The following is a 57,671-nucleotide window of genomic DNA, read 5'->3' on the forward strand; positions in this document are numbered from 1 at the left end:
CTCAGTATTCCGCTATCGCTGGCTGGCGCCTTCGTGGTGATGTGGTCGTTGGGCTACACACTCAACACGCTGTCGTTGGTGGCGCTGGTACTGTGCATCGGCTTCGTGGTCGACGACGCGATCGTGGTGATCGAAAACATCGTGCGCCATATGGAGCATGGCCAGCCACCGTTGCAGGCGGCACTGACCGGCGTGCGTGAGATCGGATTCACGGTGGTCTCGATCACGCTCTCGCTGGTCGCGGTGTTCGCCCCGCTGCTGTTCGGCAACAACATGCTGATCATGCTGCTGCGCGAATTCTCGGTGACGCTGACTGCGGCGGTGGTGATCTCCGCGCTGGTTTCGTTGACGCTGACGCCGGCACTGTGCGGACACCTGCTGGCGCATGAGCCGGCCAATCCGCCGCCACCAGGCCGGCTCGAACAGGCTGTCGAGCGTTTCGACCGCGGCCTGCACCGCACCTATGAGCGGGCGCTTGACTGGGCGCTGCATCATCGGCGGATCATGCGCTGGCAGCCGCTGGTCTTGCTGGTGCTGACCGGTGTGCTCGCATTCGCCACGGCCAAGACCGCCGGCGGCAGCTTCATGCCGGAAGAAGACACCGGCCAGCTGGATGTGCAGGTCCGCGCCGACGCGAACATCGCGCCGACCCTGATGGCCGAGCGTGCAAAGCATGTGGCGCAGATCATGATGGCCGATCCGGCCACCACGGATGTGTTGACCTTGCTCGGCACCAACGGTGGCGATGGCGGCGCCGTCGGCAACGGTGCGCAGATGTTCGTCGACCTCAAGCCGCGTGGCAGTGGTCCCGGTGAGCGCAACGAGGGCATCAAGTCGGTGATCGAGCGGCTGTCCAAGAAGTACGACGCGCTGCCCGACGTGAAGGTCGCGGTGACGCCGGTGCAGTTCCTCGGCGGTGGCGGTAGTGGCGACAATGCCGGCCAGTACGAATTCCAGCTGATCGACAGCAACGACGGCGACCTGCAGCCATGGGCGCTGAAGATCGAGCGGCAGATGCGCACGATGAAGGAATTCAGCGACATCACAAGTAACTTCGACCTGGTCGGCAAGCAGCAGATGCTGCGCATCGATCGTGCGGCGGCGAGCCAGCTGCAAGTGGGCGTGGGCACCATCGACTCGGCGCTGTACAGTGCGTTCGGCCAGCGTCTGGTGTCGCAAATCTACTCGGACCTCAACCAGTATTGGGTGGTGATCAGCGCCAGCCCGAACGAGATGCTGAGCCCGGAAGCCCTGCTGAACATCCGCGTGCGCAGCACCAGCGGCCAGATGATTCCGCTGTCCGCGCTGGCGCATATCGAGCCGAGCATGAGCCCGTTGCGCATCCGGCACCACAACCAGATGGAAGCGGCCACGATCAACTACAACCTGGCCAAAGGTGTGGCGCAGGATGCCGGCATCAAGCTGGTGGAGCAGACGGCGCTTGCGATCGGTCTGCCCGACGGCATGCGGGTGGATTTCACCGGTGCGAACCAGCGCCTGCAGCAGGCACAGTCCAACGGCATGGTGCTGCTGATTGCCTCGATCGTGGCGATGTACATCGTGCTGGGCATCCTCTACGAGAGTCTCGGCCATCCGCTGACGATCCTCTCCACGCTACCCGCTGCAGGCGCTGGCGCGTTTCTCGCCATGCTGGTGACGCAGACGCAGATCTCGCTGATGGCCATCATCGCGATCCTGATGCTGATCGGCATCGTCAAGAAAAACGCGATCCTGATGGTCGACTTCGCCCTGGTCGCCGAACGCGAACGTGGACTACCCGCACCGGACGCGATTCGCGAGGCGGCGCTGGTGCGCTTCCGTCCGATCACCATGACGACGCTGGTTGCGATGGGCGCCGCATTGCCGTTGGCGATTGGTTTCGGCGTTGGTTCGGAAATGCGCCAGCCCCTCGGCATCGCCATCGTCGGTGGCCTGCTGGTATCGCAGCTGCTGACCCTGCTGAGCACCCCGGCGATCTATCTGTGGAACTACGACCGCAAGATCCGCCAGGCAGCCCGCCGCGCCCGCCGCGCCGAAAAGCGCCTGCTGAAAACCGGTGGCATGGCGCCCAGCAGCCCAGCCTGAGAAGTGCTGCCGTGCTCCCTCCCCTGCGAGAAGGGGGCGAGCAAGACTGCAGCCCAGCCTCAGCTGCTCCCTCCCCTGCTTGCCCCGAAGAAGGGACTCCCTTCGGTCGCACGGGAGGGTTGGGGAGGGGTCGCTCTTCGCCACGAAGGTCAAAAGCTCTACCCCCTCCCGGCCTCCCCCTGTGAGCAGGGGGAGGAGCAAAGCAGGCCGCTGCTTGAGTCGTGCAATCACCCGTGCCTTCCGACAGGGTGTGGACTTCAGGCACATACGCGGGGCCACGGAGGCAGGCATAAAGTCTGCATGAGCGAGCCTTTGACCATTACCGTCATATTGTCGTCTGCTGCCGACTTGCGCGACGCGGGTCACTCGTCGGTATGCTTGCGAACCATGCACCTGGGGGCCACGGAAGCGCCATGAATATCTTTGCTGCCCTGATTCGCCGTCCAGCCGGTACCTCGCTGCTTGCCATTGGCCTGATGCTGGCCGGGATCTGGGCGTACCTGCTGCTGGGCGTTGCCGCACTGCCGTCGCTGGAGTTCCCCGGCGTGGTGGTGTTTGCACAGTTGCCGGGCGCAAATACTCAAACCATGGCCAGCACCGTGATGGCACCGCTGGAGCGTCACCTCGGCCGCATCCCCGGCGTGAAACAGATGGTGGGCAATGCCAGCGAAGGTGGCATGCAGATCCAGGTGCTGTTCAACTTCGGCATCAACACCGACGCGGCGGCGCGCGAGGTGCAGGCGGCGATCAACGACGCCGCGCCGGATCTCCCGGCGTTACCGGCCCCGCCGCAGTACTTCAAGTTCGATACTTCGCAGATTCCCGTGCTGCTGGTCTCGCTGACCTCGACCAGTCTTGCGCCCGACCGGCTGTACGACATCACCGACACGCTGTTGCAACCCGCAGTGGCACGGATTCCCGGGGTGGCGCAGGTGCAGGTGTTCGGCGGTACGCCGCATGCAGTGCGGATCGAGCTGAACAGCAATGCGCTCGCCGCCAAGGGGCTGACCGCGAACGACGTCAGCAATGCGTTGATCGCCGCGAATGTCACTTCACCGCAGGGCACGTTGAGCAACGGTCAAACGCAGATGACAGTCACCGCGAACGATGCATTGCAAGACCCGGCCGAGTTCGCCCGTCTACTGATTGCCGTGAAGAACGGTGCCCCGGTGCGCCTGTCCGACGTAGCCAAGGTTACCGGTGGCGAGCAGGACGAGTACCAGGCTGCCTGGTTCAACGGCAGCCGCACGGTCTCCATGCAGATCAGCAAGCGGCCAGAGGCTAATGCCGTTGCCACGGCGCAGGCGGTTCGCGACAAATTGCCGGAATTGCGCGCCTTGTTGCCGGCGGACGTGCAGGTCACCCCGATCTTCGACCTCACGCTGACCGCCAAGTCCGCCCTGCATGAAGTGGAAGTGGCGTTGCTGTTGAGTATCGCGATGGTGGCGGTGGTGATGCTGGTGTTCCTGCGTCGCTGGCGGCCAATGCTGATCGCCATGCTCAGCGTGCCGCTGTCACTGGCCGGCGCATTCGTGGTGATGTGGACGCTGGGTTTCTCGCTCAATACCTTGTCGCTGATCGCGCTGGTGTTGAGTATCGGTTTTGTGGTGGACGACGCGATCGTGGTGATCGAGAACATCGTGCGCCACATGGAAGAAGGTACGACGGCACTACCTGCTGCACTGATCGGTGTGGACGAGATCGGCTTCACGGTGATTTCGATCACGCTGTCATTGGTTGCCGTCTTCGCGCCCATGCTCTTTGGCAACAACGCGTTTACCGCGCTGATGCGCGAGCTGTCGGTGACGCTGACTGCCGCGGTGGTGATCTCCGCCGTGGTTTCGCTGACCCTTACGCCGGCGTTGTGCGGGCGCTTTCTCACGCTGGAACATCCTGTCGGTGCAGCTGCCGGCGAGCATCAGCAGAATCGCCTTCAGCGCGCGCTGGAACGTTTCGATCGCGGCCTGCTGCAGCGCTATGAACGCGCACTGGACTGGGCCATGCATCATCGCCGGCTCATGCGCTGGCAGCCACCGATCCTGTTGGTGCTGACCGCCGTGCTGGCATTCGCCGTGGCCAAGACCGCTGGCGGCGGCATCATGCCCGAAGAAGACATCGGCATGATGCAGGCGGATATCAGCGCGGAAGCGAACATCTCGCCGACCCTGCTCGCCGAGCGCGCACAACAGGTTGCGCTGGTGATGCAGGCCGACCCGGCCGTGCAGGACGTCACTACCATCCTGGGCAGCAACAGCGGTGTTGGTTCGGTGGGCAACAACGCGACAATGTTCGTCGACCTCAAGCCGTATGGTCGCGGACCGACCGATCGCCACGACCGCGTCAAGAAGGTGATCGAGCGGCTCGACAAGCAATACAAGAAGCTGTCCGACCTCGACATATCGCTGACCCCGCTGCAGTTCTTCGGCGGCGGCAACAGCGGCAAGGCAGGGCAGGGGCAGTACCAATTCCAGCTGAGCAGCAGTGCCGGCACCAGCTTGCAGGAGCCCACCCTCAAGCTGGCGCGCCTGATGCGCGGCATGAAGGACTTTCGCGATATCAGCACCAGTTTCGACAGCATCGGCAAGCAGCAGATGCTGACCGTGGATCGCGAGGCGGCAGGGCGCCTGAAGGTCACCATGGGCATGATCGATACGGCGTTGTACAACGCGTTCGGCCAGGCCCAGGTTTCGATCATCTATTCGGATATCAATCAGTACCGGGTCGTGCTGACCGCGTCCAGCGAGCGCTCACTGAGTCCGCAGACGCTGTTGAACACCTATGTGCGCAACACGAAGGGGCAGATGGTTCCGCTGTCCGCGCTGGCACACATTGCACCCAGTATCGCGCCGGTCGGCATCCGCCACTTCAACCAGCTCGAGTCGTCCACGATCAATTACAACCTGGCCAAAGGCGTGACGCAGCTGCAGGGCCTGAAGCTGGTCGACGAGGCGATTGCCGCCGCGCAACTGCCCGCCGGCATGCAGAAGGACTACACCGGCAATAATCAGCAGCTGGTAGAGGCGGCGACCAATGCCGGCCTGATGCTCGTCGCGGTGATCCTGGTCATGTATATCGTGCTCGGCATCCTCTACGAGAGCCTGATTCATCCGCTGACCATTCTCTCCACGTTGCCCGCCGCCGGCATGGGTGCGTACCTCGCGATGCTGATCACCCAGACCCAGCTCACGATGATGTCGATCATCGCGATCCTGATGCTGATCGGCATCGTCAAGAAGAACGCCATCCTGATGGTCGACTTCGCACTGGTTGCGGAGCGCCAACGCGGGATGTCCGCTCCGGATGCGATCCGTCAGGCGGCGCTGGTGCGCTTCCGCCCGATCACCATGACCACCCTGGTCGCGATGGGCGCCGCGCTACCGCTGGCGGTCGGCTTTGGCGTGGGTGCGGAAACCCGCCAGCCGCTCGGCATCGCGATCTTCGGCGGCCTGCTGGTGTCGCAGCTGCTGACTCTGCTGAGTACCCCGGCGATCTACCTGTGGCAACACGACCGTCGCGAACGCAAGGCCGCGCGCAAGCTGCTGCGCGCCGAGATCAAACGCCAGAAAGCGTTGCAACAGCAGATCCCCGCGCTGCCGAAGTAGCGACTGCTGGCGCGCCACGCTCCCTCCCCTGCTTGCCCCGAAGAAGGGACTCCCTTCGGTCGCAAGGGAGGGCTGGGGAGGGGTTGCTCGCCATGAGGATCGAAAGTGTGCGACCGCCTAACCTGCGCACTCAGCCAGCCGCGGTCTCCGTCTGCGCAGAGCCGATACTGCGCAGCGCCGGACTGGTCATGCAACTGAGTGCGATGACCGTCAGTGTCAGGCCCGCGCCGGTGAACAGTGCGGTCAGCGAGAAGATTCTCAGCAGGCTCCCGGCGATCGCGGCGGACAGCGGGCCCAGCCCCATGAACGTGAACATCAGCACGCTCATGGTGCGGCCCATCATTTCCGGTGCCACGCGGCGCTGGATCCAGCTGACCAGGGCGATCTGCGCAATGCCACCGAGCAGGCCGGTGCAGGCCAGCAGTACGGCGCCACCGAGCGTCGAGTGCACCAGCGCCAGCGCGATCAGCGCCAGTCCGACCAGACTGTCGATGCTCAATATCATCAGGCCAAGTCGGCCATGCACCCGCTTGGTTGCGAAGCCCGAGAGGAAACTGCCGAGCAGCATGCCGACGGCGTTCGCCGTCATCAGGATTCCCAGCGACGCGGCACCCAGATCCAGTCGGGTCTCGGCCAGCACCGGCAATCCGACCTGGATCGGGCCGCCGACAAAGATCGAGACGATCGCCGCGTAGAGGATGAACGCGCGCAGCGGCAGATCGGCCCAGATATTTCGGATACCACTCGCCACGTTCGCCAGCACGCTACCGACAGGTGCCTTCGGGTGGTAGTCGCTATGGATGCGGATCAGCATCAGCGAGCCCAGCGAGAACAGGAAGCTCACCGCATCGATGCCGAACGCGAGTCCAAGTCCGGAGGAGTCGCCAACGCCTTTGTTGTGGCCATCGTGCGCGCCGACAGTAATCAACAGACCGGCGATCACCGGCCCGATGATCATGCTCAGCTGGCGCATGCTCATGATTGCCGCGTTTGCCGGCTGCAGTTGCTGTGGCTGCATCAGCTGCGGCAGGATCGCCGAGCCCGCCGGATACGAGAACGCGGTGGACAGGCCGATCCCCAGCGCGATCACGTAGATCATCCACATCTGGATCGCCCCGGCCAGCACCAGCACGGCCAGCAGGCTGACCAGCAGCGCATTGACCCCACGCCCACCGAGCAACACCCGTCGCGGCGACATCCGGTCCACCACCGCGCCGCCAATCAGCATGAACGCGGCGCGCGGCAATGCCATCGTGGCCAGCACCAGGCCGAGCGCGGCAGGGTCGCCAGTGAGCTTCAGCACCAGCCACGGCAAGGCCACCAGCGTGAACTGGTCGCCGATCGCCGAAATCGTGCTGCCAGCAAACAGCAAACTGAAATTGCGGTTGGCGAATACCGAGTCGCCTGACTTCTTCTGCATCTGTAGTCCCCTCGTGCCACGGCACGAAACCTGTTGCCCCGTTAGGTAAACCCCAAGACCGATGTTGCTATTCGCCATGTCCATCTTCGGCCGAGGTGGGCACGGGCAATCCAGCTCCCCAGCTGATTTTGCAGACCCTAATCCTGATGGTAGGGGACGAACATATGAATGCTCTTCACCCAGATGGCCGGTGGGCTCCACTCCACCGGGGAGTACGGTACATCAAGAACACGAAATCCCGGTCGCGTCAGCGTGCGTCGCATTTCTGATATCGCTGCGTCGCGCTCCGACGACGGTACGCCATTTTTTATGAAGAAGGCCGTGGCGGTCTCCCTCAGGTTCGACAGCAGAAGATCATTCTTGCTTTCGTGAGCATCAGTGGGATTCAGGCTCTCGAATACGGTCTTGGGAAGATCTTCAAAGTAGTAGTGCTTCTTGCACGCCATGTACCCTGAGCAGTCGGCTTCGTAACCGTCCTGTCCAAAAAAGCTGTCCAGCCAGGCATCGTTTCGTTCGACCCTGAAGAGAGTCACGCCGTTACGGCCCGTGATGACCAGGGACCACGTAAACGCAGACGTCATGTTGTGCCCAGTGACGTGGATCGTCAGGTGCTGCTCTGAGCCGTCGCCGGTCAGATCGCCGGCCGCGGTGAAAGTCCGGTCTATCTGGTTAGTGGATACGCGCTTTGGCAAGTCGGTATCGGGTGCCACGCTGCTGACTGCTGGTGTGCTCGTGAGCTTGATCGTAGCGGGGATCGGCGGTTCAATAGCTCTTGGTGCCCCAGCACACGCTGAGAACAGAAAGATCACAGCCGTCAGGTAAAACATTCGACTCATTCGACGCGAAGGGTCTGACTCAGCGATCGATGAAAAAAAGCTATGCGAGTCGTCCTTGGAGAACTTCGGCATACGATCAATTCCTTGAGGCATGGATAGCTTCTCTCTATAGCTTGCTGCATCGCGAGAGCGATAATGAAGTTCACGATGAGCGGATAGCTTCCACTGGTGCGATTCGCGCGGCGCGTAGCGCGGGGGCGAGCGCGGCACCCTGACTTAGCAACAAGAGCATCACCACGCCGACCAGAACGTAGGCTGGCGAGAGTTGCGTCAATTCGAATTTTCCCATCAACCACCGGTTGAATTCGAAGGCAAGCACAATCCCGACGGCAATTCCGGCAGCGCTGATAAGCGCATTTTCGATGAGGAAATAGCGCGCGATGTCGCGGCTGGTCGCGCCGAGTGCACGACGGACACCTATTTGCCGCCGGCGCTGACCCACCCAGAAACTGGAGAGGCCTGCAATACCGGCACCGGTCACTGCCAACAGCATGATGCTGATCACACCCATCAGGATCGCCAAGGTGCGATCGCCTTGATAAGCCGCGGCACGAATCTGCGCGAAACTTTGCACGCCGACATCATCATCGCCTGCGCCATCCGGAATTACCCGCAGTGGATCCTGTGCATACAGGGCTGCCGGCACGCTCTGCATGGCAGCGGCAAGGCGACCGGGTTTGGCGCGCACCACGTAGTAACGGGAGGGGTCGACCAGACGCAGCGGCAGCAAGGTCGAGTTCCACGCCCAGCCATCTGTTGAGCTGTCGACTAGAGACGTCTGCAAATGCTCGACGACGCCAATAATGGTGCTGGGGGCGGTTGCGTTGATGAAATAAACTTGCTTGCCCAGCGCGTCACCGTGCGGAAACAGGCTGTCAGCCAAGTGTTTGGATACGATAATGACGGCTGGCTGAAAAGTCCCCAATTGGCCATGCCCAACAATCTCATCGCTGCGAAAATTGCGTCCCGCCACCAATCGCACACCAAGAATCGCCAAGGCATGCTCATCCGCGTTGTAGAGCCCGGTGGGGACAGCAGGAGGCAGCCCAGGGGCAAAACTGTAGCCGTCTGACCAGAGGTTGTTACTCAGTGGCAATGAGTTGGTTTCATAGGCGTCAGCTACGTCCGGCAGTTGCCGTAGCGCGACGAGATCGGCTCTTATGGATGCATTGAGCGCCGCCTTGCCAGCATCCGTGTCGCTGTCGATGCCGGTACGCGTCGACTCCACCCGAAGCAGATCGGACTCGTCGATTCCCGTGGTGCGGGCCATGTGCTCGAATCGCGCCCGGATAATGAACAAGGCGTTGCACACGATGGCCAGGGTCAGTGCTATCTGCAAGGCGATAAGGATGGTGCCCGCCTTGTGTCGGCGCAACGCGGAAAGGATGGGATGCAGGGACATGCGTGGTTCCTCAATCTTCCTTGAGCTGCAATGAGAGGCGCACAGACATGGCACGCCAGATGGGATACAGCCCCGCCAGTACGGTAGCCACGACGGCCAGCAGCAGGGTTTCCGAAAGCAGCGTTACGTCGATGTGGGCCAACGCGGCGATCGGCTTGGGTAGCGAGCCCTGCATCAATTCAACGCCCAGCCAAGTCAACAACAAACCCAGCGCACCTCCGGCGAGGCCAATCGCGCCTGACTCCACGCCGAATTGGGCAGCTATCGCAAGACGACTTGCACCCAACGCACGGCGCACGCCGATTTCGCCGGATCGGCGAAGAAACTTTGCCAGCAACAAGCCCACGGTATTGACCATGCATACCAGCAACAAGCAGAGGGCCACCACAATCGATACCTTGGTCTCCGATGGAACCACTTGCTTGAAAGCCAGCCATGTGGGCAGATCGCGCAGACGATTGTCGGGTGCCCAGCCGAAGCGACCCAAAACCTGCTGTCCATGTGCATAGCTATCCAGATAGCTGCTGTAGGCATGGACCTGGGTACTTGTATTCAGCTCGACCATATAGCCAATCCAGGCGCAGCTGGAAGCCAACGCGCCGGCAAACCCGGGATCCGGATCTTTGACGCCGCAACTGAACCGGCCGCTCGTAAAGAGTTGCTCGTCGATCGCTGCCGTGAACGGCAGAAACACCTGATCGGCTGTACCAAAGGCGCTGGCATTGGCCAGGTCGTAGAACTTCGGCTCCGGATGCCAGTCGTCCAGCACACCGCTTATCCGATAGCTGTGGCTGTCCAGCCGAATAACCCTTCCCACACTGTTGGTTCCACCAAAGAGACGTTGATTCAGGTTCTTGCCGATCACGACCACTCTGGCGTGCTGCTCGTCGTCTGCTGCCGACCAGCCGTTGCCAAAAAGAAATGGCACATCGAGCATGGAAAAGAATTCCCCGTAGACCGCATGTCCCTGCGCCGACCGTACTTTCTGCGACGAATCATCGGTGTAAACGGTCGGCGCAATCGGATAGAGCGCCGACTGCAGGTATCCACGATGATCTCGCATTAATGCGACGGCATCGATGTATGTCATTCCACCAGGCGGCTCATCATTCAGTCGATGAGCCGGTCCCCACGGATCGATCTGCGGCACGAATAACTTGCTGGACTTCCATGCAATCGGATCGCCTGACATGGCGCGAAATACCGTATACGTCGTCATCGACGATGCGACGCCAAAACCAATCGCCATCACCATCAGCGCGGTAAGCACCGGGTTGCGACGCAGGCTGCGCAGACCCAGCCGTAGGTAGTACTTGAACATGTGGCACCCCTGTTATGCACACGTCTAACCCAGGGGGAGAGTAGCAACAAGCTGAACTTCCCTGTGCAAGGAGACAGCAATGGCTGAATGGAGTGTTCAGCTCTGCCCGTCGGTATAACCACGCTCCCTTCGTCGGAGGTGAACACCCCTCAAGCCTTCGGGCCCATCTGATTCAACGGCAGCTTGAGGTAGGTGATGCCGTTCTCTGCCGGCAATGGCAGACGCCCTCCCTGGATGTTTACCTGCAGCGCCGGAAGGATCAGGCGAGGAGGTGGAAGTGTGGCGTCGCGCGCACGCCGCAATGCAATGAACTCTGCCTCCATCGTGTTGTGACCGACATGCACGTTGCCTTCGCGTTGCGCGGCGATGCTGCATTGCGCAGCCTCGGATCGTCCCGGAGGCGGGTAGTCGTGGCAGAGAAAGAGTCTTGTGTGGGCCGGAAGGGCGAAGATCTTCTGGATCGAGTGGTACAGCCGCGCAGGATCCCCACCGGGAAAATCGCAGCGCGCCGTGCCGGTTTCCGGTGCAAAGACGGTGTCCCCGACAAACGCCGCGTCACCGATCAGATAAGTGAGGCCATCTTGCGTGTGGCCTGGTGTCGCCAGAACCCGCACGCTCATTTCGCCGGCCACCAAGTCATCACCGTCCTGCAACAGCCGATCGAACTGACGGCCATCGGGTACGAAGTCGTCACCCAGATTGAATAGCGACTTGAAGTGCTTCTGGATCTGCACGATCCCCGCGCCTATCGCCATGGGCGCACCCAACGTGCTGCGAAGATAGCTACCGGCGCTCAGGTGGTCGGCATGCGCATGGGTTTCGAGGATCCACGCGGCACGCAGCTTCCGATCCCGGATATAGGCAATCACGGCATCCGCGGATGTTGTACTGGTTCGCGCGGAAGGGGCGTCATAGTCCAGCACGGGATCGATGATCACTGCCGAATCGGCATGATGAACGACATACGTGAAAGTCGAGGAGTCCTGATGGAAGAATGCCTTCACCCGTGGTCGATCGCCATCTGTCGTCGCCTTCGAGGTGTGTCTGTGCACGTTGCGTTACCTCGTCGCATGGGCAAGTTCGCCACTTCGGCAAGTGTATTCCGCAGGCCAGCCGTTCTGCCTAGCCTCCGGCTCAGCGGTTTAGGCCGAGAACAATCATCAATGCTCCATACGAGAAGTAGAACGCTACTGTCAGCCAGTAGGCCGCCGGGCGCTCGTCGCGCTCTATAGTCGTGATACGCCACTGGCTCGATCCGTGGATCGAGCGACTCTGGAGTGCATAGACTGTGTACCCCCAAAAGAACGGCGCAGTAAGAAACAACTCCGACGCCGTCATGGGGCCACGGTGAAAGAAATTCGCAAGGCCATGACGTTCGATCGCAATCGCAACGCAATAGAAGGCCATATACCCAGCCAAGGCGTAGCGCCAAGCCGTATTAGTCATGTCCCAGTCGCCTGATGCTGCAGTTAAGCGGCGGCGAAGCCGTCCGCCCTGATTGAGTAGCCAGGCTTTGTTGTTGACAATTATTTCCGGCTCGGAATGTCCACACCATAAGCGCGCTCGCTGCCTTCGACGACAACAAGGTAACTCAGAAATGTGCCAGGAAAGCCAAATAGGAATGACACAATTCGCCAGCCGGAACTCGAGCTGTTTTGAGCGCGCATACCGGCATAGCTGATATTCGCAAGGATCCAGATTGCTGATACGCCTATCTGACGGGTTGCATCCTGAGCCTGCGATGCCATTTCCTCCGCTTTGACGCTGAACGACGCAACCAAAAGCAAGGCGGATGTCATACTTTTTTTGATGTTCATGGATATCCCCATGCTGTGATGGCTGACTACCTGATGGACGCACCCTGGGTTTCGCAGTCTATCGACCACGGCTAGCGATAGGTACCGTCAATACACCCGTGGGATCAACCGCTTGGTGCGCAGGCAATACTGGCGATACTCCTCTCCAAGTTCGGCTGAGAGCGCCGCGTCTTCCTCGTGGATTCGGTAGAGATAGATGCACGGCGTGATGGTCATCATCGCCACCACACTCAGCCAGTTACCCAACGCAAAACCGAAGCCAAGGAAAGCAATCAGGGCGCCGAGGTAACTCGGATGCCGTACATACCGGTACAACCCGGTTTGTTTCAGTTGATGGTCGCTGCGAACGGCTACGTTCGGGGTGTGGAAGCGACCTAGCTGGATGATCGCGGTTGAGCGCACGGCGATGCCGATCCCCATGACGACCAGGCCTGCGGTCTGCAGCGCAACCCAGTGGATGGTCCCGATCGTGCTGAAGGCCAGGGCGATACTGATCGACCAGGCCAACGGGCCACCGATCATCAGCAACCTCAGGGAGAAGTGATCGCGATTCTCGGCGTTGCCGGTCTTGTGGCGAAAGACGACGATGGCATCGATGAAGATCCACAAAAAGAAAACGGTGATGGCAACGTCGCGCAAGTTCATCACTATGTCCCCCGATTCCCGCGTCAACCCAAAGTCTAGATGAAGCCCAGACCGATGGTGACTCATTCGTCGGATAGATTTCGATCGGCTCCAGATCTCTTCGCCGTCAGTGATCGCAGGTCCCGCCGGGCGGCGTCGAAAGTCTGCAACTTCATTGCCGCTTTTGGCGCCGGCGCGCCAAAACAATGTGGGTCGCCAACAACACGGGCAGCGCGAGACCCGCCGTCCAGTGAGCTACCGCACTGATGCCCCGCCAATGATCATCCGTGAGGTAGTAGAGCAGATAGCCGGTACCCGAGAGCCAGATCAGAAAGGTCACAACGATGACGCCGGAGATCCGCTGCCTTCGCGTACGCCAGCCGGCCACGATGTGGACTCCCCAGGCCAGGCCGAAGCTCCACAACGACGCAAATGCCATGGCCGCGTGCAGCCGCAACCACCAGGATTCCAGCGGGTGCGCCTCGTCGCCAAACGCGCCCTTGCGCATCAATGCATAGTGGAACAGCAGCCAAAGCACTCCGCTGGCCCACAGCGTCCAGCCGATGGCATACACCATGTAGCGACGCCGGCGCGAAAGCCGAAGCGGCGCGCGGTATTGGCCGATCACGTGATGGGGAGGTGGGTGGGGCGTCACACGGAATCGCCGATCTGTGTCCAACCGCCCGTCGCGTCCTGCAGATAAGCCACGGCGTCGAAGTGTCGAAGCAGAGCGTCGCTCTGCATTCCCATGGCCATGACGACCTTGGTCAGCGCGTCGGCGTGCACGCATTGCCTTGCGACCACCGTGACGCTCTGAGTCAGGCCCATGCTGTAGCGGCGCCGGCCATGAACATGTGGCCCCCTGCCTGCTTCGGAAAAAGCCCGGCCACTGCTGGACGCCACCGATGCCTCGGCAAGTTCAAGCACGGGGTAGTGCGATGGGTGTCGCTGACCGGTGGCTATCGCGACGATGTGGGGCCCTTCGCCCAGGGTGCGCAGGTCACCGCCAGCGTTGACGCAGGCATGCTTGATGTCGCGGATACCCAACGCGTCGATGGCTCGATCCACGGCATATCCCTTCGCCAGGCCACCCAGGTCAATCCAGAGCGGGCGTCGCAGACGCACTCCATCCTCGTCATCGATATCGATGTCTTTCCAGTTTGCGCCGCCGACCAGCGCAGCGTTGCCATTGGGAGCAGGGAGCAGCCCCCACGCCACCAACTGCGCTGCGACGGTGATGTCGAACGCGCCATGGGTCTGCTTGCCGAGCAGTGACGCTTCTCGCAGTACCTGGGCGGTTTGCGCATCCACGATGACCCGTTGCCCTGGCGCTGCCGCATGTATCCGCGAAAGATCACTATCGACTTCGTGGAAGCTCATCCGTGCATGGACATGGGTCATCGCGGCGAACGCGGCATCAATTGCGCGGTGGGCATCTGCCTCTTTGGCACACTCGACGCGAACGCTCACCGTCGTGCCAAGCAGCGGACGCGCGCGCTCAATCGTGATGGGCGAGCGCAAGGGCGTGGGTCGCAAGCAGGCGCTTGACGCCGTCAGTGATGTGACGGCTCGACAGCGTGGCACCGGAGATGCTCTCGATGTCGCCACCCAGCTTGAGCGGTGCGTCCCTCGTCTTGCCAGTGAACTGCGCGCGCCATGATTCCTTGCGCACCTGATCGCCGTAGGTTTCGCGGTATTGAAGAATCTCCACCGCTTTCACCGCACCCTGCGCATCGATCGCCAGGGCGAACGGAATGAACTCGTGCTTGCCAACCACCTGGTCGGCGATGAACCAACCGCCGCCGGATACTTTCCACGCCTTGAGCTGGGGATTGAGTACGTTGACGTCGGAGGCTTTCTCGATCGACTTCATCTGTTCGGGCGTCAGTGTCACGAAGTCGGGGGTGAAGGAGGCGCCGGGAAACATCACCGCCTGTGCCTGCTCCACGCTCAGATACACCGTTGCCTGCACGGGTGCACTCATCACCAGGGCACAGGCAGGGATCAACAGGAATCGGGATTTCATGCATGCACCTCAGAAGTACCAACCGGCCTTGATGCGCAGGCGATACTTCTCGAAGTCGTTGTCGTAGATGCGGCGGTCGACGATGGCGCCAGGCACCGTATCGGAATGTTCCGATGCCCATGGGAGCTGTTCGAGAAAAGTTGCGGTAACGAAGAACTTCTTGCCGCCGTAGTGAACAACCGGGCCAAAAAAATAGCCGTCGTTCGATTCCTTGCTGAAGGTATAGCTGTTGTACTCGTGCTCATTGAGCAACTCGAAACCGGCCGACCAGTTGGGCGCGAAGCGATAGGAGGCAGCGACATTCGCATTGACGTCGGTTTCGTAACCCCAGGTCTTTCGTGTGGGGTCATCTTCGACGGTGTCATAGCGCCACTCCGGTGCATACGTGAGGTTGAACGCGGTCACCAGCCGATCGTCCATAAAGTTTTTCTGCAGAATCAGTTTCGCTTCCAGCTCGCGGAACGCGGGGCCGATGGTGGGCTCCACGTAGACGGCAACGCCGAGCGGATTAGAGTAGGGGCTCCACAAACGATAGATGGCCTCGGCAGAGAAGCCGACAAAGCGCGTGGCGTTGTAGTGGTCGTCCGGCCCGGGCTTGTCATAGGAGAGCGGCTCCGGTGGTGTGGTCTCGCCGAAAGGACCGTTGTAATGGGCGCGCGACCAGGCGTAGTTCGCGTAGAACGCCACCTGCAATTTATCGGTCAGGCCGAACTCGAATTCGGTGCGGCCATCGATCTGGTCGAAATAGCCGCCTGCCTTCTGGTGGCGCCAGGTCGCCCATTGCTCCACTTCCTTGGCGCCCTGGGGCAACAGGTCGGTGGTGTACACGTAGCCGAACTGGCTCTCCTCAGCTTTGGCCGGGGGCTGATAGCTCAGGTTGCTGACGCCAAGCGCAAGAACGGCGATCAGGCCGCGCGAGCGGTCGAAAGAAACATGCGACATAAGACTTCCTGTCGGGCGCAGATGGCTGGAACCTACTATGACTGATAGTCATTCGCATATGCAAGTTCTTTCGGCGCGACCGCATCATGTTGCGCGCGACCGAATGCTCGCTGCCCGCGATGAGTGGTGAAGCGAGGTCTTATCGTTACAGCGACACCGGCTTGGCCACGGTGATCGGCTCCACTGGCGTCGCATCGGATGCAAGCATGTGTGCCTTGCGCCAGCCGCCCCAGCGGTAATACGCAACGGTCAGGATCAGCGTCACCAGTGAGCCCAGCGGGAAGCTCCACCACACGGCGTTGGCGCCAATGTGATCTCGCATCAGCAGTGCAAAGGGAAGTCGTACGCCCAGCAGCGCGATGATCAGGATCACCAGCGGTGGTATCACCGCGCCGGTGGAGCGCACCACACCAAACAGCACGAAGCTGAGGCCGAAGAAAATGAATGACCACACCGCGATTGCATTGAGATGCTGCGCGATGGTGATCGCGTCGCCATCATTGGGCAGGAACAGTCCCAGCGCACCGTGGTTGAACAGATAGACGATGGCCACCAGGCTGCCGGTAAGCAACACGTTGTAGCCGAGGCCGACGATGGCGATCCGCGATATACGGTCCCAGCGTTTCGCACCCACGTTTTGCGCGGCCATCGCTGACACCGCCACGCCGATCGCCAGTGACGGCATCTGGATATACGTCCACAACTGCTGCGCGGCGCCGTAGGCGGCGGTGGTCTGCGAACCGTAGGCGTTGACCAGGCTGATCATCACCAACGCGGCGGAGGAGATCACCACCATCTGCAGACCCATCGGCAGCCCCTTCAGCACCAGCGCGCGCAATATGGCGAGATCCGGTTTCAGATAGTGCAGCTCTCCGCGATGCAGGCAGAGAAAGTGTTTGCGCCGGTACATCCAGGCGATCAGTGCCGCCAACGCAATGCTTTGCGCAATCAGGGTGGCGGTGGCCGAGCCGGCGATGCCCAGTTTCGGAAATGGGCCGATGCCAAAGATCAGCAGCGGGTTCAGCGCGATGTCGAGCCCTACCGACAGCAGCATGAACAGGAACGGCGTGCGCGAATCGCCAGCGCCGCGCAGTGTCATCATCAGGAAACTGTAGAAGTACATCGACGGCAGCGCCAGGAAGATGACGCGCATGTACGCAATCGCGAACGGCCGTGCATCGGCCGGCGTGCCCATGGCGGCGAGAATCTGTGGCGTGAAAAGGTAACCGGATACCGCCACCGCCAGCGACAACGCGATGAAGAAGCCGACGCTGGTGCCGACGACGCGTTTTGCCTGATCGATATTCTTCGCGCCGACCGCCTGCCCAACCAGCAGCGTGTTCGCCATGCTGATGCCGAACACCAGCCCCAGCAGGAAGAACAGCACCAGGTTCACGTTCGCGCTCGCCGTCAGCGCTGCTTCGCCGAGATAGTGGCCGATCCACACCATGTTCACCGAGGCATTCAGGGACTGCAGCACGTTGGCGCCGAGTATTGGCAGCGAGAACAGGAGCAGAGTGCGGGCAATCGGGCCTTCGGTCAGCGAAGGTTTGCGGGTAGCGGAAGGTGGCATGCGTCTATCCGGAGGTGCTTGGGAGTGTGCTGAGCAAAACCGCAGAAAGCCGAAGCGAGTGAGATCAGATATGCAGAGTACTTTCCCACGCAGGCATCGCGTCATGCGAGGGCTCGGTCAGCTCCAGCTTGACCCGCGCAATGGCCGCTTGCCCTTTGGCCGGCTTCACTTACTTGCAACATTACTTAGTGAACTATAAAGTACACAAACCCTACGTGTCCCCAACTCGATAGGTTCCCCTATGCGCCCGCCTGCTAAGCCATCTCGCGCCGCCATCGCCGGCGCTCTATGTGGGATCTGCCTCGTATCGGTGTCCTTGCCTGCCGCCGCCGCTCACCTGGAAGTCCAGGTTGGGCGCAGCTACATGGATAGTTTCGCCAGCAACACGGTGTTCATCGAAAGTGTGTTCGACGATCACACCATCGGCACCAGTCGTTTCAGCTGGACGCCGGATGTCTCGTTGGGCTGGATCAACGGTCGCGATCTCGAACATTATCGCTACAGCAATCCCTCCACCACGGACGATGCCTGGATTCTGGCGGGTGGCGTTCGCTTTCACTACGGCGACGCGGACAGCTGGTATCGAAGGCTGTTTTTCAGTTTCCAGCCAGCGTTGCAGAGCGCACGCACGCAGGCGTTGAGCAGCCCCTACGAATTCGTCAGCACGTTGGGCTGGCAGGGGCGACGTTTCAGTTTCCAGATCCGCCACATCTCCAACGGCGACCTGCACATGCCGAACCGTGGCGAAACCATGGCGCTGGTGGGCGTCGGCTTCGATTTGTAAGGTTCGATTTACAACGCTTCCACGGCCGGCCCGATCATGCCGCGCGCACATCCGATCGACTCACTCAATGACCACCCGCAGCGGCACCGGCTTTCGCGACGAATGGCGGCTTTGCCAGCCAGATCACAAACACCAGGGCGAAGAAGACCCAGCCCAGCAAATGGAACACCTCGTTGAACGAGATCTGATAACCCTGCTGGGTGATCATCCCGTCGATGACGCTGCCACCGAGTTGAGGACTTCCCTGGCCGAGCTGGCTCATCGCCGACTGTGTGTTGGGACTGTAGGGGGTGATTTGTTCAGCCAGCCGTGCGTGATGCAGCACCGCGCGACGGTCCCACAACAAGGTGGTGATCGACGCCGCGAAACTGCCGCCCAGCGTACGCAGGAACGTGGCCAGGCCGGAACCGGAGGCGATTTCGTTTTGCTTCAGATCGGAAAGCAGGATCGTCAGGATCGGCATGAAGAACAGCGCCACGCCCAGGCCCTGCAATAGCTGCACCATCGCCACGTGATAGAAATCGATATCCAGATAGAAGCCTGAGCGCAGGAAGCAGGTCGCGCCCATCACAATAAAGGCCGCCGATGCCACGGCGCGCAGGTCCATGCGCGTCGCGTACTTGCCGACGATGAACGTCAGCAGCACTGGAATGACGCCTAGTGGCGCGGTTGCATAACCCGCCCAGGTAGACGTGTAACCGAGATTGCGCTGCAGCCACAATGGCACCAGCAAACCGATCGCGAAGAATGCGGCGTAGGCAAACACCAGCGCCAGCGTGCCAAAAGTGAAATTGCGATGTCGGAAGAGCCTCAGGTCGACAATCGGGTCCTTGTCGGTCAATTCCCAGATCAGGAAGATCGCGATGCTGATCGCCGAGATGATGCTGGTGACGATGATGAAGGTCGAGTTGAACCAGTCCTCATCGTTGCCCTTGTCCAGCACGATCTGCAGCGCGCCGACACCAATGATCAGGGTAACCAGTCCAACGTAATCGATCTTCGGTCGGGTGGTTGTCTCAACCCGGCCCTTCATCTGGTTCGCCACCACCATGCTGGCGAAAATGCCGATCGGCACGTTGATGAAGAAGATCCACGGCCACGAATAATTGTCGGTGATCAGGCCACCGAGGATCGGGCCGGCGATCGGCGCCACCACCGTGACCATCGCCAGCAGTGCCAGCGCCATGCCCCGTTTGGCCGGCGGATAGATGCCGATCAGCATGCTCTGGGTGATCGGATACATCGGGCCAGCCACCGCGCCTTGGATCGCGCGGAACACGATCAGCATGCCCATGCTTTGCGAAATACCGCACAGGAACGAAGTCAGTGCGAACAGCAGGGTAGACCACACAAACAACTTCACCTCACCGAAGCGGCGAGTGAGAAAGCCGGTCAGCGGCAACGAGATTGCCATGCTCACGGCGAACGAGGTGATCACCCAGGTGCTCTGGTCGTTGCTGACGCCGAGGTTGCCGGCGATGGTCGGCAACGACACGTTCGCGATCGTCGTATCCAGCACCTGCATGAACGTGGCCAACGACAGACCGATCGTGGCCAGTACCAGGTTGGGTGGACGGAATTGAACGGTCATGAGTGTCTGTCAGTGAGGGGGTTGTGCTGCTTGATGATCTGCTCCTCCCCCCGTTTGGCAGGGGGAGGTTGGGTGGGGGTCGCCTGAGCTTGCGGAGAAGATCAAGAGCACCCCTCCCCTGCGACCGAAGAGAGTTCCTCCTTCGCGGCGAGCAGGGGAGTGAGTCTTTACTGCTTTTCGCCGGCCATGTTCGCGTGGATGATCTGCGCGATCGCCACGTCGGCCTTGGCCAGTTGCTGCTTGTAGATGTCGGTGCTGAATAGCGGTTCGGTCGGCGGTTGCAGTGCCAGCGTCGGGCCGCTCTGGTCGTGCAGGTTGACGTCCACTTTCAGCGACATACCCAGACGCAATGGGCGCTGGTCGAGCTGCTGCGGATCGGTGAACACCACGCGCACCGGAATGCGCTGCACGATCTTGATCCAGTTGCCGGTGGCGTTCTGTGCCGGCAGCAGCGAGAAGGCACTGCCGGTGCCGACGCCGAGGCTCTCGACCTTGCCCTTGTACTTCACCGAGCTGCCGTAGACGTCGGAATCGATTTCCACCGGCTGGCCGATGCGCATCTTGGCCAGTTGGGTTTCCTTGAAGTTCGCGTCAATCCACACGCCATGCAGCGGCACAACGGCCATCAGCGGCGCGCCCGGTTGCACGCGCTGGCCAACCTGCACCGAGCGCTTGGCCACATAGCCATCCACCGGGGCCACCAGGGTGGCGCGCACGTCGTCGAGGAACGCGGCGCGCAGCTTGGCCGCGGCAACCTGCACGTCGGGATGCGAGGTGACGATGGTGTCGTCGACCAGCACTTTGCTGGTCTGGTATTGCTGCTGGGACGAGATCAGGCCGCTCTCGGCGGCGGTCAGCTCGTCGCTGGCATGCGACAACTCCTCGGCCGAGATCGCGCCGGATTTGGCCAGGTCACGACGACGGTTGAAATCGGCGCGCGCCTTGTCCACCGCGACCTTGCGTGCCGCCACGTCAGCTTGCGCACCGTTGACGCTGCTGTACAGGCCGCGCACCTTGCGCACGGTGTTGGCAAGGTTGGCCTTGGCTTCGGACAGCGCCACGTCGGCGTCGCTGGGGTCGAACTGCACCAGCACCTGGCCGGTGCGCACCCGATCGCCATCATCGGCGCCGATGCTGACCACGGTGCCGGCAATCTGCGGGGTGATCTGCACCACGTTGCCGTTCACGTAGGCGTCGTCAGTACCTTCGTACCAACGGCCTTCGAGGAAATACCACAGCGCCCAGGCGATGATGCCAAGCACCACGATGACGACGAGCACGCGCAACAGCAGCCCGCGGGAGCTCTTCGTGGGCGGCGGGGCGACCGCGTTCTGAGTCGGCATGCTTTGAGTCGGCGTGGCCTGGGGCGACGCGTTCTCGGCCGGGATGGGATTCTGGCTGGACATGGGGCTGCCTCAGGAACGATGAGATGTGGGGGGAGAAAGTTCGGCATCGGCTTGCGGGCGATAGCCGCCGCCGAGCGCCTGAATGAGCTGCACCGAAAGATCGGTTTGCTGTGCGCTCAGCGCCGCCATGCGCTGCTCGGCAACCAGTAACTGCTGGCGCGCGCTCAGCGCTTCAAGAAAACTACCGATACCGGCCTTGTAGCGCAGCTCGGCGAGCTTCCAGGCATCGCTGGCGGCGTTCAGCGCGCGCTGTTCGGCCTCGATTTGCAGCTGGACCGAATTCACCGCGTCGTAGTCGTCGGATACTTCGTTGAGTGCGCCGACCAGGGTCTGGTTGTACTGCGCAACGGCCAGGTCGTACTGCGCATCCGAGCCGTTGAGGTTTGCGCGCAGGCGGCCACCGTCGAAAATCGGCAGGCTGATCGAAGGGCCCACGCTGTAGAAGCGCGCCGGCATCTGCAACGGGTTCACGCCCTTGCCAACGGCAAGAAATCCGGTGAGCGCGCTGAGGCTGATATTCGGCAGAAACTCGGTCTTCGCCGCCTTGATGTTTTTATTCGCCGCTTCGACACGCCAGCGTGCTGCCACCAGATCCGCACGATGACCGAGCAAGTCGACCGGCAGGTTCGCCGGCACCGTCAACAGCGACGGCTGCATCAACTGCGGACGTGCGATATCGAGGCCGCGATCCGGACCTTTGCCGAGCAACATCGACAGTGCGGAACGCGCGGAATCCACCGCACGATCGGCAACGGCGTGCTGCCCTTCGGCGCTGGCCACCTCGGAGTCGGTCTGCTTGAGCTGAAGCTGGTTGTCGATGCCCGCGTCAACGCGCTGATGAGTCAGCGTGCCCACTTCCTGGGCACGCGCCAGCTCGGCTTTTGCAACGTCCTGCTGCGCATAGGCATAGCCCAGTTGCACGTAAGCGCGCGCTACATTGCCGGACAATTCGATGCGCGCGGCGCGCGCCTCGATCTCGACCGCGCGGGCCTGGCCCAGGGAAGCTTCCCAGGCGGCACGCTTGCCACCCCAAAGATCCAGGTCCCATTTGAAGCTGGCATACAGGTAATCGGCCGGCGCGTAATGACCTGCGCCAAAGCTCGGTGGGAACGCGGTGCCCGGCAAACGTGTGGCGTCCACCGCGGCGCCAACGTTCAACGTCGGGCTGCGCGCGGCGTTCGCAATACCGGCTTCCGCCTGCGCCTGGCGCGCACGCGCATCGGCCACGGCGAGGCTCGGATTGTCGCGCAGTGCCTCGGCGATCAATGCACTGAGCTGCGGATCACCCAGGCCGGTCCACCAGTCCGCCTGCGGCCACGCCGCGGGGGAAACCTGCAGCTTCGCCAGGCTGCGCTCCGCCTTGAGCGAGGAGGGATCAATCGGCGTGCCATCGGGATGCAGCCCGCCGCTGCTGGCGCAACCGGCCAGCGCGAGAGTCAGTGCAGTAGCTGCCGCAAGAAGATGCAGGCGCATGGGGGGAATCCAGAAGAGTGAGAGGTCAGTTCTTGTCGCGGAGCGCGAGCAAAACGCGCTCCAGGTAGTCGTGCAGTTGCGCACTTTCGGTCTTGTCCAGTGAACGCTGCGCAGCGGCCATGACGCGATCGCTGCAGACGAGGGCGGTGTCCTGCCACAGCGTACGGCCGGCGTCTGTCAGTTCGATGCGCAACGCGCGACGATCCTGCGCATGCGGGCTGCGACGCAGATAACCCTTGCGCTCCAGCTGATCGAGCTGACGGGTCATCGCACCGCCATCCAGTTCCACCGAGCGTGCCAGTTCGGTAGCCGATACGGGCCCCAGCTGCTGCGCCTTCTTGAGGATCAGGTACTGGGTAAAACTGAGGTCCACGTTCTGACTGGCGAACTCTGCCTCGAGCGCACGCACCAGTTCGACACGCACCATCGCCAGCAACATGCTCAGGCTGGCATTGGAGGCCGGGGGCGTGCCGGCAGGGGTTTCGAGTGGGGAAGGCTTCGGTGTCATCCCGGCATTTTATTGCCGGAAATATATTTGTCAAGGCAAATATGTGTCAGTTTATCTTTGTTTAAGCAAGGTGACTGACGCCTTGGTGTCGGCGGCCTCTAGCCTCATTGCGGGTGGGTGCGTGATCCGCTGTGCCCGTCATTCCTGCCTTCGCAGGAATGACGGGCACAGGAAAGACGGGCGGAGGAATGAGGAGCTGAGCAAAAAGTCAGCCGGGTGCCCCGCGGGGCGACCTCCGGATTCCCGTGCGCCCAGCCTGCCATCAGCAACATCGGCCACCGGTGCCCTTGTACCTTGCGATCTGGCGCTCCCTGAAGAACTCCGGATAGCTCGGCACCTTGCGCTCGGGATGGTGCTCGCGCAAATGCTTCACGTAGACGTCGTAGTCGGGGACGCCGCAGCACAGGCGGGCGGTTTGTACCGCCCATTTTCGAAAGGCATGCCAGCGTGCTTTCATCATCATCGTCGCTCAGCCTGCCACGCTGGCCAGCGCGACGTAGGGTTCTTCGTGGGCCGTCGGATGGTTGGTCCGCCAGGCCTGAACCAGGGCGCGCAGAGAGAAGGCAAACATCGTCAGGATGAGCAGTACGAAGATGGCGGTGAGCGCCATGTCGACATAATTGTTGGTAACGATCCGCTGCATTTCCTCGGCAGTCTTGGCAGGAGCCAGCAACTGGCCACTTTGCAGCGAGGCTGCATATTTCTGCGCGGCGGCGGTGAAACTGATTGGGCCGACGAGCTTTTCACAACCGGCGGTGACCGTGCACACGATCAGCCAGATGGCAGGAATGCCGGCTACCCACACGTAACGTTCGCGCTTCAGTTTCACGATCACCACGGTCGCCAGCATCAGCGCGATTGCGGCAAGCATCTGGTTGGCGATACCGAACAACGGCCATAGCGTGTTGATGCCACCCAGTGGATCGACCGCACCCTGATACAGAAAATAACCCCACAGACCCACGCAGATTGCGGTGGCCAGCAGGTTGCCAGTCCACGATTCGGTTTCCTGCAGCGGCTTGTGAATCAGCCCGGCGATCTCCTGGATCATGAAGCGACCCACTCGCGTACCGGCATCGACCGTGGTGAGGATGAACAAGGCCTCGAACAGGATGGCGTAGTGGTACCAGAACGCCGTCATCCCCGTGCCGGGGATCACGCTGTGCAGCAACTGGGCCATGCCCACCGCCAGCGTCGGTGCGCCGCCGGCGCGACTGAGGATGCTGTGCTCGCCGATGTTATTTGCGGTCTGCAGCAGTTCGGCGGGCGTTACCACGAAGCCCCACTGGCTGATGGTGGTTGCCGCCTGCTCCACGGTCGTGCCGATCAGCGCGCTGGGCGAGTTCATCGCGAAGTACACACCCGGATGCAGCGACGCGGCCGCAAGCAAGGCCATGATCGCGACGAACGCCTCCATCAGCATGCCGCCGTAGCCCACCAGCCGCGCCTGCCCTTCATTGGCGAGCAGCTTGGGCGTGGTGCCCGAGGCGATGATCGAATGCCAGCCCGACACCGCGCCGCACGCGATGGTGATGAACAGGAACGGGAAAAGATTGCCCTGGAACACCGGTCCGGTGCCGTCGATGAATTTCGTCACAGCCGGCATCTGCAGGGTCGGCGCGACGAGGAAGATCGCCAGCGCGAGCAGTGCGATGGTGCCGATCTTGAGGAAAGTGGACAGGTAGTCGCGCGGCGCCAGCAGCAGCCACACCGGCAGCACCGACGCGCAAAAACCATAAGCGATCAGCAGCCACGCCAGCGCCTTCGCGTCGAAATCGAAGATCGGTGCCAGCACCGGCGAGGCGGCGACGTGGGCGCCGTAACCGATCGAGGCAAGCAGCAACACCAGGCCGATCAAGGACACCTCAAGGATGCGTCCTGGCCGAAGCCAGCGCAGGTACACGCCCATCATCAGCGCAATCGGAATCGTGCAGGCTACCGTGAAGGTGCCCCAAGGACTGTGCGTCAGCGCCTTCACTACTACCAGCGCCAGCACGGCCAGCACGATCATCATCAGTACCAGCACGCCGAACATCGCGATCACACCAGGAACCGGGCCAAGTTCCTCGCGCAGCATGTGGCCGAGCGAGCGTCCGTCGCGACGCAACGAAAGGGCAAGGATCATGAAGTCCTGTACCGCGCCGGCGAAGACCACGCCAAACAGGATCCACAGGGTTCCGGGCAAGTACCCCATCTGGGCGGCCAGCACCGGGCCCACCAGCGGGCCGGCCCCCGCGATCGCCGCGAAATGATGGCCGAAGACCACCCAACGATCGGTCGGCACGTAATCGAGGCCGTCATTGCGCAACACCGACGGTGGTGCGCGACTGGGATCCATCTGCAACACGCTGTGCTCGATGAATTTGCCGTAGAAGCGATAGCCGATGGCGAAGATCGCGATCGCTGCGGCCACCACCCAGATCGCATTGATGGGTTCGCCGCGACGCAGCGCTACCACGCCGAGGCAGCACGCGCCGACGATCGCTATCGCTACCCAGAGAATTCTGGCTGCCGGACTGGTCTTGATGGCTACGCTGTGCATGGCGGGTCTCCGGGCAGGTGCTGGCAAGAGTCGCGCCAGCGCGCCCCGGGGTCAATGTGGCAAGGCCTAGCCATTGGTCGAATAACCGAAGGCTCATGCCGATACTGAGCGTAGTCACTGCACGCAGCATCACTTGGGCGTGTGGATCGTGATTGGCCCCAGCTTCGCGAATGAGGATCCTGCCGCCGGTTCGCCATGATTGTCCGGCAACTTTCTCGCCATCGTTCGGGGGCTCTGCTACTTTCCCTCACACCAGCGTCCGCGGACGCGTCGTCGCAAGCTGCCGGCGGCAATCTCGCACTTCAGGCAGCGCCCGAGGGGCAGGGATCAGACCGGGCGGTCTCCGGTTGATCCGGGAGAAGCGCGTTGATTGCGAGCTGGCTGATGCTTGTGTCGCTGCTTTACGTGGGGCTGCTGTTCCTGGTGGCCTGGCTTGGCGATCGACACACCTTGTATCCGGGCCAGCCGCGGTTGCGGCCCCTCGTCTATGCATTGGCGCTGGCGTCGTACTGCACGTCGTGGACCTTCTATGGCGCGGTTGGCACGGCCGCGCGCTCCGGTCTGATGTATCTGTCGATCTACCTGGGGCCGGCGCTGCTGTTCATCGTTGGCTTCCCGTTGCTGCAGCGCCTGGTACGAGTGGCGATGCAGCGCAACATCACCTCGATCGCCGACCTGATCAGCTCGCGCTTTGGCAAATCGCACGGCCTGGCCGCGCTGGTGGCGGTGATCGCGGTCATCGCCGTGGTGCCTTACCTCGCCCTGCAACTGAAGGCCATCGCGATGTCCTACGGTGTGCTCAGCGGGTTCGGGGTGGGCATGCCGACTTCGTTGGGCAGCGACAGCGCCTTGTGGTGCGCCCTGCTGCTTGCCTTGTTCGCGATCTTGTTTGGCACGCGCAGCATCGATGCCAGCGAGCACCATCACGGCCTGATGCTGGCGATCGCGCTGGAATCGTTCATCAAGCTGGCTGCGTTTGTTGCGCTGGCGATGTACGCGTGGTGGCGCGGGCCGGGCCTGGTGGCCGGGCTGAAATTACCGGTGATCCACGCCGCGGACATGCTGACGTCGAGCTTCATCGCGCAGACCCTGGTGGCGTTTTGCGCGATGTTCTGCCTGCCGCGGCAGTTCCTGCTCGGTGTAGTGGAGTGCGCGGATCCGAAGGACCTGCTGCGCGCACGCTGGATGTTTCCGCTGTACATGCTGATCGTGAGCGCCGCCGTGCTTCCTATCCTGGCCGCCGGCATGCTGCTGCCGTCGGTACGCGACGGCGCGTCGGATGCGTGGTTGCTCAACCTGACCATGGTGCATGGCGCAAATGCGTTCTCATTGCTTGCCTACATCGGTGGTTTTTCCGCGGCCACGGGCATGGTGATCGTGGAAACCGTGGCGCTGTCGATCATGATCAGCAACGACCTGGTGATGCCGGCGCTGTTGCGCATTCGTTCGTTGCACCTGGAGCAGCGCCGCGATCTTTCGCAATGGGTGTTGCGCGTGCGCCGTTGCGCGATCGTCGTCCTGGCGCTGGTCGCGTACGCCTACTACCGGGTGGCCGCCGATGTGGAAAACCTCGCCGCGACCGGCCTGCTGTCGCTATCTGCCGTCGCGCAGTTTGCGCCGGCGATCGTGGCCGCGCTGTACTGGCGTGACGCGAGTCGGCGGGGCGTAGCTATCGGCCTCAGCGCCGGCTTTGCCGTATGGATCTATACGCTGCTGCTGCCGGCGATGGCACACGCCTCGCCATGGCTGCGCAACGGCCCGCTGCAGCTGGCGTGGTTGCGGCCGCAGGCATTGTTCAACCTGTACGGGTGGGACCCGGTGTTGCACGGCGTGTTCTGGTCGCTGCTGTTCAACATTGGCTGCCTGGTATTCGTGTCGCTGCGTTGGCCGCCAAGCCTGGAGCAGCGGCTGCACGGCACGACGTTCGTCGATCCGCATGCGATCAACCTTTCACGCGTGGGTGAGTGGCGTGGGCGCGTCGCCGTGGCGGACCTGCACATGATTGCCGCGCGCATCGTCGGTGAACGGAACACCCGGCGTGCGTTTGACGAGTTCGCCCAGCGACGTGGCAAACCGTTGCAGCCAGGCGATGCCGCCGATCGCGCGTTGATCCAGCATACCGAGCGGGTTCTTGCCGGTGCCGTCGGTGCGGCCAGCGCACGCAGGATCCTGATGGGCATGTTGTCCGGATCGGGCCTGGATATCGGCGAGGTGATGGCGCTGATGGACGAAACCTCGCATGAGCTGCGCTTCAACCGCGAACTTCTTTCCACCACGCTGGAAAACGTGTCGCAGGGCATCAGTGTTGTCGACGGACAAATGCGCCTGGTTGCATGGAACAGCCGCTACCTCGAAATGTTCGATTACCCGGATGGCATGGTGTACGTGAGCGTGCCCGTCGCCGACCTGATCCGCTGGAACGCCGAGCACAGCGAGAGCGGGCCGCAGGAAGTGGAGGTCTACGTGGCCAAGCGCATCGGCTACATGCGCGCGGGCTCGCCGCATCTATTCCAGCGCGTCCGCCCGGATGGCAGCACGATCGAGATGCGCGGGCGCGCGCTGCCGGGCGGCGGATACGTCACGACCTATTCGGACGTGACCGCTTACAAGCACGCCGAGCAGGCACTGATCGAAGCGAACGAAACACTGGAGCAGGGCGTTGAACGCCGCACCGCTGAACTGAGCGAGGCCCTTGCCGCCACCGCGCAGGCGCAGCGCGCCGCCGAGGCGGCCAACCTGTCCAAGACGCGTTTCCTGGTTGCCGCCAGCCATGACCTGTTGCAGCCGTTGAACGCAGCGCGACTGTTCACCTCGGCATTGCGCCAGCATCCCGGGCTGGATGCGGAAGCCAGCCAGTTGGCCGAGCGGATCGAAATGTCGTTCAACGCTGCCGGGGATTTGCTGGATGCGTTGATCGATACCTCGCGACTGGACTCCGGCAGCTACCATCCTGACATCAGTCAGTTCGCGCTGACCGACCTGTTCGATTCGCTCAAGGCGCAGTTCGCCGCAGTCGCCGAGCCGCGCGAACTACGACTGCGCGTGGTTCCGACCAGGCTCGCCGTGCGCAGCGATCCGCAATTGCTGCGGCGCATCCTGCAGAACTTCCTCTCCAACGCATTGCGCTACACCCGCGAAGGCGGCGTACTGCTGGGCGCACGGCGCGTGGGCAACGACGTACGCATCGAAGTTTGGGATTCCGGACCCGGCATCGCCGGGGAACAGCAAACGCGCATCTTCGGTGAGTTCCAGCGGCTCGATCGACCGTCGCCGTGGGGCGAGAAGGGTCTTGGGCTGGGTCTGTCGATTTGCGAGCGCATCGCGGCCATCCTCGGCCACCGACTCAGTCTTCGTTCGCGCGAACAGCATGGGAGTTGCTTTGCGGTGACGGCGCCGCGAGGTGTTGCCGAAGCGCGACGTGCGCGCGTCGCGCAGAGTGTCGGCTGGCCCGATCAGCTTTCACTCACCGTGCTGTGTCTGGACGACGACGCGGCCATCCTTGATGCCATGTGCGCACTACTGCAGCGCTGGGGCGTGGAGTGCCGTACCGCACGCGACATGACCGAAGCGCAGGCGCAGCTCCGGCGCGGCCCGGTGGACCTTATCCTGGCCGATTACCATCTCGCCGATGGCGTCGACGGGCTGCGGGCCTTGCAGCAACTCTGCAGTGCGATCGAGCCGCCACCACCGGCCGCGATGATCACCGCCGACGGCAGTAGCGACTTGAAGCGCCGCGCGCGTGCACTGGGCTATCCACTACTGCACAAACCGGTACGACCAGCCGCGTTACGCGCGCTGCTCACCACGCTGCTGCGCAAGCAGCGCGACACCCAGCTCGTCAGTTGACGCGTGCGGCTCATCAGTTAGCGTGTAGTCCCGAGTGGTCTGGCGGCGGCGCTCCAGCTCTGCTCCTTCCCCTGCTTGCCCCGAAGAAGGGACTTCCTTCGGTCGCAGGGGAGGGCTGGGGTGGGGTGCTCTTGATCTCAGCGCCAGCCCGAACCCCCCACTCAACTTCGCGTGCACGCAGCGACTGGTTTCCTAGTCGTCATCCGGCAGCGTCTGCCGCAAGCCCGGCTCAAGCGCGAGATGGCTGGTGGCGAGCGCAACCTGGGTGCGGTTGTTGACACCGAGCTTGCGCATGATCGCCGTCATGTGCGCTTTCACCGTAGCCTCGGAAACGTCCAGCTCGAACGCGATCTGCTTGTTGAGCAAACCTTCCGCAATCATCGTGAGTACGCGAAACTGCTGCGGCGTGAGCGCAGCGATGCGCGCCGCCATTTCTGCCTCGTCGGGCTTGAGTTCGGCATTGCCGCCCAGGAGATGCTGCGGCAGCCACACGTCGCCGTCGAGTACGGCATGAATGGCGCGCACGATGTCTTCGACGGAGCTGGACTTGGGAACGTAGGCGGCTGCTCCATGCGCGAGGGAGCGATGCGCCACCTGTGGTTCCTCGTGGCCGGAGATGACGATAGTCGGCAACCCCGGGTACTGACTTCTGATGTGCGCCAGCGCCGAATAGCCGTGCGCCCCTGGCATGTGCAGATCGAGCAGCAGCAGGTCGGCGTCGGGATACTGTCTGATCAGATCCAGCAGGCTGTGTACATCGTCCGCGCTGTGCACCTGTGCCTGCGGCACGGCGCTGATCACCGCATGCAACAAGGCATCGCGGAACAATGGATGATCATCGGCGATCAGTACATCGAACATCGAAGCATCCTCGGCAAGGCCCAGCTCGACTTGACCTGAACGCGTTCCGTTGCCAGCCAGGGCATGGACGATACACGGCTACTTGACCAACCGCTCGTCGACCAGACTCTTGACGACGCCCGGGTCAGCAAGCGTCGAGATATCACCCAGTTCGTCGGGCAGGTTTTCGCCGATCTTGCGCAGGATACGACGCATGATCTTGCCCGAGCGGGTCTTGGGCAGACCGGGCGCCCACTGTAAATAATCGGGCGTGGCGATGGGTCCGATTTCCTTGCGCACCCAGGCGATCAATTCCTTGCGCAGCTCGTCGCTGCCTTCCTCGCCGGCGATCAAGGTGACGTAGGCATAGATCCCCTGGCCCTTGATGTCGTGCGGACAACCGACCACGGCCGCCTCGGCGACTTTCGGGTGGGCCACCAGCGCACTTTCCACTTCGGCCGTACCGATGCGATGGCCGGCCACGTTGATCACGTCGTCGACGCGACCGGTAATCCAGTAGTAACCGTCCTCGTCGCGACGCGCGCCGTCGCCAGTGAAATAACTGCCGGGATAGGCGCTGAAATAGGTATCGATGAAACGTTGATGATCGCCATATACGGTGCGCATCTGGCCCGGCCACGAATCGGTGATGATCAGGTTGCCCGCGCACTCACCCTCGAGCTGTTTGCCCTCCGCATCGACGATCGCTGGCTTGACGCCGAAGAACGGCAGCGTCGCCGAACCGGGTTTCTCATCGATGGCACCCGGTAGCGGGGTGATCAGGATGCCGCCGGTCTCGGTCTGCCACCAGGTGTCGACAATCGGACAGCGCGCGTCGCCGATCACGCGGTAGTACCACTCCCAGGCTTCCGGATTGATCGGCTCGCCGACCGAGCCAAGCAAGCGCAACGAGGCGCGCGATGTTTTCTTCACCGGCCCTTCGCCTTCGCGCATCAAGGCGCGGATCGCCGTGGGCGCGGTGTAGAAGATGGACACCTTGTGTTTGTCCACCACCTGCCAGAAACGGCTGAAGTCCGGATAGTTCGGCACACCGTCGAACATCACTGTGGTCGCACCATTGGCCAGCGGTCCGTACACCACGTAGCTGTGCCCGGTGACCCAGCCGACATCGGCGGTACACCAATAAACGTCGTCCTCGCGCAGGTCGAACACCAGCTCGTGCGTATAGCTGGCATAGACCAGGTAGCCGCCCGAGGTGTGCAAGACACCTTTCGGTTTTCCGGTGGAGCCGGAGGTGTACAGGATGAACAGAGGGTGCTCCGCCTCCACCGGCACTGGCGGGCAGTCGACCGACTGGCCTTCCATCAGCACGTGGTAGTAGCGATCGCGCGGAGTTTTCATCGTAACGGCGCCGCCGGTGCGGCGCACCACGATGACAGTCTCCACCGTTTCGGTGCCGGGACGCTCCAGCGCCGCGTCGACATTCGCCTTCAGCGGAATCTTCTTGCCCCCACGCACACCTTCGTCGGCCGTCACCACCAGCTTGGCCGTGAAATCGGCGATGCGTCCGGCCAGCGAGTCCGGCGAAAAGCCACCGAAGACTACCGAGTGGATGGCGCCGATTCGCGCGCAGGCCAGCATCGCCACCGCGGCCTCGGGAATCATCGGCATGTAGATCGCCACCCGATCGCCCTTGGTCACGCCATGCTGCTTGAGTGTGTTGGCGAACTTGCACACTTCGCCATGCAGCTCGCGATAGCTGATGCGTCGCGATTCGTCCGGATTGTCGCCTTCGAAGATGATCGCGGTTTTGTCCGCGCGCTCGGCAAGGTGGCGATCCAGGCAGTTGGCGGCGACGTTGAGCGTGCCATCTTCGTACCAGCGGATGTGCAGATCCTTTGCAGCGAAGGACACATCGCGGATGCGCGTTGGCTTCGTCGTCCAATCCAGCCGCTTGCCGATGCGGCCCCAGAAGCCTTCCGGGTCCTGCATCGATTCGGCGTACAACTTTTCGTACTCTGCCTTGCGCAAACGCGCTTTCGCTGCGAAGGCGGGATCGACCGGATAGACCTTGGACATCTTGATCTCCTCAGGCTGGCGTCGTGGAGGGTTTGTGAGGCGGATCGCTGCCAGATGCCGCGCTGGTTTTCGCAGACCAAAGCCATCGGCTTTTCAAGTGCATCAGCGAATGTCGATGAACGCCCCGCCATCCGGGTACAGAAAGTGTATCCGCGTCGCGCGCCGAGTCACGCGACGACGAGTACGACTTTGGTCGACATTAGACTTTTGGCGAATGGCGCCCTGCACTGCAGCATGAGCATGCTCGCCACGAGCCGTGCTGGGGGCGAAGCCGACCAGCTTCGCCGGAGAGCATTCAGGGAGCCGCATCGTTGATACGAGTGATTGGCGTGCGCGGCAATCAGCGACATCGGCCGCTATATGAAGAAGCAGATCGGCGTGAGTGATGGGGATCGCAACGCCGGTGAATGAATCACAAGCGATCTGCAACGGCTGCTGGTCACCACAGAGCATTCACTCTTACGCAATCCTGGGGAGGTTCGTGCAATGAGCAATGAACAGGCACAGGTAAAATTTTCAAACCCCGCGCCGCTGGGCCTTGCGGGCTTTGCGTTGACGACATGGTTGTTGAGCATGATCAATGCCGGCTGGTTCAGCGCGGATGCGATGAACATGGTGCTGGCCGTCGCGCTGGCCTACGGCGGCACCGCGCAGATCATCGCCGGTGTGATGGAACTGCCGCGCGGCAACACGTTCGGCGCCACGGCGTTCGTCAGTTACGGTGCGTTCTGGTGGTCTTTTGCCTTGTTCGTTCTCTTTCTGCACGACAAGGTACCGGCCGCTTTCGTCGGTTGGTACCTGTTTCTATGGGGCATGTTCACGTTCTACATGTGGGTGGCGTCGTTGCGTGCCGCGCGAGCCTTGCAACTGATTTTCCTCGCCCTGTGGATTACCTTCTTCCTCTTGGCGGCAGGTGAATGGACCGGCATGAGCGCACTGCACGTCGCCGGAGGTTACTGCGGGCTGATCACGGCGGTATTGGCGTTCTATCTGTCCGCCGCGGAAGTGATCAACGAGAGCCATCAACGCACCGTCTTGCCGATCGGGGCGCCGGGCGCGCCAAGGTAGTCGAATGAATGATGCGCGCCACCGTGTCGAACCCGGCCGGCGGCGCACTCGACAGATCGATGATTAACGCACTTCAGAGGTTCACGAGAGTAGCCGCCAACGTAGCGGCTCCTGCATCTCCACTGCTCGTCCTTCGTGGGAGAACCGTCATGAAACGTCATCCGTTGTTCTTCGCCCTGATCGTGGCCTTGGGCCTGACCGCCGCCGATCCACTGTTTGCGCAGTCAACCTCGAAGCAAGACGAGATCAAGGCGCTCAAGGCGACCGTTGCCAAGCAACAGCAGCAACTCAACCAGCAGCAACAAGACCTGCAATCACTGCGTGACAGCATCACCAAGCTGGAGGGTGAGCAAGGCCAACAGCAAGCGCAGATCCAGGCGCAGGCCGCCGCACCGCCGCCGCCACCACCGGCCGCGCCGACGTTCACCACCACGCCCGGTTTGTCGGTGGCGTTTCACGGCTTCGTCGATGTGACCGCGTTCAGTCAGACCAAGAGCTTCACGTTTGGCAACGGCCAGAATGCCGAATTCCCGATAGCGGGGTCGCGTGGCTCGCTCAGCGGCGTCGATGTGCGCAATACACGCTTCCTGTTTGATCTGATCGGCGCCCAGGTCGGCGGCGACTGGACCGGTGGTGGTCACCTTGAGATGGATTTCTTCGGCGGCAACAACGGCACCGGCGCGTACTCCCAGCAGCAGCCGCTGCCGCGCCTGCGCCAGGGCTATCTGGTGATGAGCAATCCGACGACGGGCAGCACCATCAAGATCGGCCAGCAATGGGATCTGATGTTTCCGCTGGAGGACTTGCCCGATTCGCTCAGCCACATCGCCTTCCCACTTGGCTATGGCGCTGGCGTCATCGGCTGGCGTTTCCCCGGCATCGCGTGGTTGCAGGATCTCAACCACGGTTCCACTGGGCCGCTATGGCAGTTTGGTCTCGGTGCGTACGAAGGTACCTGGAATGGCCCCGGCAGCACGATCAATTACCTGACGGCGGGCAACGCCGGCTTCCGTCCACAGGTTGAGGCCAAGGTCAGTGTGGTGCAGAAGGACGACTGGATGCTATTCGCCGCCGCGCACTACAGCCAGATCGACCTCGCCGGCGTGGGTGGCACGGAGCCGACGCCGATCAAGCGCACCTTCACCAGCGATGCCTATGAACTCGGCGGCAGTTGGACCCCGGGTCCATGGGTACTCAAGGCGGTGGTCTACACCGGCAGCGGCATTGGCGAGATCTTTGGAGATCTCGCGCAATTCGGCGATATCAAGGACACCGGTGGTTACGGCCAGGTGGGGTTCAAGTTCACGCCAAACTGGAGTGCAAATCTAATCTATGCCACCAGCAAGCCGAATGAGAACGACGTGGTCACCTGGCTGGGCAAAGGCTCGACCGGTCTGTTGAAGAGCCGCCAGTCCACGGCGAGCTTGCAGTACTCCATTGGCCCGTTTGCATACAGCCTTGAATTCATCCATGACATCCTCGACACGACGACGAACGGCACCAATCGCGCAACGACCAGCGGCAATCAAGTCAACCTGAGCGCGTTCTATAAGTTCTGAGAGCCCGTTCGAAATCTCCAAGTGGCTAGCGGCTTTGCGCCTCCGGCTCTGCTCCTCTTCCTGCTCGCAGGCAGAGGTTGGGAGGGGTGAAGCTCTTGATCTTCTTCGCGAAGAGCAACCCCACCCCAACCCTCCCCTGTAAGCAGGGGAGGGAGCGTCTCGAGGCGAGCAGGGTGTACTTCGAGGCGAGCAGGGGACGGCTCTGCTGCTCCCCCTGCTTGCAGGGGGAGGCTGGGAGGGAGTGAAGCTCTTGATCTCTGTCGCGAAGAGCAACCCCACCCCAACCCTCCCCTGCGACCGAAGGGAGTCCCTTCTTCGGGGCAAGCAGGGGAGGGAGCGCCTCGAGGCGAGCAGGGAGTACTTCGAGGTAAGCACGATAGAGAGTGCTTCGTGGGTGATCACAACGCCGCATTGGCTTATCCGACAGAGGGGACATAGCATGTGTGCAACGCCATTCCTGCGTTGCCCACTCCTGCGAGGTCAACATGCTCCGCCCATTCGTGCCCATGCTGCTTGCGCTCTGCCTGCTGCCTGCGACCGCGGGGGCCACCGATGGCTTCTGGCAGACGCCAACCATTACCGGCGCCGGCAAGATCCACGCGCTGCCGCAAGCGGCCTATCAGCCGGATCGCAATGCCACCTACAAAGTGGTGTTCAGCCTGAGCAAGGCGGGCGAGAAGCCTGGCGATGTGAGTTCGTCGCTGGACCACGTGGCGCGTGCCGTCAACCTTTACGTCAGTGCCGGCGTGCCGCTCAAGCAACTGAAGTTCGTGGCGGTCGCGTCCGGCGCAGCGACGCCGATCGTGCTGAACGACGAGCAGTACAAGAAGATCTACGGTGTCGCCAATCCAAACCTGCCGTTGATCGACCAACTGCGCAAGGCCGGTGTCGATGTGGCTGTGTGCGGGCAGGCTGTTGCCGAAAACAAGTTCCAGTACGACTGGGTGGATTCGCGCGTCACGCTGTCGTTGTCCGCACTGGTCACGATCACCGAGCTGCAGCAGCAGGGTTACGCCCTGATGCCGCTGTGATCCTCGCGTACCGGGAAAACTGAGCGTGCGTCATTTCGTCCTTGGGTTGCTGCTGGTCGCCACGTTCGGCGCCAGCGCGGCTGACAAGACTGACTACCTGCCGCCGTGGAATACCCCACCGGCAGGCCTGCAGTTCAGCGTGCCGCCGGTGGATGCGATCGCCGACCTGCATGGCGACATCGTCGATCCGCAACTGGTGCTGTTCTTCGCCGGCAACCAGTTCATGGTGGTGCACGACCTGCTGGAGGCATTCAAGCAGGCGCACCCGCAATACCAGCGGATCTACGCCGAGACGCTGCCGCCGGGCATCCTGGCCAAGCAGATCGAGAGCGGTGTGCTGGTGATGGGCAACTTGCGCATCACGCTGAGGCCGGACGTCTATACGGCTGGAAAGGATGCCATCGCCGAGCAGCAGAAGCAGCACAACTGGTTTGCCGACAGCTATGACTATGCGCGCAATCCGCTGGCGATCCTGGTTGCCAGAGGCAACCCGAAACACATCGAGGGGCTGGCCGATCTTGGCCGCGCCGACGTACGGGTGAGCATGCCCAATCCCGCGTGGGAAGGCATCGCCAAGCAGATCGAGGCGAGCTACCGCAAAGCCGGCGGCGATGCGCTCGATCACACCATCATGGACACCAAGGTGAAAGACGGAAGCACCTTCCTCACCCGCATCCATCATCGGCAATCGCCGCTGCGCGTCCTGCAAGGCGAGTCGGATGCGGCGCCGGTGTGGTCAACCGAGGCGTATTTCCAGCAGCAGATCATGCATTTTCCGGTCGACACAGTGACGATTCCGGCGGCACAGAATGTTGTCTCCACCTATACCGCCGCAAGCATGAAGGATGCTCCGCATGCGCAGGCCGCCAAGGATTTTCTGGCGTTCATGCAGAGTCCCGCAGCACAGGCGGTGTATCGCAAATATGGCTTCATGCCGCCGCATTGAGGAAGTCGCGATGCCACGCCTTGATCAAGATTGCGCAGAATCACGTCAAGGCTGGCGCGTGCGTGGCATCGGGTTCGCCGCCTGCTTCCTTTGGTTGGCCGCGCTGCCGTTGTTGGCCTGTGCCACCGACGCGCAAACGATCGCGACCCGGGGCAACGGCAAAGGTGCCGCACCGTGCATGGCGTGTCATGGTGCCGATGGCGGTGGCATGGCCGGTGCCGGCAATCCGCGACTGGCTGGCCTCAATGCGGCCTATCTGCAAAAGCAGCTCGACGATTTTGCCAGTGGCAGCCGTGTCAGCTCGATGATGCAGGCTACCGCGACGGCGCTTGGCGAGGACGAACGACAGGCGCTGGCGATCTATTACAGCAAGCAACCGATCGCACTCGCACGGGCGAAACCCACGGGGGCCATTCTGACAGACGACAGTGTTGGCGCCGTGCTGGCGATTCGTGGTCGTTGGAGCGAACAGGTGCCCGCCTGTGTGCAATGCCATGGGCCCGGTGGTGTCGGTGTAGGTGAACATTTCCCGCCGCTGGCAGGGCAGTCGGCCGTCTATATCGAGGCGCAACTCAAGGCGTGGCAGCGCGGCACGCGGCACAACGACCCGCTGCAGCTGATGCAGCATTTGTCCAACGCGCTCAGCGAGCAGGATATGCACGACGTGGCAGTGTGGTTTGCCACTCAGCCGCTGGCGACGCAGGGAGTCGTGCCGTGAGGAGTTGGTTGGTTGTCTTGTGCGTCGTAGCCGCGCTGTATGCGCTGATGACTTATTCCAACAGACTCGAGTCACGGGTCGACATCGCCCTTCCCGTGGCAGCCAGCCAGTCGGCTAGCCCTGCGCACGATGCAGGGCGCACATTCACACCACCGTCCGAAACGCAGATTCCCAGCGGTCCGCTCGGCGACGTGATCCGCCAGGGCCGAGACATCTTCACCGACACGCCGACGCATGCCAGCGCCTATGTCGGCAATACGCTGAGTTGCAGCAACTGCCATCTGGACGCCGGGCGCCTGGCGAACTCGGCGCCGTTGTGGGGCGCCTATGGCATGTATCCGCAGTACCGCAAGAAGAACGGGCACGTGAATACCTATGGCGAACGCTTGCAGGGCTGCTTCCGCTTCAGCATGAATGGCAAGGCGCCGCCGCTGGATAGCGCGGAGATGGTCGCGCTGGAAACCTACTCGTGGTGGATGGCCAAGGGCGCACCGGTCGGCGTCAAATTGAACGGCGCGGGGTACCCCAAACAGGATTTCAAACCGCCGCAGCCGCCGGACTATGCGCGCGGGGAAAAGGTCTACACGGCAAGCTGCGCGCTATGCCATGGCTCCGACGGGCAAGGTCAGCAGGTGGCTGGCCGCAACGTGTTTCCGCCGTTGTGGGGGCCGCAGTCGTTCAACTGGGGCGCCGGCATGCACGAGCTGGACAATGCCGCCGTGTTCATCAAGGCCAACATGCCGCTGAGCCGCGGCGGCACCCTGACCGACCAAGATGCCTGGGACGTGGCGATGTTCATGGACGCACACGAACGCCCGCAAGACCCGCGCTACACCGGCAACCTCGCCGAAACCCGTGCGAAATACCACGACGAGCCCAACTCCCTATACGGCACAGAAGTGAACGGCCATCTGCTCGGCTCGCAGCCGGCGCAGAAGTGAACTGACGGCGCGCCGAAGGGTTCGGCGCGCAATGCGGCATGTGTGCCGAAAACCCCTTCGCCCGGTTTGCCTCGTTACACGCGGTGCCCCACGTCTTTTGCCGCCTCGCCTCCACGCCGTCACGCCGCCATGCCGCCTCGCCCCCACGCCCCCAACGCCCCCAACGCCCCACGCCCCACGCCGTTCGCCCTGAGCGTAGCGCAGCGAAGTCGAAGGGCATCCCCGCACGACTGCTCGAGGGCCGAGCCAATCAAGTTCCCATTGCCTACCCAAAAACATCAACGACGCGACCCCGTGTCGCAGCCCATCTGAGGCAGTCGCATGGGACAATTCCCCCGATCCGCGGCAAACACCGCGACGACCCATGCGGGACAAGCTACTGACCGGGGCAGGCTCTTGATCGGTAAACCAAGACATCGAAGGTTGGTTGCATGGCTGGGGTTATTCGCCATGTGGCTCACCATCGTCGCGCCGGTGGTCTCACAGACCATCGCTGCCACGTCGTGGTCGCCCGATCTCGGGGGGTGGTGCGGAGGCCATGCTGGCCTGGTCGATCATCCGGCACCTCATCAAACCGACCCGCATGCGCCGACAACGGCCAAGTGCGGCTACTGCGGTTTGCTTGGCCATAGCCCGACCCTGGCCGGTACGCCCTGGCAGCCAACGCTGCCTGTATGGCAGAACGCCAGCGCGCTAACGATCCCGCCGACACGCCAGGCGCACACCACGCGTGTCTTGCTCGCGGCCGCGCCGCGCGGTCCGCCGGCCTTCTCGCACGCCTGATCGCCGACCGGACCCGTCCGGATGGCCGCGCGCCGCTCGTTCTGCGCGGCGGCATGGCTGAATGCTGATGACCCGTGTCTGCGACTGAATAGTCGGTGGCGCGGATCGCATTCCACATCGCCTCCGAAGCATCTTTAAAAAGCAATCAAGTACCCGGGATGCTGCATCCCCACAGGATCTTTCATGTCTTCTTCCCATCTTCCTGCGCGCGCCGCCATCGGCGCACTGCTGCTTGGCCTTACTTTCGCCTGGTCGTCTGCCGCCCAAGCCTGTGCCTGCGGCTGCGGTGTATTCGACGTCGGCACCAGCGCGTTGTTGCCGAATGGCGCGAACGTCACGATGTATCTGCAGACCAGCTATCTCGACCAGGACACCAACTGGTCGGGCAGCTCGTCCGCGCCCAAGGCGAACAACGACGACAAGCACATCCGCAGCGAGTTCTACGACGCCGGCATCCAGGACATGTTCAACCGCGACTGGGGCGTCATGCTCGAACTGCCGTACACGCAACGACACTTCGCAACGCTGAACGATGACAGCGGAACGGTGGGCGACTTCAACCATGGATCACTGGGCGATATCCGCATCAGCGGCATGTACACCGGTTTCTCGGAAGACATGTCCACCGGGCTGACGTTCGGCTTGAAGCTCGCCACCGGCGACTGGAAATACCCCGGCTTCGATCGCGACACTGCCATTGGTACCGGCACCACCGACCTGCTGCTCGGCGGCTATCACCAGATGTATTTCGGTGAGAATAACTGGGGCGGCTTCCTGCAAACCCAGCTCGACCAGCCGTTGAACAGTCGCGCGGGCTACCGTCCCGGCACCGAGCTCGACAGTGCGTTCGGCGTCTATTCCGGCGGCTGGAACGTAGGCAACGGCATGCGCCTTACACCGATCCTGCAGGCACTCGTGTCATTGCGTGCACGCGATGCAGGCGACAACTCGGACCGCCCGAACAGCGGCTACGAACGCCTGCTGCTGGCACCGGCACTTGAACTGCGCATCCACCACGTGCGCCTGTATGCGGATGTGGAGAGGCCCGTGTTCCAGCACGTCAACGGCAACCAGCTCGTTCCGCAATGGCAAGGCAAGCTGACGGCCAGCCTGAGCCTCTGATCCGCGTTCGCCGAAACTCTCGTGCGAGCCGCTTTGGCCCCCTCTCCCTTTGGGAGAGGGCTGGGGTGAGGGTTCGGTGCTCGCGGGATAGTGGATAAATCCGAACAATGACTCTGCCAGCGTTCCTGACGAACGACCACGCAAACAGAGTTGACCACATCGCCAAGGGCGTTTCGTATTGTCACCCATGGCGCATTGCCCCCCCGCTTCAGGATTACCATCCGCATCGATAGCATGGGCCGCGAGAAACGCGGCCCGACAACTCCATCGCACAGGATCATCCCGATGCAACTGCGGCAGCTCACCGACATCCTCAGCGTCAGCGCGCAGATCGACGAAGCCGATGTGGACGTGCTCGCAGGGCAGGGCTTCCGCAGCGTCATCAATAACCGACCGGACGGCGAAGTTCCCGGGCAGCCTGACAGCACCGTACTTGCCGCAGCAGCAGCACGGCACGGCATGGCGTATATGCACCTGCCGGTGGTGACCGGGCAGTGGCATCAGGATGTAGTCGATGCCTTCGGCCATTCGCTGCACACGCTGCCGACGCCCATCCTGGCGTTCTGCCGCAGTGGCACCCGCTCGTGCACGCTCTGGGCGCTAAGCGCCTTCGCTGCCGGCGAGGACCGCGAGGCGGTGATCGCTTGTGCAGCCACGGCCGGCTACGATCTGTCCGCGTTGGCCATAGGATCCGCTACCGGCCACTGAAGCGCACAGGGTTTCTCCCGTAACGCCGGCCAAGGATTCCACGCATGCCCGCTTTGCCTGATGTGTTGGCCGTGCTGTGCGGTTCGCTGGTGGGTTTTTCGCTGGCGCTGATCGGCGGCGGCGGATCGATACTGGCGACGCCGCTGCTGCTGTACGTGGTGGGCGTGCGCGATCCACACCTGGCGATCGGCACCAGCGCGCTGGCGGTGGCAGTGAACGCATTCGCGAACCTGATCCCGCATGCGCGCGCAGGTCATGTGCGCTGGAAAGCAGCATTCACCTTCGCCGCAACCGGTGTGCTCGGTGCCTTCGTCGGCTCGACCATCGGCAAACTGGTCGACGGCCAACGCTTGCTGGTGCTGTTCGCTTTGTTGATGCTGGTAGTCGCCGCGCTAATGCTGCGTGGTCGCCGTGGTGGCGCCATAGATCGCTACCCGCTGCCACATATGTTCCCGCGACTGGGCGCAGTGGGTTTCGCTGCCGGCAGCCTGTCGGGCTTCTTCGGCATCGGTGGCGGCTTCCTGATCGTGCCGGGTCTGATGCTGGCCAGCGGCATGGAAATCATCGCCGCCATCGGCACCTCGCTGTTTTCAGTCGGCGCATTCGCCACTACCACTGCACTCAACTACTCCGCCTCGGGTCTGATCGACTGGCGCGTAGCCGCCGAGTTCATCGCCGGCGGTGTCGTCGGTGGCTGGCTCGGTGCGTTGGGCGCGCATCGGCTTGCGCAAACCCGCGGCACACTGAATGTGGTCTTCGCGTTTGCAATCGTCGCTGTTGCTGTGTTTATGCTGGTGAAGAACTTACGCGATTGAGCCGTCTTGATCGGCGTCGATTGCTCAGCCTGGTGGCACCAAATCCAAAGCTGGCGATGGTGATCTGCCTCAGCTGAGAGAGTTCAGACCGGTTCTTGGTAGCACTGGCCATCTTGAGCAAGCCGTCTCCGGCTCGTCATTCCTGCGAAGGCAGGGATCCTGCGGCTTCCAGTTCCTGATGAGCAGGGGCGCTGGGTTACTCACTTCGCTCACCCCTGCGGGGCCGCTCTTCGAGCGTTCTGCGCGCTTTGCGCTTGTCCTGCCTTCGCAGGAATGACGAGTGGGGGCGACACGCCCGCACGGCAATGACTTCTGGGAGATGAAAGCCCGTCGCATCGATGCCTATGCTGTAGGTTCCGCCGGGGCGTGTTGCGCCTCAACCACCTAGGATCCTGCAACCCATGCGTAAACTTCCCCTTGCCGCAGCGCTTGCCGCGCTGTTGCTCAGTTCCGTCGCCATCGCCGCCGACAAGAAAGACGACAAGGCCAAGCCTGATGCCAAGCCCGATGCGGCCTTGCTGCAGCCGCAAACGTCGAACAGTGAGGGGTCGGTGTCGGTTGAAGGTCACAGCATCAGCTACAAGGCGGTGGCCGGCACGCTCGTGCTGCATGGCAGCGGCGACAAGGAGAATGAGCCGCAGGTCAGCATGTTCTATGTCGCTTACATGAAGAAGGGTGTGGCGCCGGGTAAGCGGCCGGTGACATTTATCTACAACGGCGGTCCCGGTTCGGCCACGGTGTGGCTGCATATGGGTGCGTTTGGTCCGAAGCGGGTGGTGACTTCGGATGACACCCACACGCCGGCCGCGCCGTATGGTCTGGTCAACAACGATTACAGCCTGCTCGATGCCACGGACGTGGTTTTCATCGACGCGCCGGGTGCCGGCTTCAGCCGGTTGATTGCGGCGGACGATGACAAGACCAAACGCGATGAGCAGATGAAGGATCGGCGCAAGGCGATCTACGGCGTTGACGGTGACGGGCATGCGTTCGCGCAGTTCATCACGCAGTTCCTGTCGAAATACGGTCGCTGGAATTCGCCGAAATACCTGTTCGGCGAGAGCTATGGCACGACCCGCTCGGCGGTGCTGGCGAATATCCTGGAGAACGAGAACAGCGTCGACTTGAACGGCGTGATCCTGCTCTCGCAGATCCTCAGCTTCGACACCAGCATCGATGGTCCGCAGTTCAACCCGGGCATCGATCTGCCTTACGAACTGGCGCTGCCCACGTTCGCCGCTACCGCGTTCTACCACCACAAACTGCCGCAGCAGCCGGCGGCGCTCGAGCCCTTTCTCGAGGAAGTGAAGCAATACGCGCTGGGTGATTACGCGCAGGCCATGATGGCCGGTTCGCGCTTGAGCGACGCGCAGAAGCAGACTGTGGCGGAGAAGTTGCATCAATACACCGGCCTGCCGGTCGCCTATTTGCTGAAGGCAAACCTGCGCGTGACCGGCGGCATGTTCGAGCAGCAGCTGCAGGCGGGCGACGACACCACCACCGGTCGCCTGGACAGCCGCTTCGCTGGCCCGTCGCTGGATCCGCTGGCGAAGGATTCCGCGTACGACCCGCAGTCCTCGGCGATCAGTTCGGCTTATATCGCCGCGTTCAACGACTACGTGCGCAAGGATCTGAAGTTCGGCGACGGCCAGCAGTATCGTGAGTTTGCTGACATCGACCATTGGGATTTCGCGCACAAGGCGCCGGGCGTGGATGGCGAGGCGTTGCAGTCATCGACCAACGTGATGCCGGACCTGGCCGTCGCGATGAAGACCAACCCCAACCTCAAGGTGTACTTGAACGGCGGTTACTTCGATCTGGCCACGCCGTTTTTCGCAGCCGACTACGAGATGCACCACTTGCCGATACCGGCCAACCTCAATAGCAACATAAGCTATTCCTGGTACCCGTCCGGGCACATGGTGTACGCCCACGAGGCGTCGCTGAAGCAGCTGCATGACAACGTCGCCCGCTTCATCGAGCAGACCGACAACGTCAAGAAGTAAATGAGTGACTAGCCGCCCAGGCGCTCAGCGCTTGGGCGGCATGGTGTGCCGCGGCGCGGTCGAGCCGCGTACCACCAGCTCCGGGCTGAAGCCCTCGTTGCTGAGGTGGGCCGGCTCGCCATTGGCGTCGCGTTGCAAGTCGCCGATCAACCGCTGCGCCGCGTGGCGGGCGATCTCCTCAGTGGCCTGACGAGCCGTAGTCAACGCTGGCCAGGACTGCTTGGAAAACGGGCTGTCCTCGAAACCGGCGATCGACAGATCGAACGGCACATTGATGCCGTCCGAATGCGCCGCGGCCAGTACGCCGGCGGCAATTTCGTCATTCGAGCCGAAAATCGCGGTGGGTCGATCCTTCAGTGCCAGCAGTTTGCGGGCGCCGCGGAAACCATCGTCGAACGTGTAATCGCCCGGCAGGATCAGCTTGCGGTCGAGCGCGATGCCATAGTCCTTCAGCGCATCCTCGTAACCCTGATAGCGCTCGGGGCTGGAGCGGTGTTCGCTGCCGCCCCACAGGAAACCGATGCGTTGATGGCCAAGCTGGATCAGGTGTTCGGTGATCGCATAGGCGGCATCGCGATCGTCCACGAAGACGCAGGGGTAACCATCCTGCGGATCCTTGCGCGCCGAGATGATCCGCATGAACGGGATCTTCGCCTCGCTGAGCGTGCGGATCAGCTCCGGTTGCTCGGACATCGGCGGTGCCAGCACCAGCCCTGCCAGTCGCGAGCGGCGAACCAGTTCACACAGTTCTTCAGCCAGCTGCGGCGAAGACGAATCGCAGGGATGGATCTGCAGGCCAAAGCCGCTGCTGCGACACACCGACAGCACGCCGCGCTGCAGGTTGATGATGTAGTGCGCGTTCGGATTGTCGTAGACCAGCCCCAGCGCATACGCACGGGTACTGCGCAGGCTGCGCGCCGAGGGGTCGGGTTGGTAGCCGAGCGCGTCGATCTCACGCTGCACTTTTTCGCGGGTGCGGGCATGCACCGACGGTTCGTTGTTGATGACGCGCGAAACCGTCTTCAGTGAGACGCCTGCCCGCTCTGCGACATCCTTGATGGTGGCACTGCGCACCCGCTGAACCTCATTCATCGTGATGTAAAGCGCCGGCCGCACGAGCGTGCCGACAAGGCTGCACGGGAATGCGCGGCGCCATGCGCATCCTAGCTGATGGCCCTGTCCGGAGCGAACCGCGACTCACTCGGCATGTGCCGCCTGCCCCACCCGGTGACCGGCCAGCCCGTAGTACAGGATGTACAGGTAGCAGGGCACCATGAGCACGGTGAACGCAAGCTGGAAATCGATGTGCTGCTTCAGGTGTACGAACAGCTGCGGCACGATCGCACCACCGACGATGGCCATGATCAGCAGTGCCGAGCCTCGCTCGGTGAGGCTGCCAAGACCCTTGATCGCCAGCGGAAAGATCGCCGGCCACATCATCGCGTTCGCAAAGCCCAGCGCCGCCACGAATCCCACCGAGGTATAGCCGTGAGTGACATACGCGCCGATCGCGAAGGCCACGCCCAGCACCGCTGAAACGGCCAGGTAGCGTTGCTGAGAAACGAACCGGGGAATCAGCGCCAGACCGGCCAGATAACCCACCAGCATCGCGATCAGGGTGAACGAGGTGAAGTGCTTGGTGGCATCCAGCGGCAGCCCAAAACCCTGGCCGTAGGTACCGATGGCATCACCGGCCATCACCTCGACGCCGACATACAGAAACAGACACACCACGCCCAACCACAGATGCGGAAAGTTGCGCAGTCCACGCGCATTGCCGTGCTCGGCATCGACATGGTTGGCGCCGGACGGCTTGATCTCCGGCAGCGATGAGCGCAACACCCAGATCGCCACCAGCACCAGCAGACCGGCCACGACCATGTACGGCGTGTGGATCTTGCCGGTGAGCGTGTCGAGCAGCGCATCGCGTGCGGCGGCTGTCGGTGCGGCCTGGATCTGCGCATTCAGTGAGTTGATGTCGCTCAGTACCAGCCAGCCGAACACAAACGGTGCCACCGCGCCGGCCACCTTGTTGCAGATGCCCATGAACGCAATGCGCTGCGCGGCGCTGTCGATCGGGCCGAGAATGCTGATGTAAGGGTTCACCGCCGTCTGCAGCAGCGACACGCCGGCGCCGATCACGAACAGGCCGGTCAGGGCGGGGTAGTACACCCGCATTGTCACGCACTGCGCGAACAGCATGGCGCCGACGGCCATCACGAACAGGCCCAGCGCCATACCCTTTTTCATGCCGGTGCGCTTGAGTACGGCGGCTGCCGGCAATGACAGGAAAAAGTAGGAAAAGTAGAACGACATCGGCACCAGGAACGCGTTGACGTCATTGAGGTTGAAAGCGAGCTTGACGAAGGTGATCAGCGGCCCGTTGAGCCAAGTGAAGAAGCCGAAGACAAAAAACAGGATGCCGACGATGAGGATCGGCCCGATGTAAGTGCGGTCGGTCGGCGCCGCCGCCAGCGTTGTTGCCATATGTGCTCTCCCCCGATGATCGGCCATGCCGGCGCCGGCAGACTGACCGGACAAATAGAATGTCTCCTTAATCGCCGCAAAGTGCAACGTTGTCAATTCCTGTCCTGCAAAAACGGGGCGATCCACATCAGCAATAGCCTTCCATACGGCCATCCTGACTCGAGTTTGTGGCGCCGCAACATGGCGTTTCCCTACAGCCCTCAGCGCCTCAGACGCCTATATGAAGCCATTTGTAGCTGAGAGTCGGACGGCCTCGATAACCGTCACAACAGTTATGTTGCATTGCCATATCGAATGTTAGAAAAATAGTCGAAAGGCATATTGACAACGTTGTCATTTGAAACCCAGACTCGGCCCTTATCAAGTCAAACCCGGGCAGCAGTTAGCTGGCGCCATCGGGTTGAGGCAAGAGTAGGTAAGGGAGAGTGGAGTGGGGGAATTCGCCAAACAGCGGCATGCGCCGGAGCGGTCATCGACCGCGGCCGCCGCGTCGGCGTCGAACGGATCGGGCTCAAATGAGCCGTTCCTGGCGGCCGATGTGGGCGGCACGCATGCGCGCATTGGCCTGGTCGTCGGCAGCGCCGATGGCAAGCGGCCTGTTACCGTTTTGCACTATCACCGCTATAGCTGCGCCGACTGGCCCAGCCTCGCCGCGATGCTGCACGACTTTGTCGAACAGCTGGCTGGCACGCCGCATGCGTCGGCACGCAAGCGCATTGATCGTTGTGCGGTGGCTTGCGCCGGATATGTGCTGAACGACGCCATCATCAATGAGAATCTACCCTGGCCGGTATCGATCCAGGATATCCGCGACGGTCTGGCGATCAAGCGGCTGGCCGTGATCAACGATTTCGAGGCAGTCGCCTACGCCGCGCAATTCATCGATGCGAGCGAGACACGGCCGATCATCGAATCGACCCAGCTGCAGACAGAAGGGCCGATCCTGGTGATGGGCCCTGGCACCGGTCTGGGTTCGGCCGTGTTGCTGCCGGGTCAGCCGCGAGTGCACGTGCTGGCGACGGAAGCGGGACAGATTTCGCTGGCACCGGGCACCGAGCGCGAGATTGAAATTCTGCGCCTGTTCAAGCGCGAACGTTCGCACGTGTCGTTCGAGGACGCGTTGTCCGGGCCGGGCCTGCTCAAGCTTTATCGGGCCTTGTGCGAACTGCATGGCACCCCGGTCTGCCTGCTCACGCCGGCCGAGATCACCGGTGCTGCACTGGCCGGTCGCGACGCGGCGGCGGTGGAGGCTCTGCAGGTGTTCTGCGGCCTGCTCGGCAGCTTCGTCGGCGATCTGGTGTTGCTGTACGGGGCAAGCGGTGGGGTCTATCTCGCCGGCGGCATCCTGCCGCAGATCCAGCCGTTCCTGCTGGCGAGCACCTTTGCCGCGCGCTATTTCGACAAGGGCGTGATGCGCGCCTATCTGCAACAGGTTTCAGTGCGACTGATCGAGCACGGCCAGCTTGGTGTCATTGGTGCCGCAAGCTGGTTTCTGGACGAGCGGCAGGGAGCGTGAGATGACCACTTATCCAGCAACACGGCGCCAAACCAACCATCACAACATCCACGACCGCGCCATGCCGGTCATGATTCGAGCAACCTCTGAGGGGAGGACATCATGAATTACCGCAAGACATTGCTAGCCGCCAGCATCATCACCAGCCTGTGCGTGTCGGCTACGGTATTTGCCCAGGACACCACGCAGGGCACGCCGGCGCCAGCTGCCCAAACGCAGTCGACGACCACCCAGACCACGACCACGACGACGCAGACTGTCCAGCAGGCTAACGAAGCCAACGCCAAAAATGCCACCAATCTGGTTGGCATCACCGTGACCGGCATCCGCGCCAGCTTGCAGGCGTCGCTCGAGACCAAGCGCAATGCCGACGCGATCGTTGACGCGATCACCGCGACGGACATCGGCAAGTTCCCGGCCACTAACGCGGCAGAGGCACTGGAGCAGATCCCCGGCGTGACGCTCGACCGCAGCATCCCGGCGACCCAGCGCGTCAGCATCGACGGTATGGATCCGAGCCTCAACCTGAGCTACCTCGATGGCCATCCGGTGGCACAGGCGCAGTGGCTGTTCGGCGATAGCCCGAACCGGGGCTTCAACTACTCGCTGCTGCCGCCGGAAATCCTCGGTTCGCTGCAGGTCTACCACAGCCCCGAAGCACGCCTGCCCGAAGGCAGCCTTGGCGGCAGCGTGTTCATGAACACGGTGAAGCCGCTGGACGTTCCGGCGAACACGGTGACGGGTTCGGTCGGCCTCAACTACAACGACATGGTCGGTGACACGCGCCCCGATGCCTCGGTCTTCTACAGCTGGCACAACGATGACAAGACGTTCGGTATCGACGTCTCCGCCCAGCATTACGAGCAGATCACCAGTCGCGAAGGTGAAGAGAACTACGGTTACACCAAAGTGTCGGATGTGAACGCCGCTGCGTTGGCGCTCCCTGTTCCTAACCTCGCGATCCAGAACGAGCTGAATGCAGGCACGATCAAGGGCACGGACCTGATCCCGAACCAGGTCAGCGCCGCGAACTTCCAGCAGACCGAGAAGCGCGACGACGTCAACATCAACCTGCAGTGGAAGCCGGTCGACAATCTCACGACGTCTCTGGGCCTGATGTACATGAGGGACAACCTCGACAACGTCAACCAGTCCATGTATCCGTGGGCGACCCATAACCCGGCCGGCATCACCTCCCTGACGGAAGGCCCGAACGGCATCATCACGAGCGGTACCCAGGTCGGCACGCCGTGCTTTAACAGCACCAATTGCGTGAGCACGGCCAATACCTACACGGACAACAATGCCCGCCACTCGACGGTCACTACCAAGGGTGTGGATCTGCAGGGTGTTTACACCGGTGATGGCTGGACGCTCGGCGGTCAGGCCGGTGTAAGCACGTCGCGCAACCCGCAGAGTGCGGTGGTCAAGGAAATCTTCTACGGTGGCGGCTTCGACTGGTCGCTTGCCCATGGCGCCCAGTACACCGACCCCCTCTCGGCCAACAACCCCAACTACTGGGCCGACAATGGCTGGGGCGGCAACGAAGAGACGATTCTGTACAAGGCCAAGGACACCTATGGCCAGCTCGATTTCACCAAGGACTTCGACAGCTTCTTCAATGAGCTGCTGGTCGGCGTGCGCTATGCCAGCCACTGGGAAAGCCAGGTCGAGAATGCCTATGTGGGTGCGCAGCAGCTGACCCTTAACCAGATTGGCTACGGCGGTCTGACCGACCTGTCGGGCATGTCAAGCCTGGGACTGTCGCCGAGCATGGTGACCCATGTGCAGACAGCGGGCTCCGCCGCCCTGTTCAATGCCGTGCTCAGCACGCCCGGTTTCGGTGCCGCCAAGGACGCGAATGTCTATTGGGACGACACCTGGAACGTACAGCAGCAGAACAGCGCGGCCTATGCTCAGCTGAACTTCGGCAACGACGACGTGCATGGCAACCTGGGCCTGCGTTTCGTGCACACCGAGATCACTTCGAACGGTTACAACATCCCGGGTGACTGCGCTGCCGCCGATTCGTTTGATTGCATCTTCCCGGCAGGCTTTGGCTATGTCGGTCAGACCCGGACCTTCAACAACTGGCTGCCGGCGTTCAACATCGCCTACAACGTCACGCCGGACTTCATCCTGCGCGCCGCTGCTTCGGAAACGATAGCCTACGCTCCATACAACCAGTACGCGCCGTACTTCGAGGCTAATGACACGGTGCTGACGGCAACCGCCGGCAACCCGGATCTGAAGCCGTATCGCTCCGCGAACTTCAATGCGTCGGCTGAGTGGTACTTCAGCGAGCAGTCCGTGTTTGCCGCGTCGGTCTTCTACAAGGACGTCCTCAACTACATCGTCAATGCGGCGACCACGCAGGAGCGCATCAACGGTTCCTGGACCATCCCGGGCTACGCGCAAAATACCGGCAACTCGCAGGTTCAGCAGGGTCTGTGCACGGCCGTGGGCGTTTGCCAGTACGACGTGACGGCACCGGTGAACGGCGGTCGCGCGAAGGTGGAAGGTGGCACCCTGAGCTACCAGCAGGCGTTCTCCGACACCGGCTTCGGCGCGAAGGCGAATTTCACTTACTCGAATGCCTCCACGTCGAAGGGCGGCGCGTTGCCGTACAACTCGAAGGACTCCTACAGCATCGGGCCGTACTTCGAACAGGGTCCGTACAGCGCGAGCGTTTCGTATAGCTGGCGCAGCAGCTACCTGGCTGGCGGTTACGTGGCAGGTGCACCGGCCACGTACATCGACGGCTGGAAGGAGCTGGACGCCTCGCTGGGCTACCAGATCGACAAGAACTTCTCGTTGTCCTTCAGCGCGCTGAACCTGCTCAACTCGAAGTACTACGCGTACCTGGGTAGCAAGACCCAGTTGTCCGAGCAGTACGTGACCGGGCGTGACTACATGCTCGCCGTGCACTTCAAGTTCTGATTTTCGTTTCATCATCAGGTAAGTCTTTTAGGTTTTCTTCCCCATCGGACCTGGCACCCTTGCCAGGTCCATTTTTTTTTCGGGGATTGAGTTGCAACGCAGGCGGCTGGGTCAGTCGTCTCTCCCGAACTACTCGAACGTCGGTCGCCGTGGGGACACGCCATGAATTTTGTTCGTCTTGTCTTTTGTGTGGCCCTGAGCGGCATCGCGTCCATCGCCTGGGCGACGGCAGCACCGACTTCACTCACTCCACTGCCGGCGCAGCTCGATCAAGCCGACGGCAGCTTCCAGGTCGATGAAAAAACACCGATCGTGGTCGCCGACAACGACGCCTCGACTCGACATACCGCGGACTATCTGGCCGAGCTGATCGGTCGCACCCGCGGACTGCATCTGCATGTGACAACGGGCGTGGCGACGGCAGGTGCGATCGTTCTGCAACGTGATCCACGCGCGACGGTTGCAAACAGCGAGGGCTATTCGCTGGATGTCACCCCACAAGGCATTCGCATCACCGCAAGAGACGATGCCGGCCTGTTCCATGGTGCGATCACGTTGTGGCAGTTGCTTACTCCCGACGCGCAGCAAGGCACCGTGCTGATGCCGGCGCTGCACATCCGCGATGAACCGCGCTTCGTGTGGCGTGGCCTGATGCTCGACTCCGTGCGGCACTTCCAGTCGGTGGCCGAAGTCGAGCAGTTGCTCGATCAAATGGCCCAGCACAAGCTCAACGTATTCCACTGGCACCTCACCGACGACCAGGGCTGGCGCATCCAGATCAAGCGTTATCCCGAGCTCACCCGCATCGGCGCGTGGCGCACGCCGCCCGATGCCGGACACGAAGGCGAGCCGGCGACGTACGGTGGCTTCTACACGCAGGATCAAATCCGCCAGATCGTCGCCTATGCCGCCGCCCGCTACATCACCGTGGTACCGGAAATCGACATGCCCGGTCATGCGCAGGCCGCGGTGGCCGCGTACCCGCAGATCGGTGTCACCGGCAAGCGCCCGTCCGTGTCGGTGGACTGGGGGGTCAATCCCTACCTGTACAACGCGGACGACGCCACCTTCGGTTTCGTCGACAACGTCCTCGATGAGGTGATGGCGCTGTTTCCGTCGCGCTATATCCACGTCGGCGGCGACGAGGCTGTCAAGGATCAGTGGCATGCCTCACCGGCGGTGCAGGCGAAGATGCATGCGCTGGGTGTGAAGGACGAAGATGCGCTGCAAGGCTGGTTCATCGATCGCGTCGGCAAGTACCTGGCCTCGCATGGACGGCGCTTGATCGGTTGGGACGAAATTCTTGACGGCGGTGTGCAGGCGGATGCCGCGGTGATGTCGTGGCGTGGCAGTGATGGCGCGGTCAAAGCGGCGCAGCAAGGGCATGACGTGGTGCTGTCGCCCGCGCCCGGCCTGTATTTCGACCAGTTGCAAAGCGATCGCACTGACGAAATCGCCGGGCGCATTCCGGTGCAGGATCTGGCCAGCGTCTACGCGTTCGAACCGGTACCGAAAGAGCTCGACGCGGCGCAGGCGAAGCATGTACTTGGCGCGCAGGCCAATGTGTGGACCGAACACATGCCGACGATGGGACATGTTGAACACGCCGTGTTCCCGCGACTGGATGCGTTGAGCGAAGTGGACTGGTCAGCGGCCAAATCGCGCGACTGGCATGGGTTCCTTGCCCGCTTGCCGGCGCAGTTCGCACGCTATCGGGCACAGGGCATCGGCTATGCCGACAGCGCGTTCGCGCCGGAGGTCGGTGTCGATCGCAACGCCGCACTGGCTAGCGGCACGGCGCAGGTCAGCTTGTCCGACCAGGTCGGTGCTGGCGCGTTGCACTACACCCTCGATGGCAGTGTGCCGGATCTGCACTCGCCGCTGTATCACGCACCGTTTTCGGCGAAGTTGCCAGTCACCGTGCGCGCGGCCACGTTCGCCGTCGACGGCAGCTTGTTGGCTTCACCACATCAGCGCGTAGTGGACCAGGCAAGCCTGCTCAGCCTCGGCGGCAACGAAATGCCCAATTGCCCGGGCAGCGATTTCCGCCTGCGCGTGCAACCGATGCCCGATGCCACTTCGCTGGCACCGGTCTACAGCATCAATGTATTCGACAGCTGCCAGCTGTATCCGGCCACGCGAATGGATGGTGTCGTGGCAATCCACGTCGACGCCGTCCGGCTCGAGCGTAACTACGCGCTGGCGCACGACGCCAAGCTGGTGGTCTCGCGGCCACGCAGCACACCGTTCGGCGAGCTGGTGGTGCATCAGGATCGTTGCGATGGCCAGGTGCTGGCCACGTTGCCGCTGCCGAATCCTGATCAGGCCGGGCGTAGCTTTGCGCTCGATGCGTCACTACCGGCCCAGCATGGCGAGCACGCGCTGTGTCTGATCTTCACTGCACCGATTGACGGGCCGCTTTATGCGATGGCGCGCATCGCGCTGCTGCCGACTGGCACGAAATGATAAGGCCGTCGCTGCGTCGGCTCACTTTGCTCGATGGGCGACGCCGCTGTACGGTGGCGGCTGAAACTCTGATGCTCATCGGCGCTAGCGAGGTCCGCGTAACACCTTGATGAGCAGGGCCATCGCCAACAGTCCCAGTAGAAAACCGATGCCGGCGCCCCACAGGGCGCCGGTCTGTCCGGCCAATAGATAGCGCACGCCGCAGCCGAGTGGAAACAACAGCATCAAGGGTAGACATCCCATCGGTCGACCTCGGCGCTTAGTGCGTTGCTGCCAGTTTGTCCGGCAATGGCGGCGCATGCCGCAGCAACGCATGCTTCGCGGTCTGGATTTCGGCGCCGGACAATTCGATCAGCGGCGCGAATTTTCCAGCGATCAGCGCTGCTACTGGTACACCATCGCGATAGAGCACGCGCGATCCGGCCAGGGCCGGCACTTTGTCGCCCACCAGCACAGTACCGACCAGGTTCAGCGGATCGCAGCCACTCAGGCAAACCAGCTCGCCGTCATCGGCTCGCTGACGCACGGCGCGCAACGGTGCGATCGCCTCGGGTAACGCGAACTGTTCGCCGACCAGGCCTTCGACGAATCGTCCGCCGCGGATTTCACCACGCGCCTCAAGCCGGTGATACACGCGCAGCAATTCGCGCCACGAGGGCAGCCATGGTGCTTCTCGTTCCAGCAGTTTCCAGAAGACGACGCCGTAGCGGCGCAACAGCGTACGGGCGATATGTTCGATCGCGTCTGGCTCTGCCCCCTCTCCCCGGCGGGGAGAGGATTGGGGTAAGGGGGCGGCCTTGCGGGACGGTCTCTCCAGGCGAGCCCCGCTTTGCTTCGCGGCTAGCACCCGCCTCTCGTCTGCCCCATCGGGCATCTTCTCCCCAGCGGGGAGAAGAGTCTGGTTGCGGGCCAGCGACCAGCGTCCCGCATCCGCGATGTCGTTGAGAAGGTGACGTCGCAGCCGTCGATGGCGGCCGCCGTCGCGCTTGGCCGCAGGAAGCAGCAGTGCGCGCAGGCCGGCGAAACTATCGGCGCTGACGCGGCCTGCCGCGACCAGTTCGCCGAGCGCATCTTCCAGTTCGGTACGCAACAGCCGGGTGGTGTCCAGCAATTCGTCAAAGAACAGAGCGCCCGCTTCCTGTAGCGCGTCTGCTACTGCCTGTGCCCGCGAGGACAGCAGGATCTCCTGTGGATGGGGCCCGGATGCGACGGACGTCCAGACGGCCATGCTACGTCGCGGCAACAACACGATCGGCGTGCTGCGTACCGGGCCACCGCCACCACCGCTTCCGGTACGCAGTCGGCTCCAGCTGATCCGGCCGGCACGGCACAGCTCGTCCAGCCAGCTGATCGAATAGTCCTCGATACGCATCGGCAGGATTTCCGCTTCCCATGCACCCGCCGCTGCCTCGAAGCCCTCGAGCTGGGCGAGCGTGGCGCTGAGAGCGTCTGGCCCGCTGAGCCGGGTGGTCGATGAAACGTGCTGCCAGTCGAACAGGAAACGCATCAGCTCGCGCCGGCTGACCGGTTCGATTTCGCGGCGCAGCCGGCCGATCGTGTAGCGATGGATGCGTGCCAGCAAGTGCCGCTCGCACCACTCGGTGTCGGTGGTGTCGGCGGTGAAGTGTCCCTGCATCACATAGCCTTCGGACTGCAGCCGGGTCAATGCGAGTTCGATGTCGCTGGTTTCAACCATCAGCGATTGAACCAACGCCGCCAGGGTGATCGGACCGAGGCCGCCAAGACGACGGCGCACGAGTTCGAGCAGAGCGTCGTCGCGAGTCCATGCCTGGGCGGCATATTCAGTCGGGACAGCAATCGCAGGCTGCATAGACGCTTCGGGATGCACCGCCCGTAAGAGCGGCAAGTTCTCCGCAGACGCCCACACGGCTGTATGTGTAGGAGCGCACCCTGTGCGCGATGGCTCTTGCGGCACCGCCGAATCGCGCGCAGGGTGCGCTCCTACAACAAGCCGCGTGGCTCGTTGTGCATTGGCCAATACCTCTAGTCGCTCGAGCCAACCATGATTTGCTCGTACTTCGTCGCTGGTGACAAAACCCAGCAAGGTCAGCGCCTCGTGCATCTCGTCTGCATCGCGAACCTGTGGCCATGCCTCGTCGCGCACCGCTTCGATCGCGGCGGGATCGAGCCGACCGAGGTCGTCAGCACTGCTGCTCTCGTTCCAGCGGCGGTTTTGCACGGCCTGGGTACGGCGTTCTTCCAGCGGCGCATCGTCGAGAAACGCGTAGGGCGCGGCATTCAATACTTCGGCAGCGAGTGGACTGGGCCCAGTGAGATCGCGCGCGACCACGCTGATTTTGCCGTCCTCCAATCCGTGCAGGATCTGCAGTAAACCATCCACGTCCATCGCTTCGCGCAGACAGTCGTGCATGGTCTGGTTGACCAGCGGATGGTCGGGAACCTCACGCTCGCCGACGATGTTTTCGATACAGGCGACCTGATCGGGAAATACCGCGGCAAGCAGATCCTCGCTCTTCATCCGCTGCAACGGCGGCGGTACTTTTTTGCCGCCGGAGTAGCGCGGCAGCGCCAGAGCCGTAACCGCGTTCCAACGCCAGCGCGCCGGAAACAGGGGTGCGTCGAGCAGTGCTTGCACCAGCACATGCTCGGCGGTGTTCGAGTGCAGATAGCGCGCGACTTCCTCCAACGGAAAGCTGTGGCTGGTCGACAGGGACAGCACGATCGCATCCTCTGTCGCGGCGGCCTGCAGCTCGAAGTTGAACTGGCGGCAGAAGCGCTTGCGCAACGCCAGCCCCCAGGCGCGATTGATACGGCTGCCCCACGGTGTGTGGATCACCAACTGGGTGCCACCGGATTCGTCGAAGAAGCGTTCCAGCACCAGCGTGTGCTGGGTCGGCAGCACGCCCAACGCGGCCTTCGCACGAGCTAGGTAGTCGACCAGTTGCTGTGCGGCGGCCTCGCCCAGGCCGAGTTGTCCGTTCAACCATGCCTGCGCGGCCGTTACGCCGCCCGCATCGAGCTGTGCTGCGATCTCATCGCGCAGCCGCGATACGCCGAGCGACAATTCATTGCTGCGGCCGGGCGCTTCGCCCAGCCAGAACGGAATGCTCGGCGGCGCGCCGTGCGCATCCTCCACACGCAACCGATCGCGTTCGACGCGCTGGATGCGATAGCTGGTGTTGCCGAGCTGAAAGATATCGCCAGCCATGCTCTCGACCGCGAAGTCCTCATTCACGGTGCCGACGATGATCGCCTGCGGTTCCAGCACCACCTTGTAGTCGGCGGTATCGGGAATGGTCCCGCCCGAGGTCAGCGCGGTGAGGCGGGCGCTGCGGCGCGCGCGCAATTGGCTATGCACCGCATCGCGATGAATATAGGCGGCGCGCGCGCCATGCCGGGTAGTGAAACCTTCAGCCAGCATGCGCACCACGGCGTCGAAATCGCCGCGTGCGAGGTTGCGATACGGATGGGCGCGACTCACCAGCGCGTACAGCGCATCCTCGTTCCATTCCTGACAGGCGACCTCGGCGACAATCTGCTGGGCCAGCACGTCCAGCGGCTGCGGCGGCATGATCAGCGCATCCAGCTCGCCACGACGCACGCAGTCCAGCAGTGCCGTGCATTCGATCAGGTCGTCGCGGGTGGTGGGAAACAGCCGTGCTTTCGGCGTGCCGTCGATGCTGTGGCCGGAGCGGCCGGCACGTTGCAGAAACGCGGCGATCGAACGCGGTGAGCCAAGCTGGCAGACCAGGTCGACGTCGCCGATATCAATGCCGAGCTCCAGCGACGCGGTCGCTACCAGCACAGACAACTCGCCGCGCTTGAGCCGCTGCTCGGCATCCAGGCGCTGCTCCTTCGCCATGCTGCCGTGATGCGCGGTCACCGTTTCCTTGCCAAGCCGCTCG

43 protein-coding genes (2 of these 43 cut by a window edge) are annotated in these 57,671 nt (G+C 62.4%); 18 read left to right on the top strand and 25 right to left on the bottom strand.

Features of this window, described 5'->3' with window-relative positions:
• Both HDE77_RS11580 and HDE77_RS11585 read left to right on the top strand, forming a co-directional pair.
• Positions 1–2,085 carry the 3' portion of an efflux RND transporter permease subunit gene (locus HDE77_RS11580; protein ID WP_184417495.1) on the top strand. 1,086 nt of this gene lie to the left of the window's left edge, so only the last 2,085 of its 3,171 coding nucleotides appear in the window; the start codon falls outside the window, past its left edge; it ends in the stop codon at positions 2,083–2,085.
• Between the two features lie 413 nt (positions 2,086–2,498).
• The gene (locus HDE77_RS11585) at positions 2,499–5,687 is read left to right on the top strand and encodes an efflux RND transporter permease subunit (protein WP_184417496.1); all 3,189 of its coding nucleotides are present in this window, start codon (positions 2,499–2,501) and stop codon (positions 5,685–5,687) included.
• Between the two features lie 130 nt (positions 5,688–5,817).
• On the opposite strand, the gene HDE77_RS11590 is transcribed toward HDE77_RS11585, so the two are convergent.
• The 13 genes from HDE77_RS11590 to HDE77_RS11650 all read right to left on the bottom strand — a co-directional run bounded on the left by HDE77_RS11590 (position 5,818) and on the right by HDE77_RS11650 (position 17,648).
• Positions 5,818–7,107, bottom strand: a complete 1,290-nt coding sequence (locus tag HDE77_RS11590; RefSeq protein WP_184417497.1) for an MFS transporter — start codon at positions 7,105–7,107, stop codon at positions 5,818–5,820.
• 137 nt (positions 7,108–7,244) lie between these two features.
• Positions 7,245–8,015 carry a hypothetical protein gene (locus tag HDE77_RS11595; RefSeq protein WP_184417498.1) on the bottom strand — a complete coding sequence of 257 codons (771 nt, stop codon included), beginning with the start codon at positions 8,013–8,015 and terminating at the stop codon, positions 7,245–7,247.
• A gap of 70 nt (positions 8,016–8,085) precedes the next feature.
• On the bottom strand, positions 8,086–9,345 hold the full coding sequence (locus HDE77_RS11600; RefSeq protein WP_184417499.1) for an FtsX-like permease family protein: 1,260 nt from the start codon (positions 9,343–9,345) through the stop codon (positions 8,086–8,088).
• A 10-nt stretch (positions 9,346–9,355) separates the two neighbouring features.
• The gene (locus HDE77_RS11605) at positions 9,356–10,666 is read right to left on the bottom strand and encodes an ABC transporter permease (RefSeq protein ID WP_184417500.1); all 1,311 of its coding nucleotides are present in this window, start codon (positions 10,664–10,666) and stop codon (positions 9,356–9,358) included.
• A gap of 149 nt (positions 10,667–10,815) precedes the next feature.
• A complete protein-coding gene (locus HDE77_RS11610) occupies positions 10,816–11,718 on the bottom strand; it encodes an MBL fold metallo-hydrolase (RefSeq protein ID WP_184417501.1) in 903 nt (300 codons plus the stop codon).
• 82 nt (positions 11,719–11,800) lie between these two features.
• On the bottom strand, positions 11,801–12,112 hold the full coding sequence (locus tag HDE77_RS11615; protein ID WP_184417502.1) for a hypothetical protein: 312 nt from the start codon (positions 12,110–12,112) through the stop codon (positions 11,801–11,803).
• An 80-nt stretch (positions 12,113–12,192) separates the two neighbouring features.
• Positions 12,193–12,483, bottom strand: a complete 291-nt coding sequence (locus tag HDE77_RS11620; RefSeq protein ID WP_184417503.1) for a hypothetical protein — start codon at positions 12,481–12,483, stop codon at positions 12,193–12,195.
• An 87-nt stretch (positions 12,484–12,570) separates the two neighbouring features.
• A complete protein-coding gene (locus HDE77_RS11625) occupies positions 12,571–13,128 on the bottom strand; it encodes an isoprenylcysteine carboxylmethyltransferase family protein (RefSeq protein WP_184417504.1) in 558 nt (185 codons plus the stop codon).
• Positions 13,129–13,279: 151 nt separating this feature from the next.
• Positions 13,280–13,684, bottom strand: a complete 405-nt coding sequence (locus HDE77_RS11630; protein WP_184417505.1) for a hypothetical protein — start codon at positions 13,682–13,684, stop codon at positions 13,280–13,282.
• 74 nt (positions 13,685–13,758) lie between these two features.
• On the bottom strand, positions 13,759–14,577 hold the full coding sequence (locus tag HDE77_RS11635) for an FAD:protein FMN transferase (protein ID WP_184417506.1): 819 nt from the start codon (positions 14,575–14,577) through the stop codon (positions 13,759–13,761).
• A 28-nt stretch (positions 14,578–14,605) separates the two neighbouring features.
• On the bottom strand, positions 14,606–15,133 hold the full coding sequence (locus HDE77_RS11640) for an FMN-binding protein (protein ID WP_184417507.1): 528 nt from the start codon (positions 15,131–15,133) through the stop codon (positions 14,606–14,608).
• 9 nt (positions 15,134–15,142) lie between these two features.
• A complete protein-coding gene (locus HDE77_RS11645; RefSeq protein ID WP_221444250.1) occupies positions 15,143–16,075 on the bottom strand; it encodes a DUF6662 family protein in 933 nt (310 codons plus the stop codon).
• A gap of 145 nt (positions 16,076–16,220) precedes the next feature.
• Complete coding sequence (locus HDE77_RS11650; RefSeq protein ID WP_184417508.1) at positions 16,221–17,648, bottom strand: MATE family efflux transporter; 1,428 nt, start codon at positions 17,646–17,648, stop codon at positions 16,221–16,223.
• A gap of 364 nt (positions 17,649–18,012) precedes the next feature.
• Here HDE77_RS11650 and HDE77_RS11655 point away from each other — a divergent pair, with 364 nt between their 5' ends.
• Positions 18,013–18,432 carry an acyloxyacyl hydrolase gene (locus tag HDE77_RS11655; RefSeq protein ID WP_184417509.1) on the top strand — a complete coding sequence of 140 codons (420 nt, stop codon included), beginning with the start codon at positions 18,013–18,015 and terminating at the stop codon, positions 18,430–18,432.
• 64 nt (positions 18,433–18,496) lie between these two features.
• Here the strand turns inward: HDE77_RS11655 and HDE77_RS11660 are convergent, their stop codons facing one another.
• From HDE77_RS11660 to HDE77_RS11685, 6 genes are all read right to left on the bottom strand, one after another.
• Entirely contained in the window at positions 18,497–20,023 is a 1,527-nt protein-coding gene (locus tag HDE77_RS11660) for a DHA2 family efflux MFS transporter permease subunit (RefSeq protein ID WP_184417510.1), read from the bottom strand.
• Between the two features lie 167 nt (positions 20,024–20,190).
• Positions 20,191–21,366 carry an efflux RND transporter periplasmic adaptor subunit gene (locus HDE77_RS11665; protein WP_221444257.1) on the bottom strand — a complete coding sequence of 392 codons (1,176 nt, stop codon included), beginning with the start codon at positions 21,364–21,366 and terminating at the stop codon, positions 20,191–20,193.
• Between the two features lie 72 nt (positions 21,367–21,438).
• Positions 21,439–22,902, bottom strand: coding sequence for an efflux transporter outer membrane subunit (locus HDE77_RS11670; protein WP_184417512.1), 1,464 nt, complete (start codon positions 22,900–22,902; stop codon positions 21,439–21,441).
• A 25-nt stretch (positions 22,903–22,927) separates the two neighbouring features.
• Positions 22,928–23,410: a MarR family transcriptional regulator gene (locus HDE77_RS11675; protein ID WP_343206102.1), complete on the bottom strand. Its 483-nt coding sequence runs from the start codon at positions 23,408–23,410 to the stop codon at positions 22,928–22,930.
• A gap of 262 nt (positions 23,411–23,672) precedes the next feature.
• Complete coding sequence (locus tag HDE77_RS11680; protein WP_184417602.1) at positions 23,673–23,867, bottom strand: YbdD/YjiX family protein; 195 nt, start codon at positions 23,865–23,867, stop codon at positions 23,673–23,675.
• Positions 23,868–23,879: 12 nt separating this feature from the next.
• The gene (locus tag HDE77_RS11685) at positions 23,880–25,952 is read right to left on the bottom strand and encodes a carbon starvation CstA family protein (RefSeq protein WP_221444251.1); all 2,073 of its coding nucleotides are present in this window, start codon (positions 25,950–25,952) and stop codon (positions 23,880–23,882) included.
• A 366-nt stretch (positions 25,953–26,318) separates the two neighbouring features.
• Between HDE77_RS11685 and HDE77_RS11690 the strand changes: the two genes are divergently transcribed.
• Positions 26,319–29,798, top strand: a complete 3,480-nt coding sequence (locus tag HDE77_RS11690; protein WP_184417513.1) for a PAS domain-containing hybrid sensor histidine kinase/response regulator — start codon at positions 26,319–26,321, stop codon at positions 29,796–29,798.
• A 192-nt stretch (positions 29,799–29,990) separates the two neighbouring features.
• Here HDE77_RS11690 and HDE77_RS11695 read toward each other — a convergent pair whose 3' ends face one another.
• Positions 29,991–30,659, bottom strand: a complete 669-nt coding sequence (locus tag HDE77_RS11695) for a response regulator transcription factor (RefSeq protein WP_184417514.1) — start codon at positions 30,657–30,659, stop codon at positions 29,991–29,993.
• A 78-nt stretch (positions 30,660–30,737) separates the two neighbouring features.
• Positions 30,738–32,678 carry an acetate--CoA ligase gene (gene acs / locus HDE77_RS11700; RefSeq protein ID WP_184417515.1) on the bottom strand — a complete coding sequence of 647 codons (1,941 nt, stop codon included), beginning with the start codon at positions 32,676–32,678 and terminating at the stop codon, positions 30,738–30,740.
• A gap of 486 nt (positions 32,679–33,164) precedes the next feature.
• Between acs and HDE77_RS11705 the strand changes: the two genes are divergently transcribed.
• The 11 genes from HDE77_RS11705 (at position 33,165) to HDE77_RS11755 (ending at position 44,375) form a co-directional block, all read left to right on the top strand.
• On the top strand, positions 33,165–33,746 hold the full coding sequence (locus tag HDE77_RS11705; protein ID WP_184417516.1) for an acetate uptake transporter: 582 nt from the start codon (positions 33,165–33,167) through the stop codon (positions 33,744–33,746).
• Positions 33,747–33,895: 149 nt separating this feature from the next.
• Positions 33,896–35,305: a hypothetical protein gene (locus HDE77_RS11710; RefSeq protein ID WP_255482683.1), complete on the top strand. Its 1,410-nt coding sequence runs from the start codon at positions 33,896–33,898 to the stop codon at positions 35,303–35,305.
• Positions 35,306–35,790: 485 nt separating this feature from the next.
• Positions 35,791–36,336 (top strand): DsrE family protein, encoded by a 546-nt coding sequence (locus HDE77_RS11715; RefSeq protein WP_184417517.1) that lies wholly within the window; start codon positions 35,791–35,793, stop codon positions 36,334–36,336.
• Positions 36,337–36,361: 25 nt separating this feature from the next.
• Entirely contained in the window at positions 36,362–37,282 is a 921-nt protein-coding gene (locus HDE77_RS11720) for a substrate-binding domain-containing protein (protein WP_343206103.1), read from the top strand.
• Positions 37,283–37,292: 10 nt separating this feature from the next.
• Positions 37,293–38,000 (top strand): c-type cytochrome, encoded by a 708-nt coding sequence (locus tag HDE77_RS11725; RefSeq protein WP_184417518.1) that lies wholly within the window; start codon positions 37,293–37,295, stop codon positions 37,998–38,000.
• Positions 37,997–38,941: a c-type cytochrome gene (locus tag HDE77_RS11730; RefSeq protein ID WP_343206104.1), complete on the top strand. Its 945-nt coding sequence runs from the start codon at positions 37,997–37,999 to the stop codon at positions 38,939–38,941. The genes HDE77_RS11725 and HDE77_RS11730 overlap by 4 nt, the downstream gene beginning before the upstream one ends.
• 321 nt (positions 38,942–39,262) lie before the next feature.
• The gene (locus HDE77_RS11735) at positions 39,263–39,724 is read left to right on the top strand and encodes a DUF2946 domain-containing protein (RefSeq protein WP_255482684.1); all 462 of its coding nucleotides are present in this window, start codon (positions 39,263–39,265) and stop codon (positions 39,722–39,724) included.
• A gap of 183 nt (positions 39,725–39,907) precedes the next feature.
• Positions 39,908–40,846 carry a hypothetical protein gene (locus tag HDE77_RS11740; protein ID WP_184417520.1) on the top strand — a complete coding sequence of 313 codons (939 nt, stop codon included), beginning with the start codon at positions 39,908–39,910 and terminating at the stop codon, positions 40,844–40,846.
• A gap of 285 nt (positions 40,847–41,131) precedes the next feature.
• Positions 41,132–41,554, top strand: coding sequence for a TIGR01244 family sulfur transferase (locus tag HDE77_RS11745; protein WP_184417521.1), 423 nt, complete (start codon positions 41,132–41,134; stop codon positions 41,552–41,554).
• A gap of 44 nt (positions 41,555–41,598) precedes the next feature.
• Positions 41,599–42,369 carry a sulfite exporter TauE/SafE family protein gene (locus HDE77_RS11750; protein ID WP_184417522.1) on the top strand — a complete coding sequence of 257 codons (771 nt, stop codon included), beginning with the start codon at positions 41,599–41,601 and terminating at the stop codon, positions 42,367–42,369.
• 401 nt (positions 42,370–42,770) lie between these two features.
• On the top strand, positions 42,771–44,375 hold the full coding sequence (locus tag HDE77_RS11755) for a peptidase S10 (protein WP_184417523.1): 1,605 nt from the start codon (positions 42,771–42,773) through the stop codon (positions 44,373–44,375).
• A 24-nt stretch (positions 44,376–44,399) separates the two neighbouring features.
• On the opposite strand, the gene HDE77_RS11760 is transcribed toward HDE77_RS11755, so the two are convergent.
• Both HDE77_RS11760 and HDE77_RS11765 read right to left on the bottom strand, forming a co-directional pair.
• Positions 44,400–45,449, bottom strand: coding sequence for a LacI family DNA-binding transcriptional regulator (locus HDE77_RS11760; protein ID WP_184417606.1), 1,050 nt, complete (start codon positions 45,447–45,449; stop codon positions 44,400–44,402).
• A 123-nt stretch (positions 45,450–45,572) separates the two neighbouring features.
• Positions 45,573–46,862, bottom strand: coding sequence for a sugar MFS transporter (locus tag HDE77_RS11765; RefSeq protein WP_184417524.1), 1,290 nt, complete (start codon positions 46,860–46,862; stop codon positions 45,573–45,575).
• 430 nt (positions 46,863–47,292) lie between these two features.
• Here HDE77_RS11765 and glk point away from each other — a divergent pair, with 430 nt between their 5' ends.
• From glk to HDE77_RS11780, 3 genes are all read left to right on the top strand, one after another.
• Positions 47,293–48,378: a glucokinase gene (gene glk / locus HDE77_RS11770; protein ID WP_184417525.1), complete on the top strand. Its 1,086-nt coding sequence runs from the start codon at positions 47,293–47,295 to the stop codon at positions 48,376–48,378.
• Between the two features lie 102 nt (positions 48,379–48,480).
• Positions 48,481–51,318 carry a TonB-dependent receptor gene (locus HDE77_RS11775; RefSeq protein WP_184417526.1) on the top strand — a complete coding sequence of 946 codons (2,838 nt, stop codon included), beginning with the start codon at positions 48,481–48,483 and terminating at the stop codon, positions 51,316–51,318.
• Between the two features lie 162 nt (positions 51,319–51,480).
• The gene (locus tag HDE77_RS11780) at positions 51,481–53,784 is read left to right on the top strand and encodes a family 20 glycosylhydrolase (protein ID WP_184417527.1); all 2,304 of its coding nucleotides are present in this window, start codon (positions 51,481–51,483) and stop codon (positions 53,782–53,784) included.
• A gap of 84 nt (positions 53,785–53,868) precedes the next feature.
• Here the strand turns inward: HDE77_RS11780 and HDE77_RS11785 are convergent, their stop codons facing one another.
• Entirely contained in the window at positions 53,869–54,027 is a 159-nt protein-coding gene (locus tag HDE77_RS11785; RefSeq protein WP_184417528.1) for a hypothetical protein, read from the bottom strand.
• A 16-nt stretch (positions 54,028–54,043) separates the two neighbouring features.
• Positions 54,044–57,671, bottom strand: partial view of a DEAD/DEAH box helicase gene (locus tag HDE77_RS11790; RefSeq protein WP_184417529.1) — the 3' portion only. The gene runs 944 nt beyond the window's last position; the window shows 3,628 of its 4,572 coding nt (coding positions 945–4,572); its start codon lies beyond the right edge, outside the window; the stop codon is at positions 54,044–54,046.

Origin of the sequence: Rhodanobacter sp. MP7CTX1 (assembly GCF_014205795.1) — a bacterium.
Classification (GTDB): Bacteria; Pseudomonadota; Gammaproteobacteria; order Xanthomonadales; family Rhodanobacteraceae; genus Rhodanobacter.

Coding starts and splice junctions, on each gene's coding strand:
- HDE77_RS11750 (WP_184417522.1), top strand. CDS start 41,599: ATGCCCGCTTTGCCTGATGTGTTGGCCGTGCTGTGCGGTTCGCTGGTG.
- HDE77_RS11605 (WP_184417500.1), bottom strand. CDS start 10,666: ATGTTCAAGTACTACCTACGGCTGGGTCTGCGCAGCCTGCGTCGCAAC.
- HDE77_RS11680 (WP_184417602.1), bottom strand. CDS start 23,867: ATGAAAGCACGCTGGCATGCCTTTCGAAAATGGGCGGTACAAACCGCC.
- HDE77_RS11645 (WP_221444250.1), bottom strand. CDS start 16,075: ATGTCGCATGTTTCTTTCGACCGCTCGCGCGGCCTGATCGCCGTTCTT.
- HDE77_RS11585 (WP_184417496.1), top strand. CDS start 2,499: ATGAATATCTTTGCTGCCCTGATTCGCCGTCCAGCCGGTACCTCGCTG.
- HDE77_RS11710 (WP_255482683.1), top strand. CDS start 33,896: ATGAAACGTCATCCGTTGTTCTTCGCCCTGATCGTGGCCTTGGGCCTG.
- HDE77_RS11785 (WP_184417528.1), bottom strand. CDS start 54,027: ATGGGATGTCTACCCTTGATGCTGTTGTTTCCACTCGGCTGCGGCGTG.
- HDE77_RS11615 (WP_184417502.1), bottom strand. CDS start 12,112: ATGACTAATACGGCTTGGCGCTACGCCTTGGCTGGGTATATGGCCTTC.
- HDE77_RS11625 (WP_184417504.1), bottom strand. CDS start 13,128: ATGAACTTGCGCGACGTTGCCATCACCGTTTTCTTTTTGTGGATCTTC.
- HDE77_RS11745 (WP_184417521.1), top strand. CDS start 41,132: ATGCAACTGCGGCAGCTCACCGACATCCTCAGCGTCAGCGCGCAGATC.
- HDE77_RS11595 (WP_184417498.1), bottom strand. CDS start 8,015: ATGCCGAAGTTCTCCAAGGACGACTCGCATAGCTTTTTTTCATCGATC.
- HDE77_RS11685 (WP_221444251.1), bottom strand. CDS start 25,952: ATGCACAGCGTAGCCATCAAGACCAGTCCGGCAGCCAGAATTCTCTGG.
- HDE77_RS11640 (WP_184417507.1), bottom strand. CDS start 15,133: ATGAAATCCCGATTCCTGTTGATCCCTGCCTGTGCCCTGGTGATGAGT.
- HDE77_RS11705 (WP_184417516.1), top strand. CDS start 33,165: ATGAGCAATGAACAGGCACAGGTAAAATTTTCAAACCCCGCGCCGCTG.
- acs (WP_184417515.1), bottom strand. CDS start 32,678: ATGTCCAAGGTCTATCCGGTCGATCCCGCCTTCGCAGCGAAAGCGCGT.
- HDE77_RS11725 (WP_184417518.1), top strand. CDS start 37,293: ATGCCACGCCTTGATCAAGATTGCGCAGAATCACGTCAAGGCTGGCGC.
- HDE77_RS11740 (WP_184417520.1), top strand. CDS start 39,908: ATGTCTTCTTCCCATCTTCCTGCGCGCGCCGCCATCGGCGCACTGCTG.
- HDE77_RS11780 (WP_184417527.1), top strand. CDS start 51,481: ATGAATTTTGTTCGTCTTGTCTTTTGTGTGGCCCTGAGCGGCATCGCG.
- HDE77_RS11600 (WP_184417499.1), bottom strand. CDS start 9,345: ATGTCCCTGCATCCCATCCTTTCCGCGTTGCGCCGACACAAGGCGGGC.
- HDE77_RS11590 (WP_184417497.1), bottom strand. CDS start 7,107: ATGCAGAAGAAGTCAGGCGACTCGGTATTCGCCAACCGCAATTTCAGT.
- HDE77_RS11630 (WP_184417505.1), bottom strand. CDS start 13,684: ATGGTGTATGCCATCGGCTGGACGCTGTGGGCCAGCGGAGTGCTTTGG.
- HDE77_RS11715 (WP_184417517.1), top strand. CDS start 35,791: ATGCTCCGCCCATTCGTGCCCATGCTGCTTGCGCTCTGCCTGCTGCCT.
- HDE77_RS11650 (WP_184417508.1), bottom strand. CDS start 17,648: ATGCCACCTTCCGCTACCCGCAAACCTTCGCTGACCGAAGGCCCGATT.
- HDE77_RS11665 (WP_221444257.1), bottom strand. CDS start 21,366: ATGCCGACTCAGAACGCGGTCGCCCCGCCGCCCACGAAGAGCTCCCGC.
- HDE77_RS11765 (WP_184417524.1), bottom strand. CDS start 46,862: ATGGCAACAACGCTGGCGGCGGCGCCGACCGACCGCACTTACATCGGG.
- HDE77_RS11735 (WP_255482684.1), top strand. CDS start 39,263: ATGGGACAATTCCCCCGATCCGCGGCAAACACCGCGACGACCCATGCG.
- HDE77_RS11620 (WP_184417503.1), bottom strand. CDS start 12,483: ATGAACATCAAAAAAAGTATGACATCCGCCTTGCTTTTGGTTGCGTCG.
- HDE77_RS11755 (WP_184417523.1), top strand. CDS start 42,771: ATGCGTAAACTTCCCCTTGCCGCAGCGCTTGCCGCGCTGTTGCTCAGT.
- HDE77_RS11675 (WP_343206102.1), bottom strand. CDS start 23,410: ATGACACCGAAGCCTTCCCCACTCGAAACCCCTGCCGGCACGCCCCCG.
- HDE77_RS11660 (WP_184417510.1), bottom strand. CDS start 20,023: ATGACCGTTCAATTCCGTCCACCCAACCTGGTACTGGCCACGATCGGT.
- HDE77_RS11670 (WP_184417512.1), bottom strand. CDS start 22,902: ATGCGCCTGCATCTTCTTGCGGCAGCTACTGCACTGACTCTCGCGCTG.
- HDE77_RS11655 (WP_184417509.1), top strand. CDS start 18,013: ATGGATAGTTTCGCCAGCAACACGGTGTTCATCGAAAGTGTGTTCGAC.
- HDE77_RS11775 (WP_184417526.1), top strand. CDS start 48,481: ATGAATTACCGCAAGACATTGCTAGCCGCCAGCATCATCACCAGCCTG.
- HDE77_RS11695 (WP_184417514.1), bottom strand. CDS start 30,659: ATGTTCGATGTACTGATCGCCGATGATCATCCATTGTTCCGCGATGCC.